Here is a 47,701-nt window from a genome sequence, read left to right as displayed (position 1 = left end):
CGACTTCTCCGGGGGCCCGTCGGCCCGCCGCCGGTGGGGGCGAGCGCGTGGGGGGCCTCCCTGGGCTTGGTGCGGGCCCCGGTACGCGATGCGTACGGGGGCCCGCTCCATGCCCTGCTGCGGCTCGGTCAGCCGCCGAACTCCTCCAGGCCCTTGAGCGCCTGGTCCAGGAGCGCCTGCCGGCCCTCCAGCTCACGGGCCAGCTTGTCGGCCCGTGCGTTGTTGCCCGAGGCGCGAGCGGTGTCGATCTGCGTACGCAGCTTGTCGACGGCCGCCTGGAGCTGCCCGGTCAGACCCGCGGCACGGGCCCGCGCCTCCGGGTTCGTCCGGCGCCACTCCGACTCCTCGGCCTCCTGGAGCGTGCGCTCCACCGCCTGCATCCGCCCCTCGACCTTCGGGCGGGCGTCACGCGGCACGTGGCCGATGGCCTCCCAGCGCTCGTTGAGGGCCCTGAACGCGGCCCGGGCCGCCTTCAGGTCCTTCACCGGCACCAGCTTCTCGGCCTCGACGGCGAGCTCCTCCTTGAGCTTGAGGTTCTCGCCCTGCTCCGCGTCCCGCTCGGCGAAGACGCCACTGCGAGCGGCGAAGAAGACGTCCTGGGCGCCGCGGAAGCGTTCCCACAGCTCGTCCTCGGCCTCCCGCTGGGCGCGGCCCGCCGCCTTCCAGTCGGTCATCAGGTCGCGGTAGCGCGCAGCCGTCGTGCCCCAGTCCGTGGACTTGGAGAGCGCCTCGGCCTCGACGACCAGCTTCTCCTTGACCTTGCGGGCCTCCTCGCGCTGGGCGTCCAGCGCGGCGAAGTGGGCCTTGCGGCGCTTTGAGAACGCCGAGCGCGCGTGAGAGAAGCGGTGCCACAGCTCGTCGTCCGACTTGCGGTCGAGCCGCGGCAGGCCCTTCCACGTGTCGACGAGCGCGCGCAGCCGCTCGCCCGCGGAGCGCCACTGCTCGCTCTGCGCCAGCTCCTCGGCCTCGACGACCAGCGCCTCCTTGGCGTGCTTCGCCTCGTCGGTCTGCTTCGCCTTCTGGGCCTTGCGCTCCTCACGCCGCGAGTCGACCGTCGCGACGAGCCCGTCCAGCCGCTTGCGCAGCGCGTCAAGGTCGCCGACGGCGTGATGCTCGTCGACCTGTCCGCGCAGATGCTCGATGGCGGTCGTCGCGTCCTTCGCCGACAGATCGGTGGTCTTCACCCGCCGTTCGAGGAGGCCGATCTCGACCACAATGCCCTCGTACTTGCGCTCGAAATAAGCCAGGGCCTCCTCCGGAGAACCGGCCTGCCACGATCCGACGACCTGCTCGCCCTCGGCTGTACGCACGTACACGGTGCCTGTCTCGTCGACACGGCCCCACGGGTCGCTGCTCACAGCGCCTCCTCCACCTGATGCCCGTGAGGGGGTTCGCCCCCCTGGCATCGTCCACAGTTTCCTGGGGCGGGCCGCGCCCGCCCTGCACCACGCCAATCTAGGCGACGGGCCGCCCGGCTGTCCGCACTCAGCGCGGCCGAAATTATCCGGCCGCACCGAGTGACGGGCGGGCCGATCATGCCGGGCCCGCCGCGGATCAGCCCTTGTCGACGGTCGCCTTCGAGATGTTCACGGCCTTCTTGGGCGCACCGTCGGCGCCGCCGCCGTCCACCCCCGCCTTGCCGATGGCCTCGACGGCCTTCAGGGAGTCCTTGTCCATCGTGCCGAACGGCGTGTAGCTGGGCGGCAGTTTGCTGTCCTTGTAGACGAGGAAGAACTGGCTGCCGCCGGTGTGCGCCTGGCCGGTGTTGGCCATCGCCACCGTGCCGGCGGGATACGTCACCGTGCCCTCGGCGCCCGCCTTGCCCAGCGCGGTCAGGTTCTCGTCGGGAATCGTGTAGCCGGGACCACCGGTTCCGTCGCCCTTCGGATCACCGCACTGCAGGACGAAGATGCCGTCCGTGGTCAGCCGGTGACACTTGGTGCCGTCGAAGAACTTCTTGTCGGCGAGCGCCTTGAAGGAGTTCGTCGTGTGCGGGGTCTTCGCCGCGTCCATCGCGAACGATATGTCGCCCTGGCTCGTCTTGAGCGACATCGTGTACGCCGACTTCTTGTCGATCTTCATCGCGGGCTCGGGCGCGGCCTCCTCGCTCGCCGAGGGAGTGGGCGAGGCCGAAGGACTCTGACTCGCGGCCGCGTCGGCCTTGTTGTCCTTGTCGTCGTCGCCACTGGTGGCGAAGTACGTAGCACCACCGATGACCGCGACGACGGCCACCGCGGAGGCGATGATGACCGTCAGCCGCCGCGTCCTGTGGCGGGCCTCCTCCCGGCGCTGCTGCTGCCGCTCGAACTTCTCCCTGGCGAGCTGCCGCCGCCGCTGATCGCTGCTGACCACCGGGTGATCTCCTTGTACGTCGTGTGATCGGGCCTGGGTTGCCCCGTACCGTATATGGGTTAGCTGTGGAATGAGGAGCGCCGGTAGGCTCTGAACTGCTGCGACCTCGCAGCCGACCTCCCTCGTCGGACGACCATTAAGGACGATCGTGCTCATTGCCGGGTTCCCCGCCGGGGCCTGGGGGACCAACTGTTACCTGGTCGCCCCCGCCGCAGGTGAGGAGTGCGTGATCATCGACCCGGGCCACCAGGCCGCCACCGGGGTCGAGGAAGCGCTGAAGAAGCATCGGCTGAAGCCCGTCGCCGTCGTCCTCACGCACGGCCACATCGACCACGTCGCGTCGGTCGTCCCGGTGTGCGGCGCGCACGACGTCCCCGCCTGGATCCACCCCGAGGACCGCTACATGATGAGTGACCCGGAGAAGGCCCTCGGCCGCTCCATCGGGATGCCGCTCATGGGCGAGCTGACGGTGGGGGAGCCGGACGACGTCAAGGAGCTGAGCGACGGCGCGCGGCTGCTGCTGGCGGGCATGGAGTTCGGCGTCTCGCATGCGCCCGGCCATACCAAGGGGTCGGTGACGTTCAGGATGCCCGAGGTCGCGGATGTTCCGCAGGTCCTCTTCTCGGGCGATCTGCTCTTCGCCGGCTCCGTCGGACGCACCGACCTGCCCGGTGGCGACCACGCCGAGCTCCTCGAGTCGCTGGCCCGCGTGTGCCTGCCGCTCGACGACTCGACCGTGGTGCTGTCCGGCCACGGCCCCCAGACGACCATCGGCCGCGAGCGCGCCACCAATCCGTATCTGAGCGGTATGGACGCGCCCCGACGAGGAATGTGACGAGAGCGAAATCGTGAGCACCTTCAAGGCCCCCAAGGGCACGTACGACCTGACTCCGCCCGACTCCGCGAAGTACCTCGCCGTGCGCGAGGCGATCTCCGCACCGCTGAAGAACTCCGGCTACGGCTACATCGAGACCCCGGGCTTCGAGGACGTGGCCCTCTTCTCCCGCGGCGTCGGTGAGTCCACCGACATCGTGACCAAGGAGATGTACACCCTCACCACCAAGGGTGGCTCCGAGCTCGCGCTGCGCCCCGAGGGCACCGCGTCCGTTCTGCGTGCCGCGCTGGAGGCCAATCTCCACAAGCTCGGCAACTTGCCGGTCAAGCTCTGGTACTCGGGCTCGTACTACCGCTACGAGCGCCCGCAGAAGGGCCGTTACCGCCACTTCTCGCAGGTCGGCGCCGAGGCGATCGGTGCCGAGGACCCGGTTCTGGACGCCGAGCTGATCATCCTGGCCGACCAGGCGTACCGGACCCTCGGGCTGCGCGAGTTCCGCATCCTGCTGAACTCGCTGGGCGACAAGGAGTGCCGGCCCGTCTACCGCGACGCGCTCCAGGGCTTCCTGCGCGAGCTCGACCTCGACGAGGAGACCCGCCGGCGCATCGAGATCAACCCGCTCCGGGTCCTCGACGACAAGCGCCCCGAGGTCCAGAAGCAGCTGACCGGCGCACCCGTGCTCCGCGACTACCTGTGTGACGCCTGCAAGGCGTACCACGAGGAGGTCCGCGACCTGCTCAACGCGGCAGGTGTCGCGTACGAGGACGACGAGAAGCTCGTCCGCGGGCTCGACTACTACACCCGCACCACCTTCGAGTTCGTCCACGACGGTCTGGGCTCGCAGTCGGCGGTCGGCGGCGGCGGCCGGTACGACGGCCTGTCCGAGATGATCGGCGGCCCCGCGCTGCCGTCGGTCGGCTGGGCGCTCGGCGTGGACCGCACCGTGCTCGCCCTGGAGGCGGAGGGCGTCGAGCTCGAACTGCCCTCCACCACCAGCGTCTTCGCCGTACCGCTCGGCGAGGAGGCGCGGCGCGTGCTGTTCGGCGTCGTCACACGGCTGCGCCGCGAGGGCGTGGCCGCGGACTTCGCGTTCGGGGGCCGCGGTCTCAAGGGCGCGATGAAGAGCGCCAACCGCTCGGGAGCGCGCTTCACGATCGTGGCGGGCGAGCGGGATCTGGCCGAGGGGATCGTGCAGCTCAAGGACATGGAGTCCGGCGAGCAGACGGCCGTCCCGCTGGCCGAGGTCACCGAGGCGGTCCGCGCGCGCCTCGCGTGAACCATCCGTCGCGGGCGGGCATGCCGCCTGCCCGCGGCGGGGGAGCGCCCCACGCAGGGCCGTTTCCCCTGCCGTCAACCTGGCGCACGGGCGTTCATCCTGCCGGGCGATTCCGGTCCCGGGCCGGCAGTGGGGGCGCGTGGCGGGCCGCACCGCGTCCGAACTCGGGGACGGCCCCGCTCGTCGCGGTGAAGACGGCCCCGACGCCCCCTCGTTCCGATCCCGGTGGACCCGCACCGTGCGCGCATCTTTATGTTCATCGAACGGAAGACCGGTGCGCCCGTACGGCACAATGTCCGTGCCCCAGCAGGCCACTCACTGACGGAACGGCGATATGACGACTGCAGCGGTTGACCATCCCTCCTCCGATCAGGACGAGGACAGCGGGAAGAGGACCATCGGCGGCGGTCGCGCGCTGGCACTGCTGCTGGTGATCACGGGCGCTGCCGGACTCCTCGCCGCCTGGGTGATCACGCTCGACAAGCTCAAGATGATGGAGGACCCCTCCTTCGTCCCGGGCTGCAGTCTCAACCCCGTCGTGGCCTGCGGCAACATCATGAAGAGCGAGCAGGCATCGGCCTTCGGCTTCCCCAACCCGTGGCTCGGCATGGCCACCTACCCCGTCATCATCGGGATCGGTCTGGCGCTGCTCGCGGGAGCGCGGTTCCGCGGCTGGTACTGGCTGGGGATGAACGCGGGCACGCTGTTCGGCGTCGGCTTCTGCACCTGGCTGCAGTACCAGTCGCTGTACAACATCAACTCGCTGTGCCTGTGGTGCTGCCTGGCCTGGGTCGCCACGATCCTCATGTTCTGCTACGTCACCACGCACAACATCAAGCACCGGATCATTCCCGCGCCGAACTGGCTGCGCAACGGGCTCACCGAGTTCCACTGGGTGCCCCCGGTCCTGTGGATCGGCATCATCGGCATGCTGATCCTGACCCGCTGGTGGGACTTCTGGACCAGCTGAGCGGTCTGCCCGGGCGCCGGCCCGCCGTCCCGCCCCGGCCGGGATGTCAGTGCGGTGACATAGGCTTCAAAACGTGGAGCCCGACCTTTTTACCGCAGCTGCCGAAGACCGCCAGGAGAAGGACCCGTCCAGCAGCCCTCTCGCTGTCCGGATGCGTCCGCGTACCCTCGACGAGGTCGTGGGCCAGCAGCATCTGCTCAAGCCGGGATCGCCACTGCGCCGCCTCGTGGGCGAGGGGAGCGGGGGACCGGCCGGCCCCTCTTCGGTGATCCTCTGGGGCCCGCCCGGCATCGGGAAGACGACCCTGGCGTACGTGGTCAGCAAGGCCACGAACAAACGATTCGTCGAGCTCTCCGCGATCACCGCCGGCGTCAAGGAAGTACGGGCCGTGATCGAGGGCGCCCGTCGCGCCACCGGCGGCTACGGCAAGGAGACCGTCCTCTTCCTGGACGAGATCCACCGCTTCTCCAAGGCGCAGCAGGACTCCCTGCTCCCGGCCGTGGAGAACCGCTGGGTCACGCTGATCGCCGCGACCACCGAGAACCCGTACTTCTCGATCATCTCCCCGCTCCTGTCGCGCTCCCTGCTGCTGACGCTCGAGTCGCTGACCGACGACGACCTGCGCGACCTGCTGGGCCGGGCCCTGACCGACGAGCGCGGACTCGGCGGCGCGGTGACGCTGCCCGAGGACGCCCAGGAGCACCTGCTGCGCATCGCGGGAGGCGACGCGCGCCGGGCGCTGACGGCTCTGGAGGCGGCGGCCGGTGCGGCGCTGTCCAAGCAGGAGGGGGAGATCACCCTTCTCACCCTGGAGGAGACCGTCGACCGGGCGGCCGTGAAGTACGACCGGGACGGCGACCAGCACTACGACGTGGCGAGTGCGCTGATCAAGTCGATCCGCGGCTCCGACGTGGACGCGGCGCTGCACTATCTGGCCCGGATGATCGAGGCGGGGGAGGACCCGCGGTTCATCGCCCGCCGGCTGATGATCTCGGCCAGTGAGGACATCGGTCTCGCCGACCCCACGGCGCTGCCCACCGCGGTCGCGGCGGCGCAGGCGGTCGCGATGATCGGTTTCCCGGAGGCGGCGCTCACCCTCAGCCACGCCACCATCGCGCTGGCGCTCGCCCCGAAGTCCAACGCGGCGACGCTGGCGATCTCGGCGGCCCAGGACGACGTACGCAAAGGGCTGGCGGGGCCGGTCCCCGCCCATCTGCGGGACGGCCACTACAAGGGCGCGGCCAAGCTGGGCCACGCGCAGGGTTACGTCTATCCGCACGACGTCCCCGGCGGCATCGCCGCCCAGCAGTACGCCCCCGACGCGGTCCGCGACAAGCGCTACTACCGGCCCACCCGCTACGGGGCCGAGGCGAGGTACGCGGATGTCGCGGACCGGGTCCGTGAGCGTCTGGGCCACACGGACACCGGCGCCACGGGCGCGCCGGACAGCCCGTAGGGGCCGGTCTCAGTGCGCGGCAGCATCGAAGAGGGTGCGCATGGCGTGGCGCAGTTCCACCACATCGCGCACCGGATCGGGGAACTCGAAGCGGGCGTCGAAACAGGGGCCGTTGCGCTCGAAGACGCGGACCCGCAGTCCTAGGCGGTCCAGCGCGACCGGAACGACGGACGGCGGGTTTCCGCCGCCGGCCCGCACCGCCCGTTCGCCGAGCAGCTCGCACAGCGTCCCCAGCCGGTCGCCGTGCGCCGCGTGCAGATGCTGCAGCAGCTCCGCCTCGTGTGCGGCGAGCGGGTCGGCGGCCGCGTCCCGCAGTTCCTCCGGCTCGACCGCCTCCGCCCCCCAGAGGTCCTCGACGTGGGCCTCGCCCGTCTCCAGCCGCAGCAGCATCCGGCCGGGGCCCGCGATGCCGGGCACCGACGTGAGCCATCCGCAGACGCGGGCCCGGCCGCGGATGCGGTGGGGTACGGCGACCGGGGCGACATCCGTGATCTCCAGCACGGCCGTCAGCTCGTCGTCCTGGGCATGGGCCGCGGCCCGCACGGCCGGGGAATCAGCGGGGAATTCGAGGAAGAGGTCGCCGTCGGGACCCACGGTCCGGGAGAGCGGCATCAGGTGGTCCGAGCCCGCGGTCTCCAGCCCGGGTACGAGCAGCACCGCGGAGCAGGTACTCTGTACGAGAGTTCGTGTGCGCTCGGCTGCTGACGGCATCCGAGTGTTTTCAAGCCCGCTGGGACGCGGCTGACCACGATCAGATCGGCCTTCCGTCGTAGCAGCACTTTCATGTGTGCTGCCGCTGTCTGTGCTGTCCGTGACGTGTGTGGTGTTCCCAGGGCGAGACATGCGATCTCCTTGAGTAAGGTGAGCCTAACCTAACCTACAACGGAGGTCTGGAGAACGTGCCTAATCAGTCGCGTCCCAAGGTCAAGAAGAGCCGCGCGCTCGGCATTGCGCTGACGCCGAAGGCCGTCAAGTACTTCGAGGCGCGCCCCTACCCGCCGGGCGAGCACGGCCGTGGCCGCAAGCAGAACTCGGACTACAAGGTCCGTCTGCTCGAGAAGCAGCGTCTGCGCGCCCAGTACGACATCAGCGAGCGCCAGATGGCGCGTGCCTACGACCGCGCCAAGAAGGCCGAGGGCAAGACGGGCGAGGCGCTCGTCGTCGAGCTCGAGCGCCGTCTCGACGCGCTGGTCCTGCGTTCCGGCATCGCCAAGACGATCTACCAGGCCCGCCAGATGGTCGTCCACGGCCACATCGAGGTCAACGGTGGCAAGGTCGACAAGCCGTCGTTCCGTGTCCGTCCCGACGACATCGTGATGGTCCGCGAGCGCAGCCGCGAGAAGTACCCCTTCCAGGTTGCCCGCGAGGGTGGTTACGACACCGACGGTGAGACCCCGCGCTACCTGCAGGTGAACCTGAAGGCCCTGGCCTTCCGCCTTGACCGGGACCCGAACCGCAAGGAAATCCCCGTGATCTGCGACGAGCAGCTCGTCGTCGAGTACTACGCCCGCTGATTCAGGCGTAGCCGCTCAACACCGGCGCTCAGGCCCGCCCCTCCCCGATCGGGGAGGCGGCGGGCTTTCGCGTGTTCGGGGACGACGTCCCCGACGGCCCCTCGCGTCGCCCGCCGGAACGGCCCGCCAGGGCCCTGGCCACCACCACGTCCGTGCCCAGCTCCACCCCGGCGCCCCGCTCCGACGCGTACAGCGTCTCGCCCAGCTCACCGCGGGCCAGCTCCTCGCACCGGACCCGGGGTCTGCCGTAGTGCGCCGAACCGAACAGCGGCAGCCCCACCGACGGCCAGATCCGGTCGGCGGCCCCCTGCAGCAGGGCCGCCTCCGCCGCGTCGCCCTCGACCACCGTGACCAGCGCCAGCAACTCCAGGCTGAGCACGGTGCCCAGACGGTCGTGGAAGGCGTGGCTGATGGCCAGCGACTCCCCGAGCAGTTCCCGGGCCCGGGAGGGGACGCCCCGCTGGAGAGCCGCGAAGCCCAGGACGTACAGCGCGTAACTGAGCGCCCACCGCTCCCCGTGGTCCTCGCAGATCTCCCGTACCTCTTCGCAGATCACGACCGCGCCGTCCAGATCGCCCTGGAAGCCCACCGTCATGGCCAGCTCCACCTGGGCCATCAGCACATTGCTGTTCAGCTCGCCGAGTTCCCGGTAGCGGCCGAGGGCCTCCTGCAGCAGTTCGTGCGCGCGCGCCATGTCGTCCGTGACGAGGGCCAGACAGCCCGTGCGGTGCACCGCGTACGCCGACGCGATGGCGTCCCCCGCCAGATCGGCCTCCTCCCGGCACTCGGTGAGCGCCGAGATCGCGCCCACCGGATCGCCCTGGAGGACCGCGACGTACCCGAGCACCCACAGCGCCTTCAGCCGGGAGGTGTCGTACGGCGTGTCCTCCTCCCGTACGTGGTCCAGCCAGTGCCGTCCCTCCGAGAGGCGTCCGCAGCCGACCCACAGGAACCAGAGCGTGCCCGCCAGGTACTGCGCGAGGTGCGCCTCCTCGGGGCTCTCCAGCGAACACTCCATGGCCCGCCGCAGATTCGGCAGCTCGCTCTCCACCCGGGCGGCGACCTCCGCCTGCCGCGGGCTGAACCAGTCGAGCTCGCACCAGGTCGCGAGTCCCAGGAACCAGTCCCGGTGACGGCGGCGCAGCCGGTCCGTGTCGCCCGTCGCGGCGAGCCACTCGGCACCGTACTCCCGCACCGTGTCCAGCATCCGGTAGCGGGCGCCGACGGCCGACTCCTCCCGCAGCACCACGGACTGCGCCAGCAGCCCGGACAGCACGTCCAGCACCGAGTCGGCCGGCAGATCGGGGCCGCTGCAGATGTACTCGGCCGCCTCCAGGTCGAACTGCCCGGCGAAGACGGACAGCCGGGCCCACAGCAGCCGCTGCTCCGGGGCGCAGAGTTCGTGGCTCCAGCCGATGGCCGTACGGAGTGTCTGGTGGCGGGCGAGCGCGCTGCGGCTGCCGCCGGTCAGCAGCCGGAAACGGTCGTCCAGCCGCTGCAGCACCTGCTCCGTCGACAGCGCGCGCAGCCGGCCGGCGGCCAGTTCCAGTGCGAGCGGAATGCCGTCGAGACGCCGGCAGAGCTCCAGAGCGGCGCCGCGGGTGTGCTCGGTCAGCCGGAACCCGGGCTGCACCGAGGCCGCCCGCTCGGCGAAGAGCAGCAGCGCGTCGTCGTCGTTCATCGTGGCGAGCGGGTAGCCGCTCTCGCCGTCGAGATCCAGCGGCAGCCGGCCGGCGGCCAGCACCCGCAGCCCCGGGGCGCGGCGCAGCAGGTCCTGTACCAACTCCGCACAGGCGTCGACCAGATGCTCGAATCCGTCGATCACCAGGAGGAGCCGGCGCTCGGCACAGTGTTCGAGGAGTGTCGAGCGGGGCGGACGGCTCGTGTGGTCCGTGAGGCCCAGCGCGTCGACCAGGGCGTGCTCCAGCAGCGCCGCATCGTGGACCGCCGACAGCTCCACCAGCCAGACACCGTCGCAGTACCGTTTCTCCAGGAGCGTCGCCACCCTGCTGACCAGCCGGGACTTGCCGACCCCTCCCACCCCGACGACGGTGACGAGCCGCGACCCCTCCAGCAGCCCGACCACCTCGGCCAGCTCACCGTCACGCCCCACGAACCTGTTCAGCTCCGCCGGGAGGTTGCCCGGCTGACAGGGCGCGGGCGCTTCGGAGGAGGCGGCCGGAGGGCGTGGATCGTCGGGAGACGGAAAGGGGCGCTGAGTGCGTCGCATGAAACACGCAGAGTACTGGCCCGAAAGCGCTCCGTACAATCTCGGTGCGTGAAGTCCCGCGGTGCCGACCGGTAATGCGGTACGGGGCGTGAGCCCCGGCGCGATAGGCTCGGGGGACGGTGACCGGCCGCCGCGACGGCCTCGCCGAACAGCAGGAAACAAGACAGACAGACGACAAGCCAGAGAGCGGTGCACTGTGTCCGGTGGTGAGGTGGCCGGAATCCTGGTGGCCGTCTTCTGGGCGATCCTGGTTTCGTTCCTCGCCGTCGTGCTGGTGAGGCTCGCCCAGACGCTCAGGGCGACCACGAAACTCGTGGCGGACGTGACCGATCAGGCCGTCCCGCTGCTCGCCGACGCCTCCGCGACCGTACGCTCCGCGCAGACCCAGCTCGACAAGGTCGACGCGATCGCGACGGACGTCCAGGAAGTCACCTCCAACGCCTCCGCGCTCTCCTCCACCGTCGCCTCCACCTTCGGCGGCCCGCTCGTCAAGGTCGCGGCGTTCGGTTACGGCGTCCGGCAGGCCATCGGCCGCAAGGCGAGCCCGGAACCGGAGGCGCGTGCCCGGCGCTCGGTGATTGTCGGCCGGACCGTGCCGTCCGCGCGTGCCAAGAAGCGCAACGGCAGAAACTCCCGCGGATCGAAGGACTGACGCAGCGATGTTCCGCCGTACGTTCTGGTTCACCGCCGGCGCAGCCGCCGGTGTGTGGGCCACCGCCAAGGTCAACCGGAAGATCAAGCAGCTGACCCCCGAAAGCCTCGCGGCGCAGGCCGCCGACAAGGCGGTCGTGGCCGGTCACAAGCTCAAGGACTTCGCGCTGGACGTCCGCGAGGGCATGGTCAGACGCGAGGCCGAGCTGGGCGAGGCACTCGGGCTCGAGGCGCCCGTCGACCCCGATCTCCCCGTGCGGCGCCACTTCGCCGTCGAGGCGGCCGAGACCGAGGCGCCCCGCAGGCTGCCCCCCACGTCACGCACCTACAACTCGTACAACCGGAATGAGGACCACTGATGGAGTCGGCAGAAATTCGCCGCCGCTGGCTGAGCTTCTACGAGGAGCGCGGTCACACCGTCGTCCCTTCGGCGTCGCTCATCGCGGACGACCCGACTCTGCTGCTGGTCCCGGCCGGCATGGTGCCCTTCAAGCCGTACTTCCTCGGTGAGGTCAAGCCGCCCGCCCCGCGCGTCACCAGCGTGCAGAAGTGTGTCCGTACGCCGGACATCGAAGAGGTCGGCAAGACCACCCGGCACGGCACCTTCTTCCAGATGTGCGGGAACTTCTCCTTCGGCGACTACTTCAAGGAAGGCGCCATCGAGTACGCCTGGGAGCTGCTGACCAGCTCCGTGGCGGACGGCGGCTTCGCCCTCGACCCCGAGCGTCTGTGGATCACGGTCTACCTCGACGACGACGAGGCCGAGCAGATCTGGCGCGACAAGATCGGTGTCCCCGCCGAGCGCATCCAGCGCCTGGGCAAGAAGGACAACTTCTGGTCCATGGGCGTCCCCGGTCCCTGCGGCCCCTGTTCCGAGATCAACTACGACCGCGGCCCCGAGTTCGGCGTCGAGGGCGGCCCGGCCGTCAACGACGAGCGTTACGTGGAGATCTGGAACCTGGTCTTCATGCAGTACGAGCGCGGCGCCGGCGACGGCAAGGACGACTTCCCGATCCTCGGCGACCTGCCGTCCAAGAACATCGACACCGGTCTCGGCCTCGAACGCCTCGCGATGATCCTGCAGGGCGTGCAGAACATGTACGAGACCGACACGCTGCGCGTCGTCATGGACAAGGCCACCGAGCTCACCGGCGTGCGCTACGGCGCGGCCCAGTCCACGGACGTCTCGCTCCGCGTGGTCGCCGACCACATCCGTACCTCCGTCATGCTCATCGGCGACGGCGTCACCCCCGGCAACGAGGGCCGCGGCTACGTGCTGCGCCGGATCATGCGCCGGGCCATCCGCAACATGCGGCTGATGGGTGCCACCGGATCGGTCGTGAACGAGCTGGTCGACGTCGTGATCGACACCATGGGGCTGCAGTACCCCGAGCTGATCACCGACCGCAAGCGCATCGAGACCGTCGCCCTCGCCGAGGAAGCCGCCTTCCTCAAGGCACTCAAGGGCGGCACCAACATCCTCGAGACCGCCGTCACCGAGACCAAGGCCGCCGGCGGCCGGGTCATCGCCGGTGACAAGGCGTTCCTGCTCCACGACACCTGGGGCTTCCCGATCGACCTCACCCTGGAGATGGCCGCGGAACAGGGCCTCTCCGTGGACGAGGACGGATTCCGCCGCCTCATGCAGGAGCAGCGGGCCAAGGCCAAGGCCGACGCCAAGGCCAAGAAGACCGGTCACGCCGACCTGTCCGCCTACCGCGAGGTCGCCGACAACTCGGGCATCACCGAGTTCACCGGTTACCTCTCCACCGAGGGCGAGTCGACGATCGTCGGCCTCCTCGTCGACGGCGTCTCCTCGCCCGCCGCCTCCGAGGGCGACGAGGTCGAGGTCGTCCTGGACCGCACCCCGTTCTACGCCGAGGGCGGCGGCCAGCTCGCCGACCAGGGCCGGATCCGGCTCGACAACGGCGCCGTCATCCAGGTCCGCGACGTCCAGCAGCCGGTCCCCGGCGTCTCCGTGCACAAGGGCTCGGTCCAGGTCGGCGAGGTGACGGTCGGCGCCTCCGCCCTCGCCGCCATCGACAACACCCGCCGGCGCGCGATCGCCCGCGCCCACAGTGCCACCCACCTCACGCACCAGGCGCTGCGCGACGCGCTCGGCCCGACGGCCGCCCAGGCCGGTTCGGAGAACTCCCCGGGCCGCTTCCGCTTCGACTTCGGCTCGCCCGCCGCCGTACCCGGCACGGTCCTCGTCGACGTCGAGCAGAAGATCAACGAGGTCCTCTCGCGGGAGCTCGACGTCCAGGCCGAGGTCATGTCGATCGACGAGGCCAAGAAGCAGGGCGCCATCGCCGAGTTCGGCGAGAAGTACGGCGAGCGGGTCCGCGTCGTCACCATCGGCGACTTCTCCAAGGAACTGTGCGGCGGTACCCACGTCCACAACACCGCGCAGCTCGGCCTGGTCAAGCTGCTCGGCGAGTCGTCCATCGGCTCGGGTGTGCGCCGCATCGAGGCCCTCGTCGGCGTCGACGCGTACAACTTCCTCGCCAAGGAGCACACGGTCGTCGCCCAGCTCCAGGAGCTGGTCAAGGGCCGCCCCGAGGAGCTCCCGGAGAAGATCGCCGGAATGCTCGGCAAGCTGAAGGACGCCGAGAAGGAGATCGAGAAGTTCCGCGCGGAGAAGGTCCTGGCGGCCGCTGCCGGGCTGGTCGACTCCGCCAAGGACGTACGGGGCGTCGCCCTGGTCACCGGCCAGGTGCCGGACGGCACCTCCGCCGACGATCTGCGCAAGCTGGTCCTGGACGTCCGCGGCCGCATCCAGGGCGGCCGGCCGGCCGTCGTGGCCCTGTTCACCACGGCCAACGGGCGCCCGCTGACCGTGATCGCCACCAACGAGGCCGCCCGCGAGCGCGGTCTCAAGGCCGGCGACCTGGTCCGTACGGCCGCCAAGACGCTCGGCGGCGGTGGCGGCGGCAAGCCGGACGTCGCCCAGGGCGGCGGACAGAACCCGGACGCCATCGGTGACGCCGTCGCCGCTGTCGAACGCCTCGTCACCGAGACGGCGTGACGCCGGACATGACGCAGATGCGCCGCGGTCGCCGACTGGCGATCGACGTCGGGGACGCCCGGATCGGGGTCGCCTCGTGCGACCCCGACGGGATCCTGGCCACGCCGGTGGAGACCGTGCCGGGACGCGACGTCCCGGCCGCCCACCGGCGGCTCGGGCAGATCGTCGCCGAGTACGAGCCGATCGAGGTCATCGTCGGTCTGCCACGGTCCCTGGGCGGCGGTGAGGGACCGGCTGCGGCCAAGGTCCGCGCGTTCACCGATGTGCTCGCCCGTGCGGTCGCACCCATTCCGGTGCGGTTGGTGGACGAGAGGATGACCACAGTGACGGCCACTCAGGGGCTGCGCGCATCGGGCGTGAAGTCCAAAAAAGGCCGATCCGTCATCGATCAGGCTGCCGCTGTGGTGATTCTCCAGAACGCTCTGGAGTCCGAACGGGCTTCGGGCAAGCCGCCCGGCGAGGGCGTCGAAGTGGTTGTCTGATCGCGATACGGTAACGTTCCGCGCGATGCGGCAGTGTTCGAACAAACACCGCACAGCAAAGAGACGGAACGTCGTCTCGCGGCTCAAGGGGATCGATGACTGAGTATGGCCGGGGCCCCGGCTCCGAACCGTGGCATCCCGAGGATCCCCTGTACGGGGACCAGGGATGGGGAGGCCAGCAGCCTGCCCACGGCCAGAGCCAGTACGACGGCCAGCCGCAGGACCCGTACGCCCAGCAGCCGCAGGACCCGTATGCCCAGCAGCAGGACCCCTACGCGCAGCAGCACCAGCAGGATCCGTACGCGCAGCAGCAGCAGCACGACCCTTACGCGCAGCAGCAGCATCAACACCAGCAGGACCCGTACGCGCAGCAGCATCAGCAGGATCCGTACGCGCAGGAGCAGCAGCCGCAGTACCAGCAGCAGCCCCCGTACGGCGCGCAGCAGGATCCGTATGGGCAGCACCAGCAGTCCTACAACGGTGGCTGGGACACCGGTCAGCAGCCCCCCGCGATGCCGTACGAGGGTCAGCCTGCCGCCCCGTACGGGCACGGCGAGACGAACGACTACTACGGCACCCCTGAGGCCTACCCGCCGCCCCAGCCTCCGAGCCGCCGCGAGGCCGAACCCGCACCGGCCCCTGCGCAGAACCCGGACTGGGACCCCGAGGTCCAGCCGGAGGAGACCCACCCGTTCTTCACGGGTGCGGACGACGGCAAGGCCAAGGACGACGACGACGAGTACGACGACGACCCGCGTGAGTCCCGCCGCGGGAAAGGGGACGGCGAGCGCCGCGGCAAGGGCAAGAAGAAGAAGGGCCGCAGCGGCTGCGCCTGCCTGGTCGTCTCCCTCGTCCTGGCCGGCGGCCTCGGGGGAGTGGGCTACTTCGGCTACTCCTTCTACAAGGACAAGTTCGGCTCTGCGCCCGACTACGCGGGTAGCGGCTCGGGCTCGGTCGAGGTGGAGATTCCGAAGGGCTCGTACGGGTACGACATCGGCAACATTCTGAAGAAGGCCGGTGTCGTCAAGAGCGTCGACGCGTTCGTCTCCGCGCAGAACGAGAACCCCAAGGGGAAGTCGATCCAGGCCGGCGTCTATCTCCTCCATTCGGAGATGTCGGCGTCCGAGGCCGTGAAGATGATGGTCGACCCGAAGAGCCAGAACCTTCTGATCATTCCCGAGGGTTCCCGGAACGTCACCGTCTACGCGAAGATCGACGAGAAGCTGGGCCTCAAGAAGGGCACGACGGCGGGTGTGGCCGAGTCCAAGAAGTCGGACCTGGGCCTGCCCGACTGGGCGAGCAGGAACAAGGACATCAAGGACCCGCTCGAAGGCTTCCTGTACCCGGCTGCCTATCCGGTGACGAAGGAAACCAAGCCGGAGGCGATTCTCAAGAAGATGGTTTCGCGGTCCAGCGTGGAGTACAAGGACCTTGACCTCGAAGGCGCAGCAAAGAAGTACAAGCTGGACGGCCCGTGGCAGGTGCTGACTGTGGCCAGTCTGGTCCAGGCGGAAGGTCTCACGCATGACGACTTCCGTAAGATGGCCGAAGTCGTGTACAACCGCCTGAAACCTGACAACACGGCGACGAACCGGTTGCTCGAATTCGACTCCGCGTTCAATTACCTCAGTAAGCAGAGCGAGATCAAGATCAACCTCAAGAAGATCCGGGAAAATCCGGATCCCTATAACACCTATTACCATGCCGGCCTTCCGCCCGGTCCCATCAGTAACCCCGGGGACGAAGCCCTGCGTGCGACGCTCAGTCCCACGACCGGCGGGTGGATGTTCTTCATCTCGCTCGACGGCAAGAAGACCGAGTTCACCAAGACGGCTGCGGAGCATGCGAAACTCACAGCGAAATTCAATGAAATTCATGGCATCGGCTGACGTCCGCCGCCGCGCAGCCGTCCTCGGCTCGCCCATCGCCCACTCGCTCTCCCCGGTCCTGCACCGGGCCGCGTACGCCGAACTCGGCCTCGACGACTGGTCGTACGGCCGGTTCGACGTGGACGAGGCGGGGCTCCCCGGCTTCGTCGAGGGACTGGACTCCTCCTGGGCCGGGCTCTCCTTGACCATGCCGCTGAAGCGGGCGATTCTTCCGCTGCTGGATTCCCTCAGCGAGACCGCTGCCTCCGTCGAGGCCGTCAACACGGTCGTCCTCACCGAGGACGGCCGCCGCACCGGCGACAACACGGATATCCCCGGCATGATCGCCGCCCTGCACGAGTGCGGAGTCGAGAAGGTCGAATCCGCCGCTGTCCTCGGCGCCGGAGCCACCGCCTCATCCGCGCTCGCCGCGCTCGCGCACATCTGTACGGGACCGGTCACCGCCTACGTCCGCAGCCGCGAGCGCGGTGACGAGATGCGTGGCTGGGGCGAGCGGCTCGGGGTCGAGGTGCACATCGCCGACTGGACAGAGGCCGAGCAGGCACTGCACGCGCCACTGATCATCGCGACCACGCCGGCCGGTGCCACGGACGGGCTGATGGCGGCCGTTCCCAAGAGCCCGGGCACGCTCTTCGATGTGCTGTACGAGCCCTGGCCCACGGGGCTCGCCTCAGCCTGGGCGAGCCGCCGCGGCGCAGTCGTCGGAGGTCTTGACCTCCTCGTTCACCAGGCCGTCCTCCAGGTCGAGCAGATGACGGGCCGTTCGCCCGCGCCGCTGGCCGCCATGCGGCAGGCCGGCGAAGAGGCCCTCGCCGCCCGCTGATCGCACACCGGACCCCGCCGGTCCGTCCGTCTGCTGGACCGGCGGCGGGCCGGGCGGCCCGGTCGTGGGAGGATCGAGGGCGGCGGGCCAGGGCCGCGCACCCGGTCGCGCCGTTGCAGTTACAGGCGCGAGCATGAGGAGCACCGTTGAGCAGGTTGCGCTGGCTGACCGCCGGAGAGTCGCACGGCCCCGCACTGGTGGCGACGCTGGAGGGTCTTCCCGCCGGTATCCCCGTCACCACGGAGATGGTGGCGGACGCGCTCGCCAGGCGACGGCTCGGTTACGGGCGCGGCGCCCGGATGAAGTTCGAGAAGGACGAGGTCACCTTCCTCGGCGGGGTCCGGCACGGCCTGACCATGGGCTCGCCCGTCGCCGTGATGGTGGGCAACACCGAGTGGCCCAAGTGGGAGCAGGTCATGTCGGCCGACCCGGTCGATCCCGACGTGCTGGCCGCCCAGGCCCGTAACGCCCCGCTGACCCGCCCCCGGCCCGGCCACGCCGACCTCGCCGGCATGCAGAAGTACGGCTTCGACGAGGCCCGGCCGATCCTGGAGCGCGCCAGCGCCCGGGAGACCGCCGCGCGCGTCGCCCTCGGCGCCGTCGCCCGGTCGTACCTCAAGGAGACGGCCGGCATCGAGATCGTCAGCCACGTGGTGGAACTGGCTGCGGCGAAGGCGCCGTACGGCGTCTACCCGGTCCCCGCCGACGTCGAGAAGCTCGACGCCGACCCCGTGCGCTGCCTCGACGCCACCGCGAGCAAGCAGATGGTCGCCGAGATCGACCAGGCCCACAAGGACGGCGACACGCTCGGCGGCGTGGTCGAGGTGCTGGCGTACGGAGTGCCCGTCGGCCTCGGTTCGCACGTGCACTGGGACCGCCGCCTCGACGCCCGCCTCGCCGCCGCGCTCATGGGCATCCAGGCCATCAAGGGCGTGGAGGTCGGCGACGGCTTCGACCTCGCCCGGGTGCCCGGTTCGCAGGCACACGACGAGATCCTGGTGACGGACGACGGGATCAGGCGCGCATCCGGCCGCGCCGGAGGTACGGAGGGCGGACTCACGACCGGTGAGCTGCTGCGGGTCCGCGCCGCCATGAAGCCGATCGCGACCGTGCCGCGCGCGCTCGCCACGGTGGACGTGGTGACCGGCGAGCCCGCCAAGGCGCACCACCAGCGCTCCGATGTCTGTGCCGTACCGGCCGCCGGCATCGTCGCCGAGGCGATGGTCGCGCTGGTCCTCGCCGACGCGGTCGCGGAGAAGTTCGGCGGCGACAGCGTCGCCGAGACCCACCGCAACGTCCAGTCGTACCTCGACCACCTCCAGATCCGATGAGCGGTCCGCTGGTCGTCCTGGTCGGGCCCATGGGCGTCGGCAAGTCCACGGTGGGCGAGCTGCTCGCCGACCGGCTGGGCGCGGCTTACCGGGACACCGACGCCGATGTCGTAGCCACGGCCGGCAAGCCCATCGCCGAGATCTTCTACGACGAGGGCGAGGAGCACTTCCGCGCACTGGAGCGGGAGGCCGTCCGGACCGCGGTCGCCGAGCACGGCGGAGTCCTCTCGCTGGGCGGCGGCGCCGTCCTGGACGAGGCGACGCGCGCCCTGCTCGCTGACCACGCCGTCGTCTACCTCTCCATGGACGTCGACGAGGCGGTCAAGCGGGTCGGGCTCAACACCGCGCGCCCGCTCCTCGCCGTGAACCCGCGCCGGCAGTGGCGCGAGCTCATGGAGGCCCGCCGCCACCTGTACACCGAGGTGGCCCGCGCGGTCGTCGCGACCGACGAACGCACGCCGGAAGAGGTCGCCCAGGCGGTCCTCGACGCACTGGAACTGCCGGACGCCCCGTCCGGCCGGGAGACACGCATGACCGAGCAGGCCCCCACCCGCATCCAGATCGCCGGCAGCGCGGGCACCGACCCGTACGAGGTGCTGGTCGGACGACAGCTCCTCGCCGAACTGCCCTCACTCATCGGTGAGCGCGCCCAGCGCGTCGCGGTCCTGCACCCGGAGGCGCTCGCCGAGACCGGCGAGGCCGTCCGCCAGGACCTCGCGGACCAGGGCTACGAGGCCATCGCGATCCAGCTGCCGAACGCCGAGGAGGCCAAGACCGTCGAGGTCGCCGCCTACTGCTGGAAGGCGCTCGGCCAGACCGGCTTCACCCGTACCGACGTGATCGTCGGCATCGGCGGCGGCGCCACCACGGACGTCGCCGGCTTCGTCGCCGCCTCCTGGCTGCGCGGGGTGCGCTGGATCGCCGTACCCACGACGGTGCTCGGCATGGTCGACGCGGCCGTCGGCGGCAAGACCGGCATCAACACCGCCGAGGGAAAGAACCTCGTCGGCGCCTTCCACCCGCCGGCCGGAGTGCTCTGCGACCTGGCCGCGCTGGACTCGCTCCCGGTCAACGACTACGTCTCCGGAATGGCGGAGATCATCAAGGCCGGCTTCATCGCCGACCCGGTGATCCTCGACCTCATCGAGGCGGACCCGCAGGCCGCGCGCACACCGGCAGGACCGCACACCTCCGAGCTCATCGAGCGGGCCATCCGGGTCAAGGCCGAGGTCGTCTCCAGCGACCTCAAGGAGTCCGGACTCCGCGAGATCCTCAACTACGGGCACACACTGGCCCACGCGATCGAGAAGAACGAGCGCTACAAGTGGCGCCACGGCGCGGCCGTCTCGGTCGGCATGGTCTTCGCCGCCGAACTGGGCCGCCTCGCCGGACGCCTGGACGACGCCACCGCCGACCGGCACCGCGCCGTACTGGAGTCCGTCGGACTGCCGCTCACCTACCGGGGCGACCAGTGGCCCAAGCTGCTGGAGAACATGAAGGTCGACAAGAAGTCCCGCGGCAACCTGCTGCGCTTCATCGTCCTGGACGGCCTCGGCAAGCCCACCGTCCTGGAGGGCCCCGACCCGGCCGTTCTGCTCGCAGCCTACGGGGAGGTCTCGGCGTGACCCGCCGGGTGTTCGTCCTCAACGGGCCCAACCTCGGCCGGCTGGGTTCCCGTGAGCCCGACGTCTACGGAGCCACCTCGTACGCCGGGCTTGTCGACGCCTGCCGCACCCTCGGCAAGGAACTCGGCTTCGACGTCGACGTCCGGGAGACGAACGACGAGGGGGAGCTGATCCGCTGGCTCCACGAGGCGGCGGACGGTTCAATTCCGGTCGTTCTCAACCCGGGTGCGTTCACGCACTATTCGTACGGAATGCGGGACGCGGCCGCCCAGCGCACCGCTCCGCTGATCGAGGTCCACATCTCGAACCCGTACGCGCGCGAGGAATTCCGCCACAACTCCGTGGTCGCACCGGTCGCCACCGGGACCGTGGCCGGATTCGGCATCGGTTCCTACCGGCTCGCCCTGCGCGCGCTCGTGGACGAGCTCGCGGACTGACGCGCCACCGCACCGGAAGGCCGACTGGCCGACGGGGCACTGTGGGCCCTCCCCGGCCGTTGCCTTGATGGCGGCCGGGGAAGGTACGGTTGCCGTTCCACCAGCGCCAGTTGCCTGTACGAGACGGAGTGCCACCGGATGCAGCACGCAGTGGGGGCCCCGCTGCCGCCGCCCCAGGGACCCGGAAACGGACCCGTCGGCTGGTCGCACCAGGCCCAGCACCCCGGTCACCCGGGCCCGCCGGTCCCCGGCCCGGCCGGTCCGCCCGCGCCGCCGGCCGGCCACCCGGGTCCGACGCCCGCGGCGCCGCCCGCGCCGCCGGCCGGACAGGGCTGGGCCGGGCCCGCGCCGCACCACGCCCCGGCCCCGGTCTCCAGGGAGACCACCGGGCACATCCAGCTGCCGCCCGGCGGGCCCGTACCCCTGCCCGCACCGGCCGCCGAGCCCGGCACCGGCAACGCGACCCTCGCCGTGCTCCTGATCGGCCCGGCAGGTGCCGGGAAGACCACGGTGGCCAAGCTCTGGGCGGCCCGCCGCCGTGTCCCGACCGCCCACGTCAGCCTCGACGACGTCCGTGAGTGGGTCTGCTCCGGCTTCGCCGACCCGCAGGCGGGGTGGAACGACCAGTCGGAGGCGCAGTACCGCCTGGCCCGCCGCACCTGCGGCTTCGCGGCCCGCAACTTCCTCGCCAACGGCATCTCCTGCATCCTCGACGACGCGGTCTTCCCGGACCGCCCCGTGGTCGGCCTCGGCGGCTGGAAGCGCCACGTCGGCCCCGGTCTCCTGCCGGTGGTCCTCCTGCCGGGCCTGGAGATCGTCCTGGAGCGCAACGCCGCCCGCAGCGGCAACCGCCGTCTCTCCGACGAGGAGGTCGCCCGGATCCACGGCCGGATGGCCGGCTGGTACGGCTCCGGCCTGCCGATCATCGACAACTCCACGTACGACGTGGAGACCACCGCCCGCGTCCTGGACGACATACTCGCCCGCTCCCTCGCGAGCCCCCCGGCCTGGTAGACGTACGGGCGACGCCCCCACCGTCTGCGGGGCCGCCCCCCGGTCGGGTGCGCTGGCCGGGCGGGCCCGTGCCCGCGCTCGTACGCTCGACGCATGTCAGAGGTGTACGCCGTCCGCCGCGGGCTGCTCCGCGACCGGTGCGCCGCCGTCGGATCCGCGGCCGCCCTGGTCTCCCGCCCCGCCAACGTCCGCTACCTGGCGGGCGGTGCGCCCCCGGGTGCCGTGCTGCTGCTGGGCCCCGCAGAGGACGTACTGCTCTGCGCGGGGCCCCCGACCGGTGATCCGGTGGACGGGCGTACCGACGAACAGCTGCGGGTGGATCTCCTGCCGGTGACCGGCGGCGATCCCGTGGTCGCCGCCGCCGATCTCGCCACCGCCGGCGGGGCGGAGTCCCTGGCCGTCGAGGAACACGACCTGACGGTCGCCCGGCACCGGGCCATGGCCTCGGTCGCCCCGAAGCTCCGGCTGGCCGATCTCGGGGCCAACGTCGAGCAGCTGCGCATCGTCAAGGACGAGGAGGAGATCGGCTGTCTGCGGATCGCCGCCGAGATCACCGACCAGGCGCTGGGCGAACTCCTGGAATCGATCCTGGTGGGCCGCACGGAGCGCCATCTCGCGCTCGAACTGGAACGCCGGCTGGTGGACCACGGGGCCGACGGTCCCGCCTTCGCGACGTCGGTCGCCACCGGCCCCAATTCCGGCCTGGGCCGTCACCGGCCCTCGGACCGACGGGTGGAAGAAGGAGATTTTCTCTCCGTCTGCCTCGGTGCCAACTACCGCGGATACCGGTGCGAGATCGGTCGCACCTTCGTCATCGGAACGGCGCCGGCCGACTGGCAGATCGAGCTCTACGACATGGTTTTCGCCGCTCAGCGGGCCGGACGCGAGGCACTCGTGCCCGGCGCTGCCTACCGTGATGTGGACCGCGCGGCCCGTCACGTACTGGAATCCGCGGGCCATGGTGAGGGCCTCGCACCCCGGACCGGGCACGGGGTGGGACTCGAAATCGACGAGGACCCGCAGTTGGCACCCGCTGCCATGGGTAAACTGGACGCTTGTGTGCCGGTCACCGTCGAACCGGGGGTCCACCTCCCGGGCCGGGGCGGAGTCCGGATCGATGACACGCTCGTCGTGCGCCCCGAGGCGGACGGCGGACCCGAGCTACTCACCATTACGACCAAGGAGCTGCTCGCGCTCTAGGGAACTCCTCGCGGAGACTCCGGCGCGCATCCTTGGCCGTCCACCAGCTTCAGTCCAGGAGATTCCGCAACCGTGGCTTCCACGAACGACCTCAAGAACGGCCTGGTGCTCAAGCTCGACGGAGGCCAGCTCTGGTCCGTCGTCGAGTTCCAGCACGTCAAGCCCGGCAAGGGCCCGGCCTTCGTGCGCACCAAGCTCAAGAACGTGCTGTCCGGCAAGGTCGTCGACAAGACGTTCAACGCCGGCGTGAAGGTCGAAACGGCCACCATTGACCGTCGCGACATGCAGTTCTCGTACATGGACGGCGAGTACTTCGTCTTCATGGACATGGACACCTACGACCAGCTGATGGTCGACCGCAAGTCCGTCGGCGACGCCGCCAACTTCCTGATCGAGGGCTTCACCGCCTCCGTCGCCCAGCACGAGGGCGAGGTGCTCTACGTCGAGCTGCCGGCCGCCGTCGAGCTGACCATCCAGCACACGGACCCGGGCGTCCAGGGCGACCGGTCCACCGGTGGCACCAAGCCCGCCACGCTGGAGACCGGCTACGAGATCGGTGTCCCCCTCTTCATCACCACCGGTGAGAAGATCAAGGTCGACACCCGCTCGGGCGATTACCTCGGCCGGGTGAACAGCTAACCGTGGCTGCCCGGAACACGGCCCGCAAGCGAGCCTTCCAGATCCTCTTCGAGGCCGACCAGCGCGGTGAGTCCGTGCAGACGGTCCTCGCGGACTGGGTCCGGCACTCGCGGTCCGACACCCGCCAGCCGCCGGTCACCGAGTACACGATGGAACTCGTCGAGGGGTACGCGCAGTACGCGGACCGGATCGACGACCTCATCGTCACCTACGCCGTGGACTGGGAGATCGACCGCATGCCGGTCGTCGACCGGAACATCCTGCGGCTCGGTGCGTACGAGCTGATCTGGGTGGACGCGACACCCGACGCGGTGGTGATCGACGAGGCGGTGCAGATCGCCAAGGAGTTCTCCACCGACGACTCCCCGTCCTTCGTGAACGGCCTGCTGGCCCGTTTCAAGGACCTCAAGCCGAACCTCCGCCGGGAGCAGTAGCCCCGACGGTGTTCTGCCGCCGAAGGGCCCACGGTCACCCGACCGTGGGCCCTTCGGCATGTCCGGGGGCCGCCGCGGAGTGAGGGCCGCCCGGAAAACGGAAACGCCGGGTCCGGCAGGGCGCCCGGAAAGGGCCCCGCCGACCCGGCGGTACGTTTCTGCTGGGGTGGTCAGCCCTCGTCGTGAGCGACCGCGCGGCGCGCGTCGGCGTCCAGGACGCCCCAGCTGATCAGCTGCTCCGTGAGTACGGACGGCGACTGGTCGTAGATCACGGCCAGCGTGCGCAGGTCGTCCTGGCGGATCGACAGCACCTTGCCGTTGTAGTCGCCGCGCTGGCTCTGGATCGTCGCCGCGTAGCGCTGCAGGGGTCCGGCCTTCTCCGGCGGGACGTGGGCGAGGCGCTCGAGCTGGAGTACGAGCTTCGGCGGCGGCTCGGCAGCCCCGCCGGGCGTCGTGCCGGGCAGGAGCTCCTGCACGGGAACGCCGTAGAAGTCCGCCAGCTCGGCAAGGCGCTGCACGGTCACGGCACGGTCTCCGCGCTCGTACGAGCCGACCACGACGGCCTTCCAGCGGCCCTGTGACTTCTCCTCCACGCCGTGGAGGGAGAGGCCCTGCTGGGTGCGGATGGCGCGGAGCTTGGCCCCGAGCTGTTTTGCGTATTCGCTGGACATAAGGCTCCCCGGACGCTGGAACATTGTGCGGCTCCGCCGCGTGGCTGGTAACTCACTGTGAGGTTACGCAGCGTTACTTGGGTGCGTCAAGCTGAATGGTCCGGACCGGCACCTCCCGGGGGTGGGGCCAGGGCCCTGCTCAGGCCCTGGTAACGTGGATGACGCAAATTCGACGTCCTTTAAGATCCGTCCGGTGAGGCGGAGAAGGAGGTCCGTTTCTTATGGACGCACAGCACGACGCCACCGGCAATGCGGCACGCCCCGTTCTCGAGGCTCCCGACATCGCCCGAGTACTGACCCGCATCGCCCACGAGATCGTCGAACGCGCCAAGGGCGCCGACGACGTGGTGCTCCTCGGCATCCCGACCCGGGGCGTCTTTCTCGCCCGCCGGCTCGCCGACAAGCTCGAAGAGATCACCGGCCGGAACATGCCGGTCGGATCGCTCGACATCACCATGTACCGCGACGACCTGCGGCTGCGCCCCGCGCGCGCCCTGGCCCGCACCGAGATCCCCGGCGAGGGCATCGAGGGCCGCCTGGTCGTCCTCGTCGACGACGTCCTCTTCTCCGGCCGCACGATCCGCGCCGCACTCGACGCGCTCGGCGACATCGGCCGGCCCCGCGCGGTGCAGCTCGCGGTCCTCGTCGACCGAGGACACCGCGAACTCCCGATCCGTGCCGACTACGTCGGCAAGAACCTCCCCACGTCGCTGCGGGAGACGGTCAAGGTCCAGCTCGCCGAGGAGGACGGCCGCGACGCCGTGCTGCTCGGGGTCGAGCAGGCCGCCCCGGCGGTCGAGCGCTAGCTGTTCTCCGTACGGCCCACCTGCCGTACGGCGGCTTCCGCACGCCCCCACGCCTGAATCCTCCAGCCACCCGGAGAACACCCAGATGAAGCGCCACCTCATCTCGGCCGCCGACCTCACCCGCGACGACGCCGTCCTGATCCTCGACACCGCCGAGGAGATGGCCAGGGTCGCGGACCGGCCGATCAAGAAGCTTCCGACCCTGCGCGGCCGTACCGTCGTCAACCTCTTCTTCGAGGACTCGACGCGTACGCGCATCTCCTTCGAGGCCGCCGCCAAGCGGCTGTCCGCCGACGTCATCAACTTCTCCGCCAAGGGCTCCTCGGTCTCCAAGGGCGAGTCCCTCAAGGACACCGCCCTCACCCTGGAGGCGATGGGCGCCGACGCCGTGGTCATCCGGCACGGCGCCTCAGGAGCCCCGTACCGCCTGGCCACCTCCGGCTGGATCGACGGCGCGGTCGTCAACGCCGGCGACGGCACGCACGAGCACCCCACCCAGGCCCTCCTGGACGCCTTCACCATGCGCCGCAGGCTGGTCGGGGCCGACACCGGACTCGGCAAGGACCTCGACGGCCGCCGGATCACGATCGTCGGCGACATCCTGCACAGCCGCGTCGCCCGCTCCAACGTCCACCTGCTCACCACCCTCGGCGCCCACGTCACCCTGGTGGCCCCGCCCACCCTGGTCCCCGTCGGGGTCGAGCAGTGGCCCTGCGACGTCAGCTACAGCCTCGACGAGGTGCTGCCCGAGTCGGACGCTGTGATGATGCTTCGTGTGCAGCGTGAGCGGATGAACGCCGCGTACTTCCCGACCGAGCGCGAGTACTCCCGCCGCTACGGCCTGGACGGCGAGCGGATGGCGAGGATGCCCGAGCACGCCATCGTCATGCACCCCGGCCCGATGGTCCGCGGCATGGAGATCACCGCCGAGGTCGCCGACTCCGACCGGTGCACGGTCGTCGAGCAGGTCGCCAACGGCGTCTCGATCCGCATGGCCGTGCTCTACCTGCTGCTCGGCGGTTCCGAGCCCGCCGCACCTGCCGCCCCCGCCGCCCGTACCGAGGAGAACAAGTAACCATGAGCAAGATCCTTATTCGCGGCGCGAAGGTCCTCGGCGGCGAGCCCACGGACGTCCTCATCGACGGCGAGACCATCGCGGCGGTCGGCACCGGCCTCGACGCCTCCGACGCCACCGTGATCGAGGCGGCGGGCCAGATCCTGCTGCCCGGCCTGGTCGACCTCCACACCCACCTCCGCGAGCCCGGCCGGGAGGACTCCGAGACCGTCCTGACCGGCACCAAGGCCGCCGCGGTCGGCGGCTTCACCGCGGTCCACGCCATGGCCAACACCTTCCCGGTCGCCGACACCGCCGGAGTCGTCGAGCAGGTCTGGCGGCTCGGCAAGGAGTCCGGCTACTGCGACGTGCAGCCCATCGGCGCCGTCACCGTCGGCCTGGAGGGCAAGCAGCTCGCCGAACTCGGCGCGATGCACGATTCGGCCGCCGGAGTGAAGGTCTTCTCCGACGACGGCAAGTGCGTCGACGACGCGGTGATCATGCGCCGCGCCCTGGAGTACGTGAAGGCGTTCGACGGAGTCGTCGCCCAGCACGCCCAGGAGCCCCGCCTCACCGAGGGCGCCCAGATGAACGAGGGCATCGTCTCGGCCGAGCTCGGCCTCGGAGGCTGGCCCGCCGTAGCCGAGGAGTCGATCATCGCCCGCGACGTGCTGCTCGCCGCACACGTCGACTCCCGGGTGCACATCTGCCACCTGTCGACCGCCGGCTCCGTAGAGATCGTCCGCTGGGCCAAGTCCAAGGGCTGGAACGTCACCGCCGAGGTCACCCCGCACCACCTGCTCCTCACCGACGAGCTCGTACGGTCCTACAACCCGGTCTACAAGGTGAACCCGCCGCTGCGCACCGAGGCCGACGTCATGGCCCTGCGCGAGGCCCTCGCCGACGGCACGATCGACTGCGTCGCCACGGACCACGCCCCGCACCCGCACGAGGACAAGGACTGCGAGTGGGCCGCGGCCGCCATGGGCATGGTGGGCCTGGAGACCGCGCTCTCCGTGGTCCAGCAGACGATGGTGGACACCGGACTCATCGACTGGGCCGGCGTCGCCGACCGCATGTCGTTCCGTCCCGCGGCCATCGGCCGCCTCGACGGACACGGCCGGCCCGTCTCGGAGGGCGAGCCCGCCAACCTCACTCTGGTCGATCCGGCATACCGTGGAGTCGTGGACCCCGCGGGATTCGCCTCCCGCAGCCGCAACACCCCCTACGAGGGACGCGAGCTGCCGGGCCGAGTGACCCACACCTTCCTGCGGGGCCGTGCCACGGTCGTCGACGGGAAGCTCGCGTGACAACACTCAGCCTCAACCACCAGCTGTACCGACTGGCCGCCGAGCAGAAGTCGGCGGAGGTCACCGACTGGTCCGCCCGCATCAGCTGGGTGATCGGACTGATCGTCCTCATCGCCTTCGTCTACTGGCTGATGCGCCAGGGATGGAAGTGGCGAGGCAGCCTCCAGTCCGGTCTCTCCGACCTCGCGACCACCCCGGAGGGCTTCTCGGACGCCGGGAAGCTGCTCACACTGACCGGGCGCTACCACGCCTCGACGACGGCCGGACAGTGGCTCGACCGCATCGTCGCCCACGGCCTCGGCACCCGCAGCCGCGTCGAGCTCACCCTCACCGAGCAGGGCCTCGACGTCGTACGGCCGGGCGCGACGGACTTCTTCGTCCTCGCCGCCGACCTGCGCGAAGCCCGGACCGACAAGGCACTCGCGGGCAAGGTCCTGCCGGAGGGCGGCCTGCTCGTCATCACCTGGGCCCTCGGCGACCAGCTGATCGACTCCGGCTTCCGCTCCGACCACTCGGCCGAGCACGCCGCCTGGGTCGAAGCCGTCAACGGCCTCACCAGTACTCATCTCACCAGCACTACGGAAGGCACCGCACGATGACGATCTCCACCCGGGGAGCGGCCAAAGCTCCCGCCGTACTCGTCCTGGAGGACGGCCGCGCCTTCCGCGGCCGCGCCTACGGGGCTGTGGGGGAGACCTTCGGCGAAGCGGTCTTCTCCACCGGTATGACCGGCTACCAGGAAACGCTGACCGACCCCTCGTACCACCGCCAGGTCGTCGTGATGACCTCCCCGCACGTCGGAAACACCGGTGTGAACGACGAGGACCCCGAGTCCAAGCGGATCTGGGTCGCCGGCTACGTCGTACGCGACCCCGCACGGGTGCCCTCCAACTGGCGCTCCCGCCGCTCCCTGGACGAGGAGCTCGCGAGCCAGGGCGTCGTCGGCATCAGCGGCATCGACACCCGCGCCCTCACCCGCCACCTGCGCGAGCGCGGCGCGATGCGCGTCGGCATCTTCTCCGGCGACGCCCTCGCCGACGAGCGCACGCTGCTCGCCCGGGTACTCGAGGCCCCCGAGATGAAGGGCGCCGACCTCTCCGCCGAGGTCGCCACCAAGGAGACCTACGTCGTCCCCGCGATCGGCACCAAGAAGTTCACCGTCGCCGCGATCGACCTCGGCATCAAGGGCATGACCCCGCACCGGCTGGCCGAGCGCGGCATCGAGGTGCACGTCCTGCCCGCCACCGCCACCCTGGACGAGGTGTACGCCGTGCGGCCCGACGGCGTCTTCTTCTCCAACGGCCCCGGCGACCCGTCCACCGCCGACCACCCGGTCTCCGTCATGCGGGGCGTCCTGGAGCGGCAGACCCCGCTCTTCGGCATCTGCTTCGGCAACCAGATCCTGGGCCGCGCGCTCGGCTTCGGCACGTACAAGCTGAAGTACGGCCACCGCGGCATCAACCAGCCCGTGCAGGACCGCTCGACCGGCAAGGTCGAGGTCACCGCGCACAACCACGGCTTCGCCGTCGACGCCCCGCTGGACAAGGTCTCCGACACCGCCTACGGGCGCGCCGAGGTCTCCCACGTCTGCCTGAACGACCAGGTCGTCGAGGGCCTCCAGCTCCTCGACCGGCCGGCCTTCAGCGTCCAGTACCACCCCGAAGCAGCCGCCGGCCCGCACGACGCCGCGTACCTCTTCGACCGCTTCGTTTCCCTGATGGAGGGCCAGCGTGCCTAAGCGCTCCGATATCCAGTCCGTCCTGGTCATCGGCTCCGGTCCGATCGTCATCGGTCAGGCCGCCGAGTTCGACTACTCCGGCACCCAGGCCTGCCGCGTACTCAAGGCCGAGGGCCTGCGCGTCATCCTGGTGAACTCCAACCCGGCCACGATCATGACCGACCCGGAGATCGCCGACGCCACGTACGTCGAACCGATCACCCCCGAGTTCGTCGAGAAGATCATCGCCAAGGAGCGCCCCGACGCGTTGCTCCCGACCCTGGGCGGCCAGACCGCGCTCAACACCGCGATCTCCATGCACGAGAACGGTGTCCTGGAGAAGTACGGCGTCGAGCTCATCGGCGCCAACGTCGAGGCCATCAACAAGGGCGAGGACCGCGAGCTCTTCAAGGGCGTCGTCGAGGCCGTCAAGGCGAAGATCGGCTACGGCGAGTCCGCACGCTCGGTCATCTGCCACTCCATGGACGACATCATGAAGGGCGTCGACACCCTCGGCGGCTACCCCGTCGTCGTCCGCCCCTCCTTCACCATGGGCGGCGCCGGCTCCGGCTTCGCCCACGACGAGGAGGAGCTGCGCCGCATCGCCGGACAGGGCCTCACGCTCTCCCCGACCACCGAGGTGCTCCTGGAGGAGTCCATCCTCGGCTGGAAGGAGTACGAGCTGGAGCTGATGCGCGACAAGAACGACAACGTCGTGGTCGTCTGCTCCATCGAGAACTTCGACCCGATGGGCGTCCACACGGGTGACTCCATCACCGTCGCCCCGTCGATGACGCTCACCGACCGCGAGTACCAGCGGCTGCGTGACATCGGCATCGCGATCATCCGCGAGGTCGGCGTCGACACCGGCGGATGCAACATCCAGTTCGCCATCGACCCGGCCGACGGCCGGGTCATCGTGATCGAGATGAACCCCCGCGTCTCCCGCTCCTCGGCGCTCGCCTCCAAGGCCACCGGCTTCCCGATCGCCAAGATCGCCGCCAAGCTGGCCGTCGGCTACACGCTCGACGAGATCCCCAACGACATCACCGAGAAGACGCCGGCCTCCTTCGAGCCGACCCTCGACTACGTCGTGGTCAAGGCCCCGCGCTTCGCCTTCGAGAAGTTCCCCTCCGCCGACTCCACCCTCACCACCACCATGAAGTCGGTGGGCGAGGCCATGGCGATCGGCCGGAACTTCGCCGAGGCCCTGCAGAAGGCGCTGCGCTCCCTGGAGAAGAAGGGCTCGCAGTTCGCCTTCACCGGCGAGCCCGGCGACAAGGCCGAACTGCTGGCCGAGGCGGTCCGCCCGACCGACGGACGGATCAACACCGTCATGCAGGCGATCCGGGCCGGCGCCACCCAGGAAGAGGTCTTCGACGCGACGAAGATCGACCCCTGGTTCGTCGACCAGCTCTTCCTGATCAAGGAGATCGCCGACGAGCTGGCCGCCGCCGACAAGCTCGTCCCCGAACTGCTGGCCGAGGCCAAGCGGCACGGCTTCTCGGACGTCCAGATCGCCGAGATCCGCGGCCTGCGCGAGGACGTCGTCCGCGAGGTGCGCCACGCGCTCGGCATCCGCCCGGTCTACAAGACGGTCGACACCTGCGCCGCCGAGTTCGCCGCGAAGACGCCGTACTTCTACTCCTCCTACGACGAGGAGAACGAGGTCGCGTCCCGCACCAAGCCCGCGGTGATCATCCTCGGCTCCGGCCCCAACCGCATCGGCCAGGGCATCGAGTTCGACTACTCCTGCGTCCACGCCTCCTTCGCGCTGAGCGACGCGGGCTACGAGACCGTGATGGTCAACTGCAACCCGGAGACGGTCTCCACCGACTACGACACCTCCGACCGCCTGTACTTCGAGCCGCTGACGCTCGAGGACGTGCTGGAGATCGTGCACGCGGAGTCCCTCGCCGGCCCGATCGCCGGTGTCATCGTCCAGCTCGGTGGCCAGACCCCGCTCGGCCTCGCGCAGGCACTGAAGGACAACGGCGTGCCGGTCGTCGGCACATCCCCGGAGGCGATCCACGCCGCCGAGGACCGCGGCGCCTTCGGCCGCGTCCTGGCCGAGGCCGGTCTGCCCGCCCCGAAGCACGGCACCGCCACCACCTTCGCCGAGGCCAAGGCCATCGCCGACGAGATCGGCTACCCCGTCCTCGTACGCCCGTCGTACGTGCTCGGCGGCCGCGGCATGGAGATCGTGTACGACGAGACCCGGCTCTCCTCGTACATCGCCGAGTCCACCGAGATCAGCCCCACCCGCCCGGTCCTGGTCGACCGCTTCCTCGACGACGCCATCGAGATCGACGTCGACGCCCTCTACGACGGCACCGAGCTCTACCTCGGCGGCGTCATGGAGCACATCGAGGAGGCCGGCATCCACTCCGGCGACTCCGCCTGCGCCCTGCCCCCGATCACGCTCGGCGGCTACGACATCAAGCGGCTGCGCGCCTCCACCGAAGCCATCGCCAAGGGCGTCGGCGTCCGCGGACTGATCAACATCCAGTTCGCGCTCTCCGGCGACATCCTCTACGTCCTCGAAGCGAACCCGCGCGCCTCGCGCACCGTCCCCTTCACCTCGAAGGCGACCGCGGTGCCGCTCGCGAAGGCCGCCGCCCGCATCTCGCTGGGCGCGACCGTCGCGGAGCTGCGCGCGGAGGGCCTGCTGCCGAAGAACGGCGACGGCGGCACCCTCCCGCTGGACGCGCCGATCTCCGTCAAGGAGGCCGTCATGCCGTGGTCGCGCTTCCGCGACATCCAGGGCCGCGGCGTCGACACGGTCCTCGGCCCGGAGATGCGCTCCACCGGTGAGGTGATGGGCATCGACTCCGTCTTCGGCACGGCGTACGCCAAGTCGCAGGCAGGCGCCTACGGCCCGCTGCCCACCAAGGGCCGCGCCTTCATCTCCGTCGCCAACCGCGACAAGCGCACGATGATCTTCCCGGCCCGCGAGCTGGTCGCCCACGGCTTCGAGCTCATGGCGACCTCCGGCACGGCCGAGGTGCTCAAGCGCAACGGGATCAACGCCACGGTGGTGCGCAAGCTGTCCGAGGGCGAGGGCCCGAACGGCGAGAAGACGATCGTCCAGCTGATCCACGACGGCGAGGTCGACCTCATCGTCAACACGCCGTACGGAACCGGTGGCCGGCTCGACGGCTACGAGATCCGCACCGCGGCCGTCGCCCGGTCCGTGCCGTGCCTCACCACGGTCCAGGCGCTCGCCGCGGCCGTCCAGGGCATCGACGCACTCAACCACGGTGACGTCGGCGTACGTTCCCTCCAGGAACACGCGGAGCATCTGACCGCAGCGCGCGAATAGCAGCCCAGAGGGGGACACCGGAAACGGTGTCCCCCTCTTCGCGAGAACACCGATGCGCGACACCGACGCTCCGCGAGAACACCGAGGACGCCCCCGATGTACAAGTTCTTCTTCCAGCTCGTCTTCAAACGGATGGACCCCGAGCAGGCCCACCACCTGGCCTTCCGCTGGATCCGCCTGGCCGCCCGCACCCCCGTCCTGCGCACCTTCGTCGCCGCCGCGCTGGCGCCCCGCCACAAGGCGCTGCGCACCGAGGCCTTCGGCCTGCGGATGCACGGCCCCTTCGGCCTCGCCGCCGGCTTCGACAAGAACGCGATCGCGATCGACGGCATGGCGATGCTCGGCTTCGACCACGTCGAGATCGGCACCGTCACCGGCGAACCGCAGCCCGGAAACCCCAGGAAGCGGCTCTTCCGCCTCGTCGCGGACCGCGCGCTGATCAACCGCATGGGCTTCAACAACGAGGGCTCCGCCGCCGTCGCCGAGCGCCTGGCCGCCCGCAACCCGGTCATCCGGACCACCGTCGGCGTCAACATCGGCAAGACGAAGGTTGTCCCGGAAGCCGACGCCGCCGCCGACTACGTGAAGTCCACCGAGCGCCTCGCCGCGCACGCCGACTACCTCGTCGTCAACGTCTCCTCGCCCAACACCCCCGGACTGCGCAACCTCCAGGCCACCGAGTCGCTGCGCCCGCTGCTGACCGCGGTGCGCGAGGCGGCCGACCGGACCGTCACCGCCCGCCGGGTTCCGCTGCTCGTCAAGATCGCCCCCGACCTCGCGGACGAGGACGTCGACGCCGTCGCCGACCTCGCCGTCGAACTGGGTCTGGACGGCATCATCGCCACCAACACCACCATCGCCCGCGAGGGCCTCGGACTGAAGTCCCCGGCCTCCCTGGTCAAGGAGACCGGCGGACTGTCCGGCGCGCCCCTCAAGGAACGCTCCCTGGAGGTCCTGGGGCGCCTGTACGCGCGCGTCGGGACCCGGATCACCCTGGTCGGCGTCGGCGGCGTCGAGAACGCCGAGGACGCCTGGCAGCGCATCCTCGCCGGCGCCACGCTCGTCCAGGGCTACAGCGCCTTCATCTACGAGGGCCCGTTCTACGCCCGCGCGATCCACAAGGGCCTGGCCGCGCGCCTGGCCGCCTCCCCGTATGCCACCCTCGCCGACGCGGTCGGCGCGGAAACCAGGAAGGCCGCGAAATGACGCAGGAACCCTTCGGCACACGACTGCGCCACGCCATGGACACCCGTGGACCGCTCTGCGTCGGCATCGACCCGCACGCGTCCCTGCTGAGCTCCTGGGGGCTCGGCGACGACGTCGCGGGCCTGGAGCGCTTCACCCGTACGGTCGTCGAGGCGCTGGCCGACCGGGTCGCCGTGCTCAAGCCGCAGTCCGCGTTCTTCGAGCGGTTCGGCTCGCGCGGCGTCGCCGTCCTGGAGAAGGCCGTCGAGGAGGCCAGGGCAGCCGGCGCGCTGGTCCTCATGGACGCCAAGCGCGGCGACATCGGCTCCACCATGGGCGCCTACGCCGCGACCTACCTGGACAAGGACTCGCCGCTGTACTCCGACGCGGTGACCGTCTCGCCGTACCTCGGCTTCGGCTCGCTGCGGCCCGCGCTCGACGCGGCCGCCGTCTCCGGCTCGGGCGTCTTCGTGCTGGCCCTCACCTCCAACCCGGAGGGCGCCGAGGTGCAGCGCGCCACCGCGGCCGACGGCCGCCCGCTGGCCCAGGTGATGCTCGACCACATGGCCGCCGAGAACAGGGGCGTCACCCCGCTCGGGTCGGTCGGCGCGGTGGTCGGCGCGACGCTCGGGGACGCCCGGGCGGACCTCGCGATCAACGGCCCGCTGCTCGCGCCCGGCATCGGCGCCCAGGGCGCCACGCCCGCGGATCTGCCGGGTGTCTTCGGTGACGCGGTCGGCAACGTGGTGCCCAGCGTGAGCCGGGGCGTGCTGCGCCACGGTCCGGACGCGTCAGGGCTGCGCGAAGCCGCCGAACGGTTCGCGGACGAGGTCCGCGCGGCCGTCTCGGACGGCTGACACTGTCACGTAACAGGCTGTTGACGGAATCCTGACCAAAAATCTCGGTACTTATGCCAGGAATGTCCTGGTCGGCTCAGGCTGACCAGGACTTTTCGTCTGTTCTCGCTGACTCCAGCGGTCCTGGCCGCTAGTCTCCGTCGAGAGCCAACGAGCACAGGTTGTTCGCGGCTCACCAGGTGAGGGGCGATCCAGTCGCCTCACCGGTCCGTATCCGACAGATCGACATCCGAGGTGACGTAGGCGTGGCTCTTCCGCCCCTTACCCCTGAACAGCGCGCAGCCGCGCTCGAAAAGGCCGCCGCGGCTCGCCGGGAGCGGGCCGAGGTCAAGAATCGACTCAAGCACTCCGGCGCCTCCCTCCACGAGGTCATCAAGTCGGGCCAGGAGAACGACGTCATCGGCAAGATGAAGGTCTCCGCCCTGCTGGAGTCCCTGCCCGGCGTGGGCAAGGTCCGCGCCAAGCAGATCATGGAGCGGCTCGGCATCTCCGAGAGCCGCCGGGTCCGGGGTCTCGGCTCCAACCAGATCGCATCCCTGGAGCGTGAGTTCGGCGGCAGCGCCGCCTGACGGTCTCAGGCACTCCTGAGAACCGGGATAATCGCTCCATGGTTGCAACATCCCGGGGGACGTCCCCCGTACCCCCGGAAGCCCGTCCGCGGCTGACCGTGCTCTCCGGCCCCTCGGGGGTCGGCAAGAGCACGGTCGTCGCGCATATGCGCAAAGTCCATCCCGAGGTGTGGCTCTCGGTGTCGGCGACGACCCGGAAGCCGCGCCCCGGCGAACGCAACGGAGTCCACTACTTCTTCGTGGACAACGAGGAGTTCGACAAGCTCATCGCCAACGGCGAGCTGCTGGAGTGGGCCGAGTTCGCCGGTAACCGCTACGGCACGCCTCGCCGTGCCGTGCAGGAGCGGCTGGAGGCCGGTGAGCCGGTGCTGCTGGAGATCGATCTCCAGGGCGCCCGGCTGGTCCGGCAGTCCATGGCGGACGCCCAGCTGGTCTTCCTCGCGCCGCCGAGCTGGGACGAACTGGTGCGCCGGCTCACCGGCCGGGGCACCGAGGCGCCCGAGGTCATCGAGCGCCGTCTCGGTGCGGCGAAGGTCGAACTGGCCGCCGAAGCCGAGTTCGATACGACGCTCGTCAACACCTCCGTCGAGGATGTGGCTCGTGAGCTGCTAGCCTTGATGCTGGAGGCTTCCGGCCACCGTGCCGGCGGCGAATGAGCACCATGAACGCAGCGACACGGGGGCACCGGCCACAAAGCCCCTGACTGTCAAAGATTTCTTTGATCTTCACCCCCTTCGGAAGGCAGAGAGTGTCCTCTTCCATCACCACGCCCGAGGGCATCATCAACCCGCCGATTGATGAGCTCCTCGAAGCAACCGACTCGAAGTACAGCCTCGTGATCTACGCCGCCAAGCGCGCGCGCCAGATCAACGCGTACTACTCGCAGCTCGGTGAGGGACTCCTCGAGTACGTCGGACCGCTCGTCGACACCCACGTCCACGAGAAGCCGCTCTCGATCGCGCTCCGCGAGATCAACGCGGGCCTGCTCACCTCCGAGGCCATCGAGGGCCCCGCGCAGTAGCAGGAGAACGCACCTTCACCACAGGCCCGGCGGTCACGACCGCCGGGCCTGTGGTGTGTCCCGGGGTGACGGACACGCGCCGACCGCGGTGAGGCAGCATGGGGGATGTACGGAGCGCGTACGTATCCGAGTGCGGGGAGACGCAGTGGACAAGCCGAAGGTCGTCCTGGGAGTCAGCGGGGGCATCGCGGCGTACAAGGCGTGCGAGCTGCTGCGCCGGCTGACCGAGTCCGGACATGACGTACGGGTCGTCCCGACCGAGTCGTCGCTCCACTTCGTGGGCGCCGCCACCTGGTCGGCGCTCTCCGGCCACCCGGTCTCCACCGAGGTCTGGGACGACGTCCACGAAGTTCCGCACGTGAGGATCGGGCAGCACGCCGATCTCGTCGTCGTCGCCCCCGCCACCGCCGACATGCTCGCCAAGGCGGCCCACGGCCTGGCCGACGACCTGCTCACCAACACCCTGCTCACCGCCCGCTGTCCGGTCGTCTTCGCGCCCGCCATGCACACCGAGATGTGGGAGCACCCGGCCACCCAGGAGAACGTCGCCACCCTGCGCCGCCGGGGCGCCGTCGTCATCGAGCCCGCCGTCGGGCGCCTCACGGGCGTCGACACCGGCAAGGGCAGGCTGCCCGACCCGGCGGAGATCTTCGAGGTCTGCCGCCGCGTCCTGGCCCGCGGCCCCGTCGCCCCCGACCTCACCGGCCGGCACGTGGTGATCAGCGCGGGCGGCACCCGTGAGCCCCTCGACCCCGTCCGCTACCTCGGCAACCGCTCCTCCGGCAAGCAGGGCTACGCGCTCGCCCGCACCGCCGTCGCCCGCGGCGCCCGGGTCACGCTCGTCGAAGCCAACACCGGACTCCCCGATCCGTCCGGCGCCGACATCGTCCGCGTGGGCACCGCGGTGCAGCTGCGCGAGGCCGTACTGAAGGCGGCGGCGGACGCCGACGTCGTGGTGATGGCGGCGGCGGTCGCCGACTTCCGCCCGGCCGAGTACGTGACGGGGAAGATCAAGAAGAAGGACGGCCAGGAGCCCGCGCCCCTCGTCCTCGTACGCAATCCCGACATCCTCGCCGAGGTGGCGGCCGACCGCGCCGCGCCCGGACAGATCGTCGTCGGATTCGCCGCCGAGACCGACAACGTCCTGGCCAACGGAAGGGAGAAGCTCCGCCGCAAGGGCTGCGACCTCCTGGTGGTCAACGAGGTGGGGGAGCGCAAGACCTTCGGTTCGGAGGAGAACGAGGCGGTCGTGCTCGCGGCCGACGGAAGCGAGACCCCGGTGCCCCACGGGCCCAAGGAAGCTCTCGCCGACACCGTCTGGGATCTCGTGTCGGCGCGTCTCGGGTGAATTTCTCGTGTCGTCGCCCGATGCCACGACCCCTTGCGGCACCGGGCGTGACGGGCACGCAGCCGGGCCTGCGGGGCCTCCGGGTGGCGGTGCCGCATGTCACAGATCTCCCAAAGGGCGAGACACGTGGTCCGGTAAGCGGAGCCGACCGATAAACTGGCCCAGGTTCGTACCGGGCGCAGCTCCCGGGCCGTCCGCCAAATGATCAGCCAGCAGCCGCTGCAACCCCAGGGAGCGATGTGTCCCGCCGTCTCTTCACCTCGGAGTCCGTCACCGAGGGTCACCCCGACAAGATCGCTGACCAGATCAGCGACACCATTCTCGATGCACTCCTGCGCGAGGACCCGACGTCGCGTGTCGCCGTCGAGACCTTGATCACCACAGGTCTGGTGCATGTTGCGGGTGAGGTCACGACCAAGGCCTACGCCCCGATCGCACAGTTGGTGCGCGACAAGATCCTGGAGATCGGCTACGACTCCTCGAAGAAGGGCTTCGACGGCGCCTCGTGCGGCGTCTCGGTGTCCATCGGCGCGCAGTCGCCCGACATCGCGCAGGGCGTCGACACCGCGTACGAGAAGCGTGTCGAAGGCGACGAGGACGAACTCGACAAGCAGGGCGCCGGCGACCAGGGCCTGATGTTCGGTTACGCCTGCGACGAGACGCCCGAGCTGATGCCGCTGCCGATCCATGTCGCGCACCGGCTGTCGCGCCGCCTGTCCGAGGTCCGCAAGAACGGGACCATCCCGTACCTGCGCCCCGACGGCAAGACGCAGGTCACCATCGAGTACGACGGCGACAAGGCCGTCCGCCTCGACACGGTCGTCGTCTCCTCGCAGCACGCGAGCGACATCGACCTCGACTCGCTGCTCGCTCCCGACATCCGCGAGTTCGTCGTCGAGCACGTCCTGAACCAGCTGATCGAGGACGGCATCAAGCTCGACACCGACGGCTACCGCCTGCTCGTCAACCCGACCGGTCGTTTCGAGATCGGCGGCCCGATGGGCGACGCCGGGCTGACCGGCCGCAAGATCATCATCGACACCTACGGCGGCATGGCCCGTCACGGTGGCGGCGCCTTCTCGGGCAAGGACCCGTCGAAGGTGGACCGCTCGGCCGCGTACGCGATGCGCTGGGTCGCCAAGAACGTCGTCGCGGCCGGCCTCGCGGCCCGTTGCGAGGTGCAGGTCGCGTACGCGATCGGCAAGGCGGAGCCGGTCGGCCTCTTCGTCGAGACCTTCGGCACCGCGGCGATCGAGACCGAGAAGATCGAGCACGCCATCGGCGAGGTCTTCGACCTCCGCCCGGCCGCGATCATCCGCGACCTCGACCTGCTGCGTCCGATCTACGCCCAGACCGCCGCGTACGGCCACTTCGGCCGTGAACTCCCCGACTTCACGTGGGAGCGCACCGACCGCGTGGACGCGCTGCGCAAGGCCGCGGGCCTGTAGGGCGTGTTTCGAAAGTAGCGCCGGCCGCTCCTGAAGGGCCGTCGCGCGTACGCCGGAGCCCGGATGCCGTCACGGTGTCCGGGCTCCGGCGCGTCCGTCTCTTCCCGGGGTGGCCGCGGATGACCGGCGGCCCCGGCTGTCAGTGCTGTCTGGTAGGAATTTGGCTGTGAGCAGCGACGACGAGCGGTCCGAGGAGCCCGGTGCCGGGGCACCGGAGCAGCTTGCGCTGATCCGGGAGACCGTGCGCCGGGCCGACGTGCCGCGCGCCAAACCGCGGACCTGGCGAGGGGCGGCGCTCGCCAAGGAGCTCCCCGTCGCCCGTGTGCTCGTCAACAAGGGGGCCCTCCACCTCGACCAGTACTTCGACTACGCCGTGCCCGAGGAGCTCGACGCCGAGGCGCAGCCCGGTGTGCGCGTGCGGGTGCGCTTCGGCGCCGGGGGACGCAACGTCCGGGGCGGGCGCCGCGAGGGCGGCGGGCTCATCGACGGATTCCTGATCGAGCGGCTGGCCGAGTCCGACTACAGCGGGGCGCTGGCCGCGCTGGCCTCCGTCGTCTCACCCGAACGCGTCCTGGGCCCGGAGCTGCTCTCCCTCGCACGGGCCGTCGCCGACCGGTACGCGGGCAGTCTCGCGGACGTCCTCCAACTGGCGGTGCCACCGAGGAACGCCCGGGCCGAGGCCAAGCCGTCGCCCGCGCCGCTGCCGCCGCCCCCACCCCCGGAGCCCGGCACCTGGCAGCGGTACGCGCAGGGCCCCGCCTTCCTGTCCGCGCTGGCCGACGGGGGAGCGCCCAGGGCCGTGTGGACCGCTCTGCCGGGACCGCACTGGCCCCAGGAGATCGCCGCCGCCGTCGCCGCGACCCTCGCCTCGGGGCGCGGCGCGCTGGTCGTCGTCCCCGACGGGCGGACGGCCGGACGCGTCGACGCGGCCCTGACCGGACTGCTCGGCGAGGGCCGCCACGCGACGCTGACGGCCGGTTCGGGGCCCGAGAAGCGCTACCGGGAGTGGCTCGCCGTGAGCCGCGGATCCGTCCGGGCGGTCGTCGGGACCCGGGCCGCGATGTTCGCGCCCGTCGCCGATCTCGGCCTGGTCGCGATCTGGGACGACGGGGACTCCAGCCACAGCGATGACAACGCCCCCTTCCCCCACGTCCGCGAGGTCCTGGAGCTGCGGTCCGCGCACGGCCGGTGCGCCTTTCTGCTCGGCGGCACGAGCTGCACCGTGGAGGCCGCGCAACTCGTCGAGAGCGGCTGGGCGCTGCCGCTGCGTGCCGACCGGGAGCAGCTGCGGATCGCCGCGCCCCTGGTCCGTACCGTCGGAGACGGCGAGCTGGCGCGGGACGGCGCCGCCCGGCAGGCCCGGCTGCCCAGCCTCGCCTGGCAGACCGTGCGCGACGGACTGCGCACCGGACCGGTGCTGGTCCAGGTGCCGCGCCGCGGCTACGCCCCCCGGCTGGCCTGCGAGCGCTGCCGGGAGCCCGCGCGGTGCCGGCACTGTGCCGGGCCGCTGGAGGCGCCCGACCAGCAGGACCTGAACTGCGCCTGGTGCGGGCGGGCCGAGACCTCCTGGCACTGCGTCGCCTGCGGCGGCCGTCGGCTACGGGCGCAGATCGTCGGCGCGCGGCGGACCGCGGAGGAGCTGGGCCGCGCCTTTCCCGCCGTGCCGGTACGCACCTCGGGCCGCGACCACATCCTGGACTCGGTGCCCGACCAGCCCGCGCTGGTGGTCAGCACCCCGGGCGCCGAGCCGGTCGCCGAGGGCGGGTACGCGGCGGCGCTGCTGCTGGACGGCTGGGCGATGGTCGGCCGCCCCGACCTGCGAGCCGGTGAGGAGGCGCTGCGCCGCTGGACGTCGGCCGCCGCGCTGGTACGGGGGCAGCCGGAGGGCGGCACGGTGGTGATCGTCGCCGAGCCCACGCTGCGGCCCGTGCAGGCCCTGGTGCGCTGGGATCCGGTCGGCCACGCCCGGCGCGAACTCGCGGACCGGGCGGAGCTGGGCTTTCCGCCGGTGTCCCGGATGGCGTCCGTGACGGGGACGGCCGAGGCGCTCGCCGCGTTCCTCGCCGCCGCGGAGCTGCCGCCGGACGCCCAGGTGCTCGGCCCCGTGCCGGTCCCGGGCGGCGAGCCCGGACGGCCCCGCCGGGCCTCCGACGCGCCCGCCGGGCAGACCTGGGAGCGGGCCCTGATCCGGGTGCCGCCGGGCAGCGGGGCGGCGCTGGCGGCCGCGCTGAAGGGGGCACAGGCGGCGCGGATGTCCCGCGGCGGCGGGGGTGGCGCCTCGGGCGCGGTACGGATTCGGGTGGACCCGCCGGACATCGGGTGACGGGTGGTTGCCCCGGTCCGGGGCCGGGGTTCCGTCCTCAATCGCCGGACGGGCTTGGTGTGGGTCCCCCGAGGGGTCGCTTCTGTCCGGTGGGTGGGGGTCCGGGGTCCCTCCGGGGCGTCTCCTCAGACGACGAACGTTCCGCCGGTACGTAGCCGACCCGGGTATCTGTTCGTCGTCCTGCGGGGACTCCCCTGCACGCCCCCGAACCCGCCCGCCGTGAGTCTGCACCAATCGTCCCACCGGCGTGCAGACGCAGGAGCGACCGGGTGGGGGCGTGCAGGGCAGTCCCCGCAGAAAATGGCGTACGACCCGGGTACCTGCTCGTCGTCGGGCGCACACGCCATTTTTGAGGAGTCTGCCCGGAGGGGCCCCACCCCCACCCGCCGGGCAGAAGCGCCCCCGCACCCCGCGGAGCACCCGCACAAAACCAGCCCGTCCGGCGCTTGAGGACGGAACCCCGCACCCCGGGGACCGGCTACCGCACCCGCCAACCCGGAAGGGTCAGCCGTTGCGGGGACCCGGGAAGGCGCCCGGGCGCAGGTCCTCGCGCAGCGGCGGGCGCTCCGTCGACTGCTGCGACGGCTGCGGCGGCATCGAGCGCGCGGCCGGGACGGTGGGCAGCGCGGGAGTGGGGGACCCGGGCACCACCGGCAGCGGACGCTGCGCCACAACCTCGCCCGCGCCCTCGGCCGTCACCGGCTGGGGAGCGACGCGCCGTGCGCCGTAACGGCGGTGGACCGCCTGTTTGGTCACTCCGAGCGCGGAACCCACCGCGTCCCAGGAGAAGCCCAGCGAACGGTCGAAGTCCACCGCCGCCGTGACCAGGGTCTCGACGCTGTCCCGCAGTTCCTGGGCCAGCCTGACGGTGGGGGCCGGGGCCCTGCCGTAGACGACGAAGCCCGCGGAGGGGCCGGAGCGGCGCGGACGGTAGACATTGCCCAGCTGGGCGGTGAGTGTGCGCAGTGCGTCCACCTGCCGCCGAACCCGCTCGATGTCCCGCACCAGAAGATGCAGGCTGGCCCGCGCTTGGGCGTCGTGGGTTGCGTGGTCGGCCATGAAGAAGCCTCTCGAACCGGCGTTGAAAGGGATCGGGCCGCACCAGGGCGGCTCGCTTCGGTCAATCTCTCTTGACCAACGCCTCACCGGGGGATCTGGTCACGCTCCGGGGGCGCATATGCATCTGCGAGGGGCGCGTAACCGTGCGTACGCCCCCCAGCGCCGTGCCGCCGTCCGGGCCCATAGACTTGTGCGTTGCTCGTCACCGTAACGTTTCGGCCTGAGAGGCAGTCAGCCACCCATGAAGCTCGTCTTCGCAGGCACCCCCGAGGTAGCCGTACCCGCACTGGACGCCCTGATCGCCTCCGGCCGCCATGACGTGGCCGCCGTGGTGACCAGGCCCGACGCACCGGCGGGGCGTGGCCGGCGGCTGGTGGCCAGTCCCGTCGCCCAGCGGGCCGAGGAAGCCGGCATCGAGGTGCTCAAGCCGGCCAGGCCGCGGGACGAGGACTTCCTCGCCCGGCTCCGGGAGATCGCGCCGGACTGCTGCCCCGTCGTCGCCTACGGGGCGCTGCTGCCCAGGACCGCACTCGACGTGCCCGCCCGCGGCTGGGTCAATCTCCACTTCTCGCTGCTGCCCGCCTGGCGCGGCGCCGCACCCGTCCAGCACTCCGTCATGGCGGGCGACGAGGTGACGGGAGCCTCCACTTTCCTCATCGAGGAGGGACTCGACTCGGGACCGGTCTACGGCGTCCTCACCGAGGAGGTGCGGCCCACCGACACCAGCGGTGATCTGCTGACCCGGCTGGCCTTCGCCGGTGCCGGGCTGCTCGCCGCGACGATGGACGGCATCGAGGACGGCACCCTGCACGCCGTGCCGCAGCCCACCGAGGGGATCACCCTGGCACCGAAGATCACCGTCGAGGACGCCCAGGTGCGGTGGTCGGCCCCCGCCCTGCGCGTCGACCGGGTGGTCCGGGGCTGCACCCCGGCCCCCGGCGCGTGGACCGTCTTCCGCGGCGAGCGCCTCAAGCTGATCCAGGCCGTTCCCGTCGTGGACCGGACGGATCTGGCGCCCGGCGAACTGTCCGCGGGCAAGAACAACGTGTACGTCGGCACCGGATCGCACGCGATCGAGCTGCTCTGGGTCCAGCCGCAGGGCAAGAAGCCCATGCGTGCGGCTGACTGGGCGCGCGGGGTGCGCATCGTCCCCGGCGAGCTCGTGGGCGGCTGACGGTCCGCGCGGACCGGCGGACCGGCGGGCCGGGCCGGGGACGTAGGCTGGGACGGTTAGCCCCCTCACCATCAGCGGAGCACCTTTCACGTGAACGACCAGCCGCGTCGCCGTCCCGCCAAGCCGCACCGCCGCCCGCAGAAGGACCCGGTGCGCTTCCTCGCCTTCGAGGCCCTCAGGGCCGTCGACGAACGCGACGCGTACGCCAACCTCGTCCTCCCCCCGCTGCTGAAGAAGGCCAGGGCCAAGGGCGACTTCGACAACCGGGACGCGGCGCTGGCGACCGAGCTGGTCTACGGGACGCTGCGCCGCCAGGGCACGTATGACGCGATCGTCGCCGCCTGCATCGACCGGCCGCTGCGCGAGGTCGACCCGCCCGTCCTGGACGTCCTGAACATGGGCGTCCACCAGCTGCTCGGCACCCGCATCCCGACGCACGCGGCGGTCTCCGCGAGCGTGGAGCTGGCCCGGGTGGTGCTCGGCGAGGGGCGCGCCAAGTTCGTCAACGCCGTCCTGCGCAAGGTGTCCGCGGACGACCTCGACGGCTGGGTGGAGCGGGTCGCCCCCTCCTACGAGGACGACGCCGAGGACCACCTCGCGATCGTGCACTCGCATCCGCGTTGGGTCGTCTCGGCGCTCTGGGACTCGCTGGGTGGCGGCCGCGCGGGCATCGAGGACCTGCTCGAGGCCGACAACGAGCGGCCCGAGGTCACCCTGGTCGCCCGCCCCGGACGCTCCACCACCGAGGAGCTCCTCGACGCCCTCGGCGAGGAGAGCGGCCTGCCGGGCCGCTGGTCCCCCTACGCCGTGCGGATGGCCGAGGGCGGCGAGCCCGGCGCCCTGACCGCCGTGCAGGAGGGCCGGGCCGGCGTCCAGGACGAGGGCAGTCAGCTCGTCGCCGCCGCCCTCGCCAACGCCCCGCTGGAGGGCAGCGACACCCGCTGGCTCGACGGCTGCGCCGGTCCCGGCGGCAAGGCCGCACTGCTGGCGGCCCTCGCCGCCGGCCGGGGCGCCGCGCTGCTGGCCGCCGAGAAGCAGCCCCATCGGGCCCGCCTCGTCGAGCGCTCACTGGCCGGCAACCCGGGCCCGTACCAGGTGATCACCGCCGACGGCACCCGCCCGCCGTGGCTGCCCGACACCTTCGACCGGATCCTGATGGACGTCCCGTGCACGGGCCTCGGAGCGCTGCGCCGCCGGCCGGAGGCGCGCTGGCGCCGCCGCAAGGAGGACCTGGAGAGCTTCGCGCCCCTCCAGCGAGGACTGCTCCGCGAGGCGCTGAAGGCGGTGCGGATCGGCGGCATCGTCGGATACGCGACGTGCTCGCCGCACCTCGCGGAGACCCGGGTGGTCGTCGAGGACGTACTCAAGGGCCGCGGCGGCGCGCCCGTCGAGGCCGAGTGGGTGGACGCCCGCCCGCTGATGCCCGGGGTGCCCGCGCTGGGCGACGGACCCGACGTCCAGCTCTGGCCGCATCTGCACGGGACGGACGCGATGTACCTGGCCCTGCTCCGGCGTACCGGCTGATCACCCCGGATGCCCCTCGGCAGGAGCGAAAAGGCCTGGAATGCGCGAACTGTAATGATCCCGTGAGGCTTTGGAGCGCACCGAAGCGGGGAACTGCCGCAGAACATGGCAGGCTTGGCCCCATGGCCCAGATCAACCCCAGCATTCTGTCCGCCGACTTCGCACGTCTCGCCGAGGAGGCGCAGGCAGTCGAAGGCGCCGACTGGCTCCATGTGGATGTCATGGACAATCACTTCGTGCCCAATCTGACGCTCGGCGTCCCGATCGTGGAAGCGCTCAGCAGGGCCACCAGCACGCCGCTGGACTGCCATCTGATGATCGAGGACGCGGACCGCTGGGCCCCGCAGTACGTCGAGGCGGGAGCGGGGTCCGTCACCTTCCACGCGGAGGCCGCGGCCGCCCCCGTCAGGCTCGCGCGGGAGATCCGGGCCAAGGGCGCCCGCGCGTCCATGGCGCTCAGGCCGGCGACGCCCATCGAGCCGTACGAGGATCTGCTCCCCGAGCTCGACATGCTGCTGATCATGACGGTGGAGCCCGGCTTCGGGGGCCAGGCCTTCCTCGACATCATGCTGCCGAAGATCCGCCGCACCCGTGAACTGATCTCCAAGCACGGCCTCGAACTGTGGCTCCAGGTCGACGGCGGCGTCTCCGAGTCCACGATCGAACGGTGCGCGGAGGCGGGCGCGGACGTCTTCGTCGCGGGTTCCGCCGTGTACGGCGCCAAGGACCCGGCTGATGCGGTCCGGGCCCTGCGCGCCAAGGCCGAGGGGGCCATCGCCTCGGCGCAGTGGGCGTGCGGCCACTGACGCCGATGACGGCGCGGGCACCCGCTCCGGCCCCTGATCGCAGGTCGGCCGGGCCAAGAGCAGATGAACGCGGTCCGACGGGACCGATCAAGGATCGCCGTATCTGACAGGATGAACGGCGTATCGAGAGCGTGAACAGCAGTGAGGAGAACGCGGTGTCTGCAATGTCGGCGGGCCGGTCCGCCCTGCGGATGGGGCCCGCGGAGCTGGTGCAGGCGGCGGCCATGGCCCGCCGCTTCTACCTCGAGGGCAAATCCAAGATCCAGATCGCCGAGGAGTTCGGCGTCAGCCGCTTCAAGGTGGCCCGGGTCCTGGAGACGGCTCTGGAACGTGACCTCGTACGGATCGAGATCAGGGTCCCCGCGGAGCTGGACGCCGAGCGCTCCGACGCGCTCCGCGCCCGCTACGGGCTGCGCCACGCGGTCGTGGTCGAATCCCCGGCGGAGGAGCAGGACGACGCCGCCGACCCGGAGAACCTGGGCGAGGTCGCGGCCGACCTGCTCGGCGAACTGGTGAACGAGGGCGATGTGCTCGGGCTCGCCTGGGGACGGTCCACCATCCACATGGCGGCGGCCCTCGACCGGCTTCCTCCCTGCACGGTCGTGCAGCTCACCGGGGTGTACGACGCGGGAACGGCCGAACGCGGTTCGGTCGAGGCCGTGCGGCGTGCCGCACAGGTGTCCGGCGGCGAGGCCCACCCGATCTACGCGCCGATGCTGCTCCCCGATCCGGCGACGGCCGCCGCGCTGCGTCACCAGACGGGCATCGCGCGCGCCTTCGAGTACTTCGACAAGGTGACGGTCGCGGCCGTCTCCATCGGTTCGTGGGAGCCCGGGATCTCCACCGTGCACGACATGCTCTCCGACGCGGAGCGCGAGCACTACGCCTCACTGGGCGTGGCCGCCGAGATGTCGGCCCATCTCTTCGACTCGGACGGACGGCGGGTCGGCCGCGACCTCGGCGAGCGCTGCATCACGGTCGAGGCGGACCGGCTGCGCCGGATCCCCGAGGTGGTGGCGATCGCCGGCGGTCAGCGCAAGGCGGCGGCGATCGGAGCGGTGCTGCGGTCCGGCCTCGTGACCAGCCTGGTGACAGACACCGCGGCGGCCGACTTCCTGCTGACGGACTCGGCGGCCCCGCGCCGGCCGGCACTGGAGCGGGCCGACCCGGACGGGGACTGAGCCGGACGGGAGGGGGGGGGGGGGGGGGCCCCCCCCCCCCCCCCCCCCCCCCCCCCCCCCCGGCCCGGGCCCGGGCCCCGCCCCCCCCCCCCCCCGGCCCCGCCGGGGGGGGGGGGGCCCGGTGGAGGGGCCCCGGGGCG

41 protein-coding genes and 1 pseudogene are annotated in these 47,701 nt (G+C 71.0%); 36 read left to right on the top strand and 6 right to left on the bottom strand.

Going from position 1 to position 47,701, the window contains the following annotated elements; translation table 11 throughout:
- Positions 1 to 128: 128 nt before the first annotated feature.
- Both ACFYPA_RS30800 and ACFYPA_RS30795 read right to left on the bottom strand, forming a co-directional pair.
- Entirely contained in the window at positions 129 to 1,358 is a 1,230-nt protein-coding gene (locus ACFYPA_RS30800; RefSeq protein WP_359086606.1) for a DUF349 domain-containing protein, read from the bottom strand.
- Positions 1,359 to 1,554: 196 nt separating this feature from the next.
- Complete coding sequence (locus ACFYPA_RS30795; RefSeq protein WP_359086605.1) at positions 1,555 to 2,352, bottom strand: peptidylprolyl isomerase; 798 nt, start codon at positions 2,350 to 2,352, stop codon at positions 1,555 to 1,557.
- 148 nt (positions 2,353 to 2,500) lie between these two features.
- Between ACFYPA_RS30795 and ACFYPA_RS30790 the strand changes: the two genes are divergently transcribed.
- The 4 genes from ACFYPA_RS30790 (at position 2,501) to ACFYPA_RS30775 (ending at position 6,889) form a co-directional block, all read left to right on the top strand.
- Positions 2,501 to 3,187 (top strand): MBL fold metallo-hydrolase, encoded by a 687-nt coding sequence (locus ACFYPA_RS30790; protein WP_359086603.1) that lies wholly within the window; start codon positions 2,501 to 2,503, stop codon positions 3,185 to 3,187.
- A gap of 13 nt (positions 3,188 to 3,200) precedes the next feature.
- Positions 3,201 to 4,463, top strand: coding sequence for a histidine--tRNA ligase (hisS, locus tag ACFYPA_RS30785; protein WP_359086601.1), 1,263 nt, complete (start codon positions 3,201 to 3,203; stop codon positions 4,461 to 4,463).
- Between the two features lie 334 nt (positions 4,464 to 4,797).
- Entirely contained in the window at positions 4,798 to 5,433 is a 636-nt protein-coding gene (locus ACFYPA_RS30780; RefSeq protein ID WP_359086599.1) for a vitamin K epoxide reductase family protein, read from the top strand.
- Between the two features lie 73 nt (positions 5,434 to 5,506).
- Positions 5,507 to 6,889, top strand: a complete 1,383-nt coding sequence (locus ACFYPA_RS30775) for a replication-associated recombination protein A (RefSeq protein ID WP_359086597.1) — start codon at positions 5,507 to 5,509, stop codon at positions 6,887 to 6,889.
- A 9-nt stretch (positions 6,890 to 6,898) separates the two neighbouring features.
- Here the strand turns inward: ACFYPA_RS30775 and ACFYPA_RS30770 are convergent, their stop codons facing one another.
- Entirely contained in the window at positions 6,899 to 7,600 is a 702-nt protein-coding gene (locus ACFYPA_RS30770) for a DUF2470 domain-containing protein (RefSeq protein WP_359086595.1), read from the bottom strand.
- Positions 7,601 to 7,788: 188 nt separating this feature from the next.
- On the opposite strand from ACFYPA_RS30770, the gene rpsD reads away from it, so the two are divergent.
- Positions 7,789 to 8,403, top strand: coding sequence for a 30S ribosomal protein S4 (rpsD, locus tag ACFYPA_RS30765; RefSeq protein WP_136327444.1), 615 nt, complete (start codon positions 7,789 to 7,791; stop codon positions 8,401 to 8,403).
- Between the two features lie 15 nt (positions 8,404 to 8,418).
- Here rpsD and ACFYPA_RS30760 read toward each other — a convergent pair.
- Positions 8,419 to 10,633 (bottom strand): annotated as a pseudogene (locus ACFYPA_RS30760) (ATP-binding protein).
- A gap of 211 nt (positions 10,634 to 10,844) precedes the next feature.
- On the opposite strand from ACFYPA_RS30760, the gene ACFYPA_RS30755 reads away from it, so the two are divergent.
- From ACFYPA_RS30755 to nusB, 13 genes are all read left to right on the top strand, one after another.
- Positions 10,845 to 11,285 carry a DUF948 domain-containing protein gene (locus ACFYPA_RS30755; protein WP_359086593.1) on the top strand — a complete coding sequence of 147 codons (441 nt, stop codon included), beginning with the start codon at positions 10,845 to 10,847 and terminating at the stop codon, positions 11,283 to 11,285.
- Positions 11,286 to 11,292: 7 nt separating this feature from the next.
- On the top strand, positions 11,293 to 11,643 hold the full coding sequence (locus ACFYPA_RS30750) for a DUF6167 family protein (protein ID WP_359086591.1): 351 nt from the start codon (positions 11,293 to 11,295) through the stop codon (positions 11,641 to 11,643).
- Positions 11,643 to 14,312: an alanine--tRNA ligase gene (gene alaS / locus ACFYPA_RS30745; protein WP_359086589.1), complete on the top strand. Its 2,670-nt coding sequence runs from the start codon at positions 11,643 to 11,645 to the stop codon at positions 14,310 to 14,312. The genes ACFYPA_RS30750 and alaS overlap by 1 nt, the downstream gene beginning before the upstream one ends.
- An 8-nt stretch (positions 14,313 to 14,320) precedes the next feature.
- Positions 14,321 to 14,794 (top strand): Holliday junction resolvase RuvX, encoded by a 474-nt coding sequence (gene ruvX / locus ACFYPA_RS30740; protein ID WP_359086588.1) that lies wholly within the window; start codon positions 14,321 to 14,323, stop codon positions 14,792 to 14,794.
- A 95-nt stretch (positions 14,795 to 14,889) separates the two neighbouring features.
- On the top strand, positions 14,890 to 16,683 hold the full coding sequence (gene mltG, locus ACFYPA_RS30735) for an endolytic transglycosylase MltG (protein WP_359319500.1): 1,794 nt from the start codon (positions 14,890 to 14,892) through the stop codon (positions 16,681 to 16,683).
- Complete coding sequence (locus tag ACFYPA_RS30730) at positions 16,670 to 17,506, top strand: shikimate dehydrogenase (protein WP_359319501.1); 837 nt, start codon at positions 16,670 to 16,672, stop codon at positions 17,504 to 17,506. The genes mltG and ACFYPA_RS30730 overlap by 14 nt, the downstream gene beginning before the upstream one ends.
- A 146-nt stretch (positions 17,507 to 17,652) precedes the next feature.
- Entirely contained in the window at positions 17,653 to 18,837 is a 1,185-nt protein-coding gene (aroC, locus tag ACFYPA_RS30725; RefSeq protein ID WP_359086583.1) for a chorismate synthase, read from the top strand.
- Positions 18,834 to 20,462 (top strand): 3-dehydroquinate synthase, encoded by a 1,629-nt coding sequence (aroB, locus tag ACFYPA_RS30720; protein WP_359319502.1) that lies wholly within the window; start codon positions 18,834 to 18,836, stop codon positions 20,460 to 20,462. The genes aroC and aroB overlap by 4 nt, the downstream gene beginning before the upstream one ends.
- The gene (gene aroQ, locus ACFYPA_RS30715; protein WP_359319504.1) at positions 20,459 to 20,899 is read left to right on the top strand and encodes a type II 3-dehydroquinate dehydratase; all 441 of its coding nucleotides are present in this window, start codon (positions 20,459 to 20,461) and stop codon (positions 20,897 to 20,899) included. The genes aroB and aroQ overlap by 4 nt, the downstream gene beginning before the upstream one ends.
- Before the next feature lie 138 nt (positions 20,900 to 21,037).
- Complete coding sequence (locus ACFYPA_RS30710) at positions 21,038 to 21,913, top strand: Pro-rich N-terminal domain-containing protein (RefSeq protein WP_359086578.1); 876 nt, start codon at positions 21,038 to 21,040, stop codon at positions 21,911 to 21,913.
- 93 nt (positions 21,914 to 22,006) lie between these two features.
- Entirely contained in the window at positions 22,007 to 23,113 is a 1,107-nt protein-coding gene (locus ACFYPA_RS30705) for an aminopeptidase P family protein (protein WP_389135580.1), read from the top strand.
- A 72-nt stretch (positions 23,114 to 23,185) separates the two neighbouring features.
- Complete coding sequence (gene efp, locus ACFYPA_RS30700; protein ID WP_014157376.1) at positions 23,186 to 23,752, top strand: elongation factor P; 567 nt, start codon at positions 23,186 to 23,188, stop codon at positions 23,750 to 23,752.
- A gap of 2 nt (positions 23,753 to 23,754) precedes the next feature.
- A complete protein-coding gene (gene nusB, locus ACFYPA_RS30695; RefSeq protein ID WP_024490948.1) occupies positions 23,755 to 24,186 on the top strand; it encodes a transcription antitermination factor NusB in 432 nt (143 codons plus the stop codon).
- Positions 24,187 to 24,356: 170 nt separating this feature from the next.
- Here the strand turns inward: nusB and bldD are convergent, their stop codons facing one another.
- Positions 24,357 to 24,857, bottom strand: coding sequence for a transcriptional regulator BldD (bldD, locus tag ACFYPA_RS30690; RefSeq protein WP_018103903.1), 501 nt, complete (start codon positions 24,855 to 24,857; stop codon positions 24,357 to 24,359).
- A gap of 221 nt (positions 24,858 to 25,078) precedes the next feature.
- Here bldD and pyrR point away from each other — a divergent pair, with 221 nt between their 5' ends.
- The 14 genes from pyrR (at position 25,079) to ACFYPA_RS30620 (ending at position 41,817) form a co-directional block, all read left to right on the top strand.
- Positions 25,079 to 25,663: a bifunctional pyr operon transcriptional regulator/uracil phosphoribosyltransferase PyrR gene (gene pyrR / locus ACFYPA_RS30685; protein WP_359086574.1), complete on the top strand. Its 585-nt coding sequence runs from the start codon at positions 25,079 to 25,081 to the stop codon at positions 25,661 to 25,663.
- An 85-nt stretch (positions 25,664 to 25,748) separates the two neighbouring features.
- Complete coding sequence (locus ACFYPA_RS30680) at positions 25,749 to 26,738, top strand: aspartate carbamoyltransferase catalytic subunit (protein WP_359086573.1); 990 nt, start codon at positions 25,749 to 25,751, stop codon at positions 26,736 to 26,738.
- A gap of 2 nt (positions 26,739 to 26,740) precedes the next feature.
- Positions 26,741 to 28,027, top strand: coding sequence for a dihydroorotase (locus ACFYPA_RS30675; protein WP_359086572.1), 1,287 nt, complete (start codon positions 26,741 to 26,743; stop codon positions 28,025 to 28,027).
- A complete protein-coding gene (locus ACFYPA_RS30670) occupies positions 28,024 to 28,626 on the top strand; it encodes a hypothetical protein (RefSeq protein ID WP_389135577.1) in 603 nt (200 codons plus the stop codon). Before ACFYPA_RS30675 ends, ACFYPA_RS30670 begins: the two co-directional genes overlap by 4 nt.
- The gene (carA, locus tag ACFYPA_RS30665; RefSeq protein WP_389135574.1) at positions 28,623 to 29,765 is read left to right on the top strand and encodes a glutamine-hydrolyzing carbamoyl-phosphate synthase small subunit; all 1,143 of its coding nucleotides are present in this window, start codon (positions 28,623 to 28,625) and stop codon (positions 29,763 to 29,765) included. The genes ACFYPA_RS30670 and carA overlap by 4 nt, the downstream gene beginning before the upstream one ends.
- Positions 29,758 to 33,066, top strand: a complete 3,309-nt coding sequence (carB, locus tag ACFYPA_RS30660) for a carbamoyl-phosphate synthase large subunit (RefSeq protein ID WP_389135572.1) — start codon at positions 29,758 to 29,760, stop codon at positions 33,064 to 33,066. The genes carA and carB overlap by 8 nt, the downstream gene beginning before the upstream one ends.
- A 96-nt stretch (positions 33,067 to 33,162) precedes the next feature.
- A complete protein-coding gene (locus ACFYPA_RS30655) occupies positions 33,163 to 34,272 on the top strand; it encodes a quinone-dependent dihydroorotate dehydrogenase (protein WP_389135569.1) in 1,110 nt (369 codons plus the stop codon).
- Positions 34,269 to 35,108 carry an orotidine-5'-phosphate decarboxylase gene (gene pyrF / locus ACFYPA_RS30650; protein ID WP_359086562.1) on the top strand — a complete coding sequence of 280 codons (840 nt, stop codon included), beginning with the start codon at positions 34,269 to 34,271 and terminating at the stop codon, positions 35,106 to 35,108. The genes ACFYPA_RS30655 and pyrF overlap by 4 nt, the downstream gene beginning before the upstream one ends.
- A 245-nt stretch (positions 35,109 to 35,353) precedes the next feature.
- Positions 35,354 to 35,677 carry an integration host factor gene (locus tag ACFYPA_RS30645; RefSeq protein WP_018524251.1) on the top strand — a complete coding sequence of 108 codons (324 nt, stop codon included), beginning with the start codon at positions 35,354 to 35,356 and terminating at the stop codon, positions 35,675 to 35,677.
- Positions 35,678 to 35,715: 38 nt separating this feature from the next.
- The gene (gene gmk, locus ACFYPA_RS30640) at positions 35,716 to 36,333 is read left to right on the top strand and encodes a guanylate kinase (RefSeq protein ID WP_359355146.1); all 618 of its coding nucleotides are present in this window, start codon (positions 35,716 to 35,718) and stop codon (positions 36,331 to 36,333) included.
- A gap of 92 nt (positions 36,334 to 36,425) precedes the next feature.
- Positions 36,426 to 36,698 carry a DNA-directed RNA polymerase subunit omega gene (rpoZ, locus tag ACFYPA_RS30635; protein ID WP_003970369.1) on the top strand — a complete coding sequence of 91 codons (273 nt, stop codon included), beginning with the start codon at positions 36,426 to 36,428 and terminating at the stop codon, positions 36,696 to 36,698.
- Positions 36,699 to 36,843: 145 nt separating this feature from the next.
- Positions 36,844 to 38,046 carry a bifunctional phosphopantothenoylcysteine decarboxylase/phosphopantothenate--cysteine ligase CoaBC gene (coaBC, locus tag ACFYPA_RS30630; protein WP_359086560.1) on the top strand — a complete coding sequence of 401 codons (1,203 nt, stop codon included), beginning with the start codon at positions 36,844 to 36,846 and terminating at the stop codon, positions 38,044 to 38,046.
- A 239-nt stretch (positions 38,047 to 38,285) separates the two neighbouring features.
- A complete protein-coding gene (metK, locus tag ACFYPA_RS30625; RefSeq protein ID WP_359086559.1) occupies positions 38,286 to 39,494 on the top strand; it encodes a methionine adenosyltransferase in 1,209 nt (402 codons plus the stop codon).
- A gap of 166 nt (positions 39,495 to 39,660) precedes the next feature.
- Entirely contained in the window at positions 39,661 to 41,817 is a 2,157-nt protein-coding gene (locus ACFYPA_RS30620; protein WP_359319511.1) for a primosomal protein N', read from the top strand.
- 504 nt (positions 41,818 to 42,321) lie between these two features.
- Here ACFYPA_RS30620 and ACFYPA_RS30615 read toward each other — a convergent pair.
- On the bottom strand, positions 42,322 to 42,876 hold the full coding sequence (locus tag ACFYPA_RS30615; protein ID WP_359087027.1) for a hypothetical protein: 555 nt from the start codon (positions 42,874 to 42,876) through the stop codon (positions 42,322 to 42,324).
- 241 nt (positions 42,877 to 43,117) lie between these two features.
- On the opposite strand from ACFYPA_RS30615, the gene fmt reads away from it, so the two are divergent.
- From fmt to ACFYPA_RS30595, 4 genes are all read left to right on the top strand, one after another.
- The gene (fmt, locus tag ACFYPA_RS30610) at positions 43,118 to 44,050 is read left to right on the top strand and encodes a methionyl-tRNA formyltransferase (protein ID WP_359087029.1); all 933 of its coding nucleotides are present in this window, start codon (positions 43,118 to 43,120) and stop codon (positions 44,048 to 44,050) included.
- 90 nt (positions 44,051 to 44,140) lie between these two features.
- Positions 44,141 to 45,574, top strand: coding sequence for a transcription antitermination factor NusB (locus ACFYPA_RS30605; protein ID WP_359087030.1), 1,434 nt, complete (start codon positions 44,141 to 44,143; stop codon positions 45,572 to 45,574).
- 122 nt (positions 45,575 to 45,696) lie between these two features.
- Entirely contained in the window at positions 45,697 to 46,380 is a 684-nt protein-coding gene (rpe, locus tag ACFYPA_RS30600; RefSeq protein ID WP_359087031.1) for a ribulose-phosphate 3-epimerase, read from the top strand.
- Between the two features lie 164 nt (positions 46,381 to 46,544).
- On the top strand, positions 46,545 to 47,561 hold the full coding sequence (locus tag ACFYPA_RS30595) for a sugar-binding domain-containing protein (RefSeq protein WP_359087049.1): 1,017 nt from the start codon (positions 46,545 to 46,547) through the stop codon (positions 47,559 to 47,561).
- The last annotated feature ends 140 nt before the right edge of the window (positions 47,562 to 47,701 follow it).

This window comes from Streptomyces sp. NPDC005775 (assembly GCF_042871565.1).
Classification (GTDB): Bacteria; Actinomycetota; Actinomycetes; order Streptomycetales; family Streptomycetaceae; genus Streptomyces.
The sequence above is the reverse complement of the archived record's forward strand: the minus strand, read 5'-3'. Positions and strand labels throughout refer to the sequence as shown.

Bases quoted from the DNA above. Each gene is read 5' to 3' on its own strand.
- ACFYPA_RS30780 (WP_359086599.1), top strand. From the start codon at position 4,798: ATGACGACTGCAGCGGTTGACCATCCCTCCTCCGATCAGGACGAGGAC.
- ACFYPA_RS30770 (WP_359086595.1), bottom strand. From the start codon at position 7,600: ATGCCGTCAGCAGCCGAGCGCACACGAACTCTCGTACAGAGTACCTGC.
- ACFYPA_RS30750 (WP_359086591.1), top strand. From the start codon at position 11,293: ATGTTCCGCCGTACGTTCTGGTTCACCGCCGGCGCAGCCGCCGGTGTG.
- alaS (WP_359086589.1), top strand. From the start codon at position 11,643: ATGGAGTCGGCAGAAATTCGCCGCCGCTGGCTGAGCTTCTACGAGGAG.
- ruvX (WP_359086588.1), top strand. From the start codon at position 14,321: ATGACGCAGATGCGCCGCGGTCGCCGACTGGCGATCGACGTCGGGGAC.
- mltG (WP_359319500.1), top strand. From the start codon at position 14,890: ATGACTGAGTATGGCCGGGGCCCCGGCTCCGAACCGTGGCATCCCGAG.
- ACFYPA_RS30730 (WP_359319501.1), top strand. From the start codon at position 16,670: ATGGCATCGGCTGACGTCCGCCGCCGCGCAGCCGTCCTCGGCTCGCCC.
- aroB (WP_359319502.1), top strand. From the start codon at position 18,834: ATGAGCGGTCCGCTGGTCGTCCTGGTCGGGCCCATGGGCGTCGGCAAG.
- ACFYPA_RS30710 (WP_359086578.1), top strand. From the start codon at position 21,038: ATGCAGCACGCAGTGGGGGCCCCGCTGCCGCCGCCCCAGGGACCCGGA.
- ACFYPA_RS30705 (WP_389135580.1), top strand. From the start codon at position 22,007: ATGTCAGAGGTGTACGCCGTCCGCCGCGGGCTGCTCCGCGACCGGTGC.
- bldD (WP_018103903.1), bottom strand. From the start codon at position 24,857: ATGTCCAGCGAATACGCAAAACAGCTCGGGGCCAAGCTCCGCGCCATC.
- pyrR (WP_359086574.1), top strand. From the start codon at position 25,079: ATGGACGCACAGCACGACGCCACCGGCAATGCGGCACGCCCCGTTCTC.
- ACFYPA_RS30680 (WP_359086573.1), top strand. From the start codon at position 25,749: ATGAAGCGCCACCTCATCTCGGCCGCCGACCTCACCCGCGACGACGCC.
- ACFYPA_RS30675 (WP_359086572.1), top strand. From the start codon at position 26,741: ATGAGCAAGATCCTTATTCGCGGCGCGAAGGTCCTCGGCGGCGAGCCC.
- carA (WP_389135574.1), top strand. From the start codon at position 28,623: ATGACGATCTCCACCCGGGGAGCGGCCAAAGCTCCCGCCGTACTCGTC.
- ACFYPA_RS30655 (WP_389135569.1), top strand. From the start codon at position 33,163: ATGTACAAGTTCTTCTTCCAGCTCGTCTTCAAACGGATGGACCCCGAG.
- pyrF (WP_359086562.1), top strand. From the start codon at position 34,269: ATGACGCAGGAACCCTTCGGCACACGACTGCGCCACGCCATGGACACC.
- gmk (WP_359355146.1), top strand. From the start codon at position 35,716: ATGGTTGCAACATCCCGGGGGACGTCCCCCGTACCCCCGGAAGCCCGT.
- ACFYPA_RS30615 (WP_359087027.1), bottom strand. From the start codon at position 42,876: ATGGCCGACCACGCAACCCACGACGCCCAAGCGCGGGCCAGCCTGCAT.
- fmt (WP_359087029.1), top strand. From the start codon at position 43,118: ATGAAGCTCGTCTTCGCAGGCACCCCCGAGGTAGCCGTACCCGCACTG.
- rpe (WP_359087031.1), top strand. From the start codon at position 45,697: ATGGCCCAGATCAACCCCAGCATTCTGTCCGCCGACTTCGCACGTCTC.
- ACFYPA_RS30595 (WP_359087049.1), top strand. From the start codon at position 46,545: ATGTCGGCGGGCCGGTCCGCCCTGCGGATGGGGCCCGCGGAGCTGGTG.